Origin of the sequence: Pseudomonas sp. SR18, from assembly GCF_023701505.1 — a bacterium.
In the GTDB taxonomy this organism is placed as follows: Bacteria; Pseudomonadota; Gammaproteobacteria; order Pseudomonadales; family Pseudomonadaceae; genus Aquipseudomonas; species Aquipseudomonas cyclaminis.
Window position 1 is genome coordinate 228,063 of the sequence record NZ_JAMQAU010000001.1, and the last position, 57,671, is coordinate 285,733.

Annotated in this window: 52 protein-coding genes (2 of these 52 cut by a window edge); 35 read left to right on the forward strand and 17 right to left on the reverse strand. The window is 62.0% G+C overall.

Features of this window, described 5'->3' with window-relative positions; genetic code table 11:
• The 4 genes from NDJ82_RS01100 to NDJ82_RS01115 all read left to right on the forward strand — a co-directional run.
• A protein-coding gene (locus NDJ82_RS01100) for an efflux RND transporter permease subunit (protein WP_250924794.1) crosses the window boundary here: on the forward strand, positions 1-978 show its 3' portion. The gene continues 2,244 nt to the left of window position 1, outside the view; only the last 978 of its 3,222 coding nucleotides appear in the window; its start codon lies off the left edge, out of view; it ends in the stop codon at positions 976-978.
• Positions 968-2,137: an efflux RND transporter periplasmic adaptor subunit gene (locus tag NDJ82_RS01105; RefSeq protein WP_158876813.1), complete on the forward strand. Its 1,170-nt coding sequence runs from the start codon at positions 968-970 to the stop codon at positions 2,135-2,137. The genes NDJ82_RS01100 and NDJ82_RS01105 overlap by 11 nt, the downstream gene beginning before the upstream one ends.
• Positions 2,121-3,533, forward strand: a complete 1,413-nt coding sequence (locus NDJ82_RS01110; protein ID WP_250924795.1) for an efflux transporter outer membrane subunit — start codon at positions 2,121-2,123, stop codon at positions 3,531-3,533. The genes NDJ82_RS01105 and NDJ82_RS01110 overlap by 17 nt, the downstream gene beginning before the upstream one ends.
• A gap of 228 nt (positions 3,534-3,761) precedes the next feature.
• On the forward strand, positions 3,762-4,220 hold the full coding sequence (locus NDJ82_RS01115) for an REP-associated tyrosine transposase (protein WP_250924796.1): 459 nt from the start codon (positions 3,762-3,764) through the stop codon (positions 4,218-4,220).
• A gap of 64 nt (positions 4,221-4,284) precedes the next feature.
• Here the strand turns inward: NDJ82_RS01115 and NDJ82_RS01120 are convergent, their stop codons facing one another.
• The 4 genes from NDJ82_RS01120 to NDJ82_RS01135 all read right to left on the reverse strand — a co-directional run bounded on the left by NDJ82_RS01120 (position 4,285) and on the right by NDJ82_RS01135 (position 8,079).
• Positions 4,285-4,731 carry a hypothetical protein gene (locus NDJ82_RS01120; protein ID WP_099586634.1) on the reverse strand — a complete coding sequence of 149 codons (447 nt, stop codon included), beginning with the start codon at positions 4,729-4,731 and terminating at the stop codon, positions 4,285-4,287.
• Complete coding sequence (locus NDJ82_RS01125; protein WP_244653864.1) at positions 4,709-5,092, reverse strand: polymorphic toxin type 44 domain-containing protein; 384 nt, start codon at positions 5,090-5,092, stop codon at positions 4,709-4,711. The genes NDJ82_RS01120 and NDJ82_RS01125 overlap by 23 nt, the downstream gene beginning before the upstream one ends.
• Before the next feature lie 196 nt (positions 5,093-5,288).
• Positions 5,289-6,572, reverse strand: a complete 1,284-nt coding sequence (locus NDJ82_RS01130) for a Zn-dependent hydrolase (RefSeq protein WP_191959701.1) — start codon at positions 6,570-6,572, stop codon at positions 5,289-5,291.
• A 25-nt stretch (positions 6,573-6,597) separates the two neighbouring features.
• On the reverse strand, positions 6,598-8,079 hold the full coding sequence (locus NDJ82_RS01135) for an NCS1 family nucleobase:cation symporter-1 (protein WP_158876821.1): 1,482 nt from the start codon (positions 8,077-8,079) through the stop codon (positions 6,598-6,600).
• A gap of 589 nt (positions 8,080-8,668) precedes the next feature.
• Here NDJ82_RS01135 and hydA point away from each other — a divergent pair.
• From hydA to preA, 3 genes are all read left to right on the forward strand, one after another.
• Positions 8,669-10,108, forward strand: coding sequence for a dihydropyrimidinase (gene hydA / locus NDJ82_RS01140; RefSeq protein WP_099586631.1), 1,440 nt, complete (start codon positions 8,669-8,671; stop codon positions 10,106-10,108).
• A 160-nt stretch (positions 10,109-10,268) separates the two neighbouring features.
• The gene (locus NDJ82_RS01145; RefSeq protein ID WP_250924797.1) at positions 10,269-11,636 is read left to right on the forward strand and encodes an NAD(P)-dependent oxidoreductase; all 1,368 of its coding nucleotides are present in this window, start codon (positions 10,269-10,271) and stop codon (positions 11,634-11,636) included.
• Positions 11,636-12,910: an NAD-dependent dihydropyrimidine dehydrogenase subunit PreA gene (gene preA / locus NDJ82_RS01150; protein ID WP_099586629.1), complete on the forward strand. Its 1,275-nt coding sequence runs from the start codon at positions 11,636-11,638 to the stop codon at positions 12,908-12,910. The genes NDJ82_RS01145 and preA overlap by 1 nt, the downstream gene beginning before the upstream one ends.
• 283 nt (positions 12,911-13,193) lie before the next feature.
• Here the strand turns inward: preA and NDJ82_RS01155 are convergent, their stop codons facing one another.
• Entirely contained in the window at positions 13,194-13,814 is a 621-nt protein-coding gene (locus NDJ82_RS01155) for a TetR/AcrR family transcriptional regulator (protein WP_099586628.1), read from the reverse strand.
• A 116-nt stretch (positions 13,815-13,930) separates the two neighbouring features.
• On the opposite strand from NDJ82_RS01155, the gene copC reads away from it, so the two are divergent.
• From copC to NDJ82_RS01200, 9 genes are all read left to right on the forward strand, one after another.
• A complete protein-coding gene (gene copC / locus NDJ82_RS01160; RefSeq protein WP_158878884.1) occupies positions 13,931-14,296 on the forward strand; it encodes a copper homeostasis periplasmic binding protein CopC in 366 nt (121 codons plus the stop codon).
• Positions 14,297-14,299: 3 nt separating this feature from the next.
• Positions 14,300-15,157, forward strand: a complete 858-nt coding sequence (gene copD / locus NDJ82_RS01165; protein ID WP_099586626.1) for a copper homeostasis membrane protein CopD — start codon at positions 14,300-14,302, stop codon at positions 15,155-15,157.
• A gap of 156 nt (positions 15,158-15,313) precedes the next feature.
• Positions 15,314-16,576, forward strand: a complete 1,263-nt coding sequence (locus NDJ82_RS01170) for an OprD family porin (protein WP_099586625.1) — start codon at positions 15,314-15,316, stop codon at positions 16,574-16,576.
• 224 nt (positions 16,577-16,800) lie between these two features.
• Positions 16,801-17,619 (forward strand): NAD-dependent epimerase/dehydratase family protein, encoded by an 819-nt coding sequence (locus NDJ82_RS01175; RefSeq protein WP_099586624.1) that lies wholly within the window; start codon positions 16,801-16,803, stop codon positions 17,617-17,619.
• A 30-nt stretch (positions 17,620-17,649) separates the two neighbouring features.
• Positions 17,650-18,525, forward strand: a complete 876-nt coding sequence (locus NDJ82_RS01180) for an SMP-30/gluconolactonase/LRE family protein (RefSeq protein ID WP_191959697.1) — start codon at positions 17,650-17,652, stop codon at positions 18,523-18,525.
• A 55-nt stretch (positions 18,526-18,580) separates the two neighbouring features.
• Entirely contained in the window at positions 18,581-19,543 is a 963-nt protein-coding gene (locus NDJ82_RS01185) for a TRAP transporter substrate-binding protein (protein WP_191946398.1), read from the forward strand.
• A 63-nt stretch (positions 19,544-19,606) separates the two neighbouring features.
• Positions 19,607-20,134 carry a TRAP transporter small permease gene (locus NDJ82_RS01190; RefSeq protein WP_099586621.1) on the forward strand — a complete coding sequence of 176 codons (528 nt, stop codon included), beginning with the start codon at positions 19,607-19,609 and terminating at the stop codon, positions 20,132-20,134.
• A 1-nt stretch (position 20,135) separates the two neighbouring features.
• Positions 20,136-21,416 (forward strand): TRAP transporter large permease, encoded by a 1,281-nt coding sequence (locus NDJ82_RS01195; protein WP_191946399.1) that lies wholly within the window; start codon positions 20,136-20,138, stop codon positions 21,414-21,416.
• Positions 21,416-22,294: an aldose 1-epimerase gene (locus NDJ82_RS01200; RefSeq protein ID WP_191959696.1), complete on the forward strand. Its 879-nt coding sequence runs from the start codon at positions 21,416-21,418 to the stop codon at positions 22,292-22,294. The genes NDJ82_RS01195 and NDJ82_RS01200 overlap by 1 nt, the downstream gene beginning before the upstream one ends.
• A gap of 42 nt (positions 22,295-22,336) precedes the next feature.
• Here NDJ82_RS01200 and NDJ82_RS01205 read toward each other — a convergent pair whose 3' ends face one another.
• From NDJ82_RS01205 to NDJ82_RS01220, 4 genes are all read right to left on the reverse strand, one after another.
• Positions 22,337-23,482 (reverse strand): HlyD family secretion protein, encoded by a 1,146-nt coding sequence (locus NDJ82_RS01205; protein WP_099586618.1) that lies wholly within the window; start codon positions 23,480-23,482, stop codon positions 22,337-22,339.
• On the reverse strand, positions 23,479-25,122 hold the full coding sequence (locus NDJ82_RS01210; protein ID WP_112196028.1) for an MFS transporter: 1,644 nt from the start codon (positions 25,120-25,122) through the stop codon (positions 23,479-23,481). The genes NDJ82_RS01205 and NDJ82_RS01210 overlap by 4 nt, the downstream gene beginning before the upstream one ends.
• 212 nt (positions 25,123-25,334) lie before the next feature.
• Positions 25,335-26,141 (reverse strand): sulfite exporter TauE/SafE family protein, encoded by an 807-nt coding sequence (locus NDJ82_RS01215; protein WP_250924798.1) that lies wholly within the window; start codon positions 26,139-26,141, stop codon positions 25,335-25,337.
• Positions 26,142-27,386 (reverse strand): NAD(P)/FAD-dependent oxidoreductase, encoded by a 1,245-nt coding sequence (locus NDJ82_RS01220; protein ID WP_250924799.1) that lies wholly within the window; start codon positions 27,384-27,386, stop codon positions 26,142-26,144.
• 168 nt (positions 27,387-27,554) lie between these two features.
• On the opposite strand from NDJ82_RS01220, the gene NDJ82_RS01225 reads away from it, so the two are divergent.
• Entirely contained in the window at positions 27,555-28,418 is an 864-nt protein-coding gene (locus NDJ82_RS01225; RefSeq protein ID WP_250924800.1) for an MBL fold metallo-hydrolase, read from the forward strand.
• Positions 28,419-28,524: 106 nt separating this feature from the next.
• Here NDJ82_RS01225 and bkdR read toward each other — a convergent pair whose 3' ends face one another.
• Positions 28,525-29,010: a Bkd operon transcriptional regulator BkdR gene (gene bkdR, locus NDJ82_RS01230; RefSeq protein WP_159936237.1), complete on the reverse strand. Its 486-nt coding sequence runs from the start codon at positions 29,008-29,010 to the stop codon at positions 28,525-28,527.
• A gap of 194 nt (positions 29,011-29,204) precedes the next feature.
• Between bkdR and NDJ82_RS01235 the strand changes: the two genes are divergently transcribed.
• The 5 genes from NDJ82_RS01235 (at position 29,205) to NDJ82_RS01255 (ending at position 35,369) form a co-directional block, all read left to right on the forward strand.
• Positions 29,205-30,440, forward strand: a complete 1,236-nt coding sequence (locus tag NDJ82_RS01235) for a 3-methyl-2-oxobutanoate dehydrogenase (2-methylpropanoyl-transferring) subunit alpha (RefSeq protein ID WP_250924801.1) — start codon at positions 29,205-29,207, stop codon at positions 30,438-30,440.
• Between the two features lies 1 nt (position 30,441).
• Complete coding sequence (locus NDJ82_RS01240; RefSeq protein WP_099586610.1) at positions 30,442-31,500, forward strand: alpha-ketoacid dehydrogenase subunit beta; 1,059 nt, start codon at positions 30,442-30,444, stop codon at positions 31,498-31,500.
• Positions 31,501-32,754 carry a dihydrolipoamide acetyltransferase family protein gene (locus NDJ82_RS01245; protein WP_250924802.1) on the forward strand — a complete coding sequence of 418 codons (1,254 nt, stop codon included), beginning with the start codon at positions 31,501-31,503 and terminating at the stop codon, positions 32,752-32,754.
• 3 nt (positions 32,755-32,757) lie between these two features.
• Positions 32,758-34,131, forward strand: a complete 1,374-nt coding sequence (gene lpdA, locus NDJ82_RS01250; RefSeq protein WP_099586608.1) for a dihydrolipoyl dehydrogenase — start codon at positions 32,758-32,760, stop codon at positions 34,129-34,131.
• A gap of 218 nt (positions 34,132-34,349) precedes the next feature.
• A complete protein-coding gene (locus NDJ82_RS01255) occupies positions 34,350-35,369 on the forward strand; it encodes a branched-chain amino acid aminotransferase (RefSeq protein WP_099586607.1) in 1,020 nt (339 codons plus the stop codon).
• A 66-nt stretch (positions 35,370-35,435) separates the two neighbouring features.
• On the opposite strand, the gene NDJ82_RS01260 is transcribed toward NDJ82_RS01255, so the two are convergent.
• Positions 35,436-36,326 carry a GNAT family acetyltransferase gene (locus NDJ82_RS01260; protein ID WP_191959692.1) on the reverse strand — a complete coding sequence of 297 codons (891 nt, stop codon included), beginning with the start codon at positions 36,324-36,326 and terminating at the stop codon, positions 35,436-35,438.
• 300 nt (positions 36,327-36,626) lie between these two features.
• On the opposite strand from NDJ82_RS01260, the gene ctlX reads away from it, so the two are divergent.
• From ctlX to NDJ82_RS01295, 7 genes are all read left to right on the forward strand, one after another.
• Positions 36,627-37,553 carry a citrulline utilization hydrolase CtlX gene (ctlX, locus tag NDJ82_RS01265; protein ID WP_158878897.1) on the forward strand — a complete coding sequence of 309 codons (927 nt, stop codon included), beginning with the start codon at positions 36,627-36,629 and terminating at the stop codon, positions 37,551-37,553.
• An 11-nt stretch (positions 37,554-37,564) separates the two neighbouring features.
• Positions 37,565-38,611, forward strand: a complete 1,047-nt coding sequence (gene ocd / locus NDJ82_RS01270) for an ornithine cyclodeaminase (RefSeq protein ID WP_099586604.1) — start codon at positions 37,565-37,567, stop codon at positions 38,609-38,611.
• 258 nt (positions 38,612-38,869) lie between these two features.
• The gene (locus NDJ82_RS01275) at positions 38,870-39,649 is read left to right on the forward strand and encodes an ABC transporter substrate-binding protein (protein ID WP_099586603.1); all 780 of its coding nucleotides are present in this window, start codon (positions 38,870-38,872) and stop codon (positions 39,647-39,649) included.
• 108 nt (positions 39,650-39,757) lie between these two features.
• Entirely contained in the window at positions 39,758-40,459 is a 702-nt protein-coding gene (locus tag NDJ82_RS01280) for an ABC transporter permease (protein WP_112196037.1), read from the forward strand.
• On the forward strand, positions 40,456-41,169 hold the full coding sequence (locus tag NDJ82_RS01285; RefSeq protein WP_250924803.1) for an ABC transporter permease: 714 nt from the start codon (positions 40,456-40,458) through the stop codon (positions 41,167-41,169). Before NDJ82_RS01280 ends, NDJ82_RS01285 begins: the two co-directional genes overlap by 4 nt.
• Before the next feature lie 3 nt (positions 41,170-41,172).
• Positions 41,173-42,003 carry an ABC transporter ATP-binding protein gene (locus NDJ82_RS01290; protein ID WP_244653863.1) on the forward strand — a complete coding sequence of 277 codons (831 nt, stop codon included), beginning with the start codon at positions 41,173-41,175 and terminating at the stop codon, positions 42,001-42,003.
• Between the two features lie 5 nt (positions 42,004-42,008).
• Positions 42,009-42,506 (forward strand): Lrp/AsnC family transcriptional regulator, encoded by a 498-nt coding sequence (locus tag NDJ82_RS01295; protein WP_099586600.1) that lies wholly within the window; start codon positions 42,009-42,011, stop codon positions 42,504-42,506.
• A 181-nt stretch (positions 42,507-42,687) separates the two neighbouring features.
• Here NDJ82_RS01295 and NDJ82_RS01300 read toward each other — a convergent pair whose 3' ends face one another.
• The 4 genes from NDJ82_RS01300 to NDJ82_RS01315 form a co-directional block, all read right to left on the reverse strand.
• Positions 42,688-43,521: a TIGR03915 family putative DNA repair protein gene (locus tag NDJ82_RS01300; RefSeq protein ID WP_112196038.1), complete on the reverse strand. Its 834-nt coding sequence runs from the start codon at positions 43,519-43,521 to the stop codon at positions 42,688-42,690.
• A complete protein-coding gene (locus tag NDJ82_RS01305) occupies positions 43,518-44,738 on the reverse strand; it encodes a putative DNA modification/repair radical SAM protein (RefSeq protein WP_099586598.1) in 1,221 nt (406 codons plus the stop codon). The genes NDJ82_RS01300 and NDJ82_RS01305 overlap by 4 nt, the downstream gene beginning before the upstream one ends.
• Before the next feature lie 66 nt (positions 44,739-44,804).
• Positions 44,805-46,142: a lysine N(6)-hydroxylase/L-ornithine N(5)-oxygenase family protein gene (locus NDJ82_RS01310; RefSeq protein WP_099586597.1), complete on the reverse strand. Its 1,338-nt coding sequence runs from the start codon at positions 46,140-46,142 to the stop codon at positions 44,805-44,807.
• A gap of 119 nt (positions 46,143-46,261) precedes the next feature.
• Entirely contained in the window at positions 46,262-46,744 is a 483-nt protein-coding gene (locus NDJ82_RS01315; RefSeq protein ID WP_099586596.1) for a sigma-70 family RNA polymerase sigma factor, read from the reverse strand.
• 261 nt (positions 46,745-47,005) lie between these two features.
• On the opposite strand from NDJ82_RS01315, the gene NDJ82_RS01320 reads away from it, so the two are divergent.
• The 6 genes from NDJ82_RS01320 to NDJ82_RS01345 all read left to right on the forward strand — a co-directional run bounded on the left by NDJ82_RS01320 (position 47,006) and on the right by NDJ82_RS01345 (position 54,543).
• On the forward strand, positions 47,006-48,175 hold the full coding sequence (locus NDJ82_RS01320) for an efflux RND transporter periplasmic adaptor subunit (RefSeq protein ID WP_099586595.1): 1,170 nt from the start codon (positions 47,006-47,008) through the stop codon (positions 48,173-48,175).
• 1 nt (position 48,176) lies between these two features.
• On the forward strand, positions 48,177-50,147 hold the full coding sequence (locus NDJ82_RS01325) for a MacB family efflux pump subunit (protein ID WP_112196975.1): 1,971 nt from the start codon (positions 48,177-48,179) through the stop codon (positions 50,145-50,147).
• Positions 50,140-51,555, forward strand: a complete 1,416-nt coding sequence (locus tag NDJ82_RS01330) for an efflux transporter outer membrane subunit (RefSeq protein ID WP_250924804.1) — start codon at positions 50,140-50,142, stop codon at positions 51,553-51,555. Before NDJ82_RS01325 ends, NDJ82_RS01330 begins: the two co-directional genes overlap by 8 nt.
• 104 nt (positions 51,556-51,659) lie before the next feature.
• Complete coding sequence (locus NDJ82_RS01335) at positions 51,660-52,406, forward strand: alpha/beta fold hydrolase (protein WP_191946413.1); 747 nt, start codon at positions 51,660-51,662, stop codon at positions 52,404-52,406.
• A gap of 80 nt (positions 52,407-52,486) precedes the next feature.
• Entirely contained in the window at positions 52,487-53,350 is an 864-nt protein-coding gene (locus NDJ82_RS01340) for a LysR family transcriptional regulator (RefSeq protein WP_099586592.1), read from the forward strand.
• Between the two features lie 92 nt (positions 53,351-53,442).
• Entirely contained in the window at positions 53,443-54,543 is a 1,101-nt protein-coding gene (locus NDJ82_RS01345) for an SMP-30/gluconolactonase/LRE family protein (RefSeq protein ID WP_158878902.1), read from the forward strand.
• 62 nt (positions 54,544-54,605) lie between these two features.
• On the opposite strand, the gene NDJ82_RS01350 is transcribed toward NDJ82_RS01345, so the two are convergent.
• Positions 54,606-55,667 carry a lipocalin-like domain-containing protein gene (locus tag NDJ82_RS01350; RefSeq protein ID WP_158878903.1) on the reverse strand — a complete coding sequence of 354 codons (1,062 nt, stop codon included), beginning with the start codon at positions 55,665-55,667 and terminating at the stop codon, positions 54,606-54,608.
• Positions 55,657-57,671: the 3' portion of an ABC transporter permease gene (locus tag NDJ82_RS01355; RefSeq protein ID WP_250924805.1), read on the reverse strand. The gene runs 448 nt beyond the window's last position; the window shows 2,015 of its 2,463 coding nt (coding positions 449-2,463); the start codon falls outside the window, past its right edge; its stop codon occupies positions 55,657-55,659. Before NDJ82_RS01355 ends, NDJ82_RS01350 begins: the two co-directional genes overlap by 11 nt.

Below are 57,671 nucleotides of genomic sequence, written 5' to 3' on the forward strand. Positions count from 1 at the left end.
CCGTCGCTGCAAGTGAATGTCGACCGCCTGCGCGCCAACGGCCTGGGCATTACCGAGCGCGACGTGACCAACAGCATGGTCGCGTCGCTGGCCGGCAGCTCGCAAACCGCGCCGACCTTCTGGCTCAACCCGGCCAACGGCGTGTCGTACTCCATCGTCGCCGCCACCCCGCAATATCGCCTCGACAGCCTGCCGTCGCTGGAAGCCTTGCCAGTGACCGGCGCCGACGGCCAATCACAAATCCTTGGCGGCGTGGCTACCATTTCTCGCGTGCAAAGCTCGGCGGTGGTGACCCACTACAACATCGAGCCGACCCTGGACCTGTACGCCAACGTGCAAGGCCGCGACCTCGGTGGCGTGGCCCGCGACGTGCAAAAGGTGCTGGATGACACCGCGGCCCTGCGCCCCAAGGGCGCGTCGATCAGCCTGCATGGGCAAATCGACGCGCTGCATGAAGCCTTCAGCGGCCTGAGCTTCGGCCTGCTCGGTGCGGTGGTGCTGATCTATCTGCTGATCGTGGTCAATTTCCAATCCTGGGCCGACCCGTTCGTGATCATCACCGCGTTGCCGGCAGCATTGGCGGGGATTGTGTGGATGCTGTTCCTCAGTGGCACCTCGCTGTCGGTGCCCGCCTTGACCGGCGCGATCCTGTGCATGGGCGTGGCCACCGCCAACTCGATCCTGGTGGTGAGTTTCTGCCGTGAGCGCCTGGCCGAACATGGCGATGCGTTGAAAGCCGCACTGGAAGCCGGCTACACACGCTTTCGCCCGGTGTGCATGACGGCCCTGGCGATGATCATCGGCATGTTGCCCCTGGCGCTGTCCGAGGAGCAAAACGCGCCGCTGGGTCGAGCGGTGATCGGTGGCTTGATCTTCGCCACAGTCGCCACCCTGTTGTTTGTTCCTGTGGTCTTCAGCCTTGTCCACGGGCGTCACCCTACTCGCGCAGTTGCAGGAGAAACCCCACATGTCGCCTGATCACAAACCCTCGCGCAAGCGCCTGATGCTCATGGGTGTCAGCGGCCTGACCCTGGCCGCCCTGTTGGTCGCCAACGGCCTGCATGCCCGCACGCTACACGAGCAATCGGTGACGGCCTGGACCGAGACCGCCGCCATTCCCCAAGTGATGGTATTCCAACCCCAACAGAACGTGGCCGGTGACACCTTGCGCCTGCCTGCGCACCTGGAGGCGTGGAGCAAAGCGCCGATTCATGCGCGGGTCAGCGGTTACCTCAAGGACTGGAAGGCGGACATCGGCAGCCAAGTCAAAGCCGGACAAATTCTCGGCGAAATCGACAGCCCGGACCTCGATCAACAGCTGGCGCAAACCCACGCACGCCTGGTGCAGGAACAGGCCAACGCACGCCTCGCGGCGACCACCGCGACGCGCTGGCAAAACCTGCTGGCGAGCCACTCCGTGTCGCGCCAGGAAGCCGATGAAAAAACCTCCAACGCCGCGGCCGCCAACGCCAATGTCCAAGCCGCTGCTGCCGACTACGCACGCCTGTCAGCGCTGGAAAGCTACAAGACCATTCGCGCGCCGTTCGCCGGCACCATCACTGCGCGCAACACCGATATCGGCCAGTTGATCAAGGCCGACAGCGACAGTGATCCGGAGTTATTCAACATCGCCGATACGCACCAGTTGCGCCTTTACGTCCCCGTGCCGCAAAACTACGCGGCAGTGATCCACCCCGGCCTGGAAGCCCGGCTCACCGTGCCCGAACACCCTGGCGAGCACTTCAAGGCGCGGCTGATTGGCGACTCCACCGCCATCGATCGCCGCTCCGGCACCCTGCTCGCGCAGTTCGTGGTGGACAACCCCGACGACCAGCTGCTGCCCGGTGATTACGCCGAAGCCACGCTGCCGATTCCGGCCGACACCCATGGCGTCAGTATCCCGGCCAGCGCGCTGATCTTCCGCGCCCAAGGCACCCAAGTCGCGCTACTGGATGGACAGAACCATGTGCACCTGCAAACCATCCACATTGGCCTCGACCTGGGCGAACGCCTGGTGATCGACCAGGGCCTGAAACCTGCCGACCGCGTGGTCGACAATCCGCCAGATGCCCTGCGCGAAGGCGACGCCGTGCAATTGGCCGAAGCGGCTGGAGGTGCCCATGCGCCCAAGGCTTAAACCGCTGGCGGCACTGGTGCTATTGGCGTTGCAAGGTTGCTCGATGGCGCCCACCTACAAAGTGCCGTCAATCGACCTGCCCGCAGGGTATCGCGAGCAGACCCGCGATGGCCCATGGCACAGCGCGCAACCGGCCGATCAACGGGTGCCACAAGGGTGGGCGCTTTACCACGACGCGCAACTGGATAACCTGCAACAGCAACTGCTCACGGCCAACCCGGACCTCGCGGCGGCCTTGGCGCACTTCGATGCAGCCCAGGCCTATGCCAGCCAACTGCACGCCGGACTGTTCCCGCAGATCACCGCCAGTGCGCAGCCGCTGCGCCAACGCCAATCGGACTCGCGACCGCTGCGAGGCACGACGCAGCCTTCGGTGTACAACAGCAACACCGCTGGGTTTTCCCTGAGCTACGACCTGGACCTGTGGGGCAAAATCCGCAATCAGGTCGCGGCGGGCGATGCCCAGGTGCAAGCGTCCGGCGATGACCTGGCCGTGGCGCAGTTGAGCCTGCAACATCAACTGGCGACCCTGTATGTGCAGCTCAATGGGCTGGATGCACAGGACCGGATTCTCAATAACTCGCTGGAGGATTACAGCCAAGCGCTGCAACTGACGCGCAGTCGTTACGCAGGCCAGATCGCGTCGGAACTGGACCTGACCCGTGCGCAGAACCAACTGGCCGAGGCCAAGGCGCAGCGGGATGAAGTGGAGGGGCAACGTAACCTTACCGAGCATGCCATCGCAGAACTGGTGGGCGTGCCGGCGAGTGATTTTTCACTGCCGCCCAGCCGGCAGTTGATCGCTCTACCGCAGATTCCATCACAACTGCCGAGCCAGTTGTTGCAACGGCGCCCGGATATTGCAGCGGCAGAGCGTCGAGTATTTGCCGCCAACGCCAACATCGGCGTGGCCAAGGCCGCCTGGTACCCGGACTTCAGTTTGACCGGCTTGATTGGCGGGCAGACTCAAGGCGCTGGCAACCTGCTGTCCGCTGGCAATCGCTATTGGGCGTTGGGGCCGCTGATGAATGTGCCGATCTTCGACGGCGGACGCTTGAGCGCCAATGAACGCCAGGCCAAAGCCGAGTTTGAAGAGGCGTCGGCGCAATACCGCAGCCAGGTGTTGAAGGCCATACGCGAGGTGGAAGACAACCTGGCGCAACTGCGGGATTTGCAGCAGGAGGCCCAGGATGAGCAAGCGGCAGCGGATGCGGCGCAGCACACCCAGGCGCTGGCAATGAACAGCTATCAGGCCGGCGCGGTGAGTTACCTGGATGTGGTGACGGCGCAGACAGCGGCATTGCAGGCGCAGAGGACGTTACAGGCGGTGCAGACGCGGCAGTTGCAGGCGAGTGTGGGACTTTTGACAGCACTCGGCGGCGGATGGCAAAAGTGAGGGAGAGCTGGCCCCGACGGCGGTGGGTCTTCATACCGCAATCGGGGGCAAGCCCCCTCCCACACAGGCCCTGTTCCAGACACACAATGTATGAATGCCGCAGATCCAATGTGGGAGGGGGCTTGCCCCCGATGGCGGCCTTCCAGACACATCCTGCCAAAAGCCTGCCGACCAATCCCTTGTCCTCCAACCTAGCCTCTTGAAACACCCCAAAAGAGAGGCCAAGGAATGCCTGACCTACCCGCTTCACACCGCCTGCGCATCGGTCGCTTCAGCGAACCAGACCGCATCTACCTCATCACCACCAACACCCACGAACGCATCCCGATATTCAACGACTTCCACCTCGGTCGCCTGGTGGTCTGGCAGTTCCGCCTCGCGCAGTACCAAGGGCTGGCGAAGTCCCTTGCATGGGTGATCATGCCGGACCACTTTCATTGGCTCATCGAACTACGCAAAGGCTCGCTGGCGGATCTGATGCGGCAGGTGAAATCCAAAAGCACGCGGTCCGTCAACGGCGCAAGCGGCCGCAAGGGCCGGCTTTGGCAAGGCAGCTTTCACGACCGAGCACTGCGCAAGGAAGATGATTTGGTGAAGATGGCCCGGTATGTGGTAGCCAATCCATTGCGGGCGGGATTGGTAGAGAAGATTGGCGACTATCCATTGTGGGATGCGATCTGGGTATAGGTTCCAGATCGAGTCGCCCTATCGCTAGCAAGCCCTTTCGGACTGACCGCCAAGATTATCAAGTTTATGGCCGACTATTGAGGAAAACGCTGACGGGAGTGAAGTCACGGCCATCGGCATGTCGATACAAGGTACTGCTGTGGTAGTCAGATACCTCCCCCGTGACCGAGACAATAATCTCGCTGCCCTGAGTGACAACCTTGGCCGATGCGTCACGAGTAATTAGAAACGGAGTCGCCTCTTTGAGCGCGGACAACACTTCACGGTCGCTGGCTAAAGTTCGGTAAACGTAGTATCGATAACTGAACGGAACCGTTGCGCCACCACGGTCATCCTTGACGCCGTAGATCGATGCATCAGCGTTCAGAGGCGCTCTGAGCACCACTTCAGTCAGTTGCGGTCGGCCCGCCGAAAGCAGCCAGCTGCCGCCGATGTAAACCAGGCAAAGCAGCAGCAGGATTGTCGTAACAACTGAATACAGCGATCTTTTAGTAGTTCCTGAACCGGGCATACCTGATTCCTTCCTTGATCCAATATTGGTCGATTGGATCGTCACCGAATGGAGCGTCTGCCCACCATTTACCAAACTCAGGCTTGCCCGAGCCTGCCCTATTCTGGGCAAGGCCCGCGGCTCGCAAAAGCACTTCTTCGCTGAAACCGGCAGCTATCCCAACAGCGCCATAATGAAAGTTCCCAAACGCTTCATATTCTCTGGAAATCTGTTTGTAATCCCAAGGGCCACGATTTCGTACTTGAGTATAAAACCAAGAGTACATAAATGCTGACCCAGCCTTCAGCACATTCTTTTTATGAAAGGCCGTGGCCATATTTTCATTGAGCGATACACCGGGTGGCGGCATTGGATTTGGCATTACATGCTTCCTTTGCAGTAAATTTTCCCGGCGGAAACTAACACTGGAAGAGCAAGCTGTAGAGCACACAACGCAGCAACAGAAACTTCGTACAACAGAGTAGGACGCGCCTTGCACGTGATCACCAGAGCCATTTTTTTCCTACAATCTAGGCTTACTTTGTCGCCCCGCACGCTCCCACATTTTTTCCCGCATTTCAGGCCGCTAGCTTGCCGCTGGCGATTGCAGCAGAAGCGGCCACCATCGCACGCAACAACACCGCACACCCCGCCGCCAAATCATCCGGTGCGGCATTCTCGATTTCGTTATGGCTGATACCCCCCTCGCACGGCACAAAAATCATCCCCGCCGGGCCCAGTTCTGCGACGAAGATCGCGTCGTGCCCTGCCCCGCTGACGATGTCCATGTTCGACAAACCCAGCCCGTTCGCCGCATCGCGCACGGCGTCAACGCAGCCTTTGTCGAAATACAGCGGTGGGAAATCTGCGGTGGGCTCCATTTCAAAGCTCAGGCCATGCTTGGCGCAGGTGTCATCAATCACCTTGCGCACCTCGGCAATCATCGAATCCAACCGCGCCGGTTCCAGGTGACGGAAGTCCAGGGTCATGCGCACTTCGCCAGGAATCACGTTGCGCGATCCCGGGTACGCTTGCAGGCAACCCACCGTCCCGCACGCATGGGGCTGATGCCCCAGCGCCGCCGCATTCACCGCCGCCACCACCGCTGCTGCGCCCACCAGCGCATCCTTGCGCAGGTGCATCGGCGTCGGCCCGGCATGCGCCTCAACGCCGCGCAGTTTCAGGTCAAACCATTTTTGCCCGAGGGCGCCAAGGACCACGCCGATGGTTTTCTTCTCATCCTCCAGAATCGGCCCTTGTTCGATATGCGCCTCGAAATACGCACCGACCTTGTGCCCACTTTCGGGCCGGGTGCCCGCATAGCCAATCGCATTCAGCGCATCACCCACGCTGACGCCCTGTGCATCGACCTTGGCCAGGGTTTCGGCGAGGGTAAATTTCTCGGCAAACACGCCGGAGCCCATCATGCACGGCGGGAAGCGCGAGCCTTCCTCGTTGGTCCACACCACCACTTCCAGCGGTGCTTCGGTTTCCACTTTCAGGTCATTGAGGGTGCGCAGCACTTCCACGCCGGCCAACACGCCAAAGCAACCGTCGAATTTGCCGCCCGTGGGCTGGGTGTCGATATGGCTGCCGGTCATCACCGGCGGCAGGTCGGGATTACGGCCAGGGCGGCGCGCGAAGATATTGCCAATGCCGTCGACGGTCACCGTGCAACCGGCGTCTACGCACCATTGCACAAACAGATCGCGGGCCTTGCGATCGAGGTCGGTAAGGGCCAGGCGACACACGCCGCCCTTGGGGGTGGCGCCGAGCTTGGCCAGGTCCATCAGCGACTGCCACAAGCGGTCGCGGTTGATATGCAGGTGGGTCGATTGCAGAACGTCGAGGGCAGCGTTCATGGGGATCTCCTCAGGCTTGTATTTCTTATGAATTGACAACGACCGGGTTGGCTCCACGCCGGGCATTGAGGCCGTAATACAACACCCCGCCCAACGCCGAACCGGTAAACCAGCCATAGCTGTAGAACCAGCTGAACGCGTCACTGCCCAACGACAGCAAGGTCAGCACCACCGGCACGCCAAAGGCGACAAAACCGCTCCAGTTCCATGCCGGGTACACGTCGTCGCGGTACAGCCCCGCCAGGTCAAGCTGCTGTTTGCGGGTGATGAAGTAGTCCACCACCATGATCCCGGCGATGGGGCCAAGCAGGCTGGAATAGCCCAGCAACCAGTTCGAATAGACCGTTTCCAGGCTCACATCGGAGACGATCAGCCCAAGCTTTTTCAGGAGTTCATGGGCCATCAGCAGGAGCCCCACGAACCCGGTGAGGATCACCGCCGTGGTGCGGTTTATCAGCTTGGGCGCGATGTTCTGGAAGTCATTGGTCGGCGAGACGATGTTCGCCGCCGTGTTGGTGGACAAGGTCGCGATGATGATCAGCGCCATGGCGATAGCGACCCAGACCGGGCTCTGGATATGCCCGATCAGGGTCACCGGGTCGGACACGCTGACGCCCACCAGTTTCACCGACGCGGCGGTCATGATCACGCCGAGGGCGGCGAACAGGAACATGGTCAGCGGCAGGCCGAAAATCTGCCCGAGGATCTGGTCCTTCTGGCTTTTGGCGTAGCGGCTGAAATCGGGAATGTTCAGCGACAAGGTGGCCCAGAAGCCGACCATCGCGGTAAGGCCCGCCATGAAATAACCGGTGAGGCTCGCCCCTTCCGGGCGCTTGGGCGGGATCGCCATCAATTCGCTGATCGACACATTCGGCATGGCCCAGACCAGCAGGCCAACCCCCACCGCCACCAGCAGCGGTGCCGACAAGGTCTCCAGGCGCTTGATGGACTCGGCGCCGCGCAACACCACCCACAAGTTCAGGCACCAGAAGATCATGAAGCCAATCACTTCACCGGTACCGCCGAGGGACTTCCACCCCTCGAAAATCGAGCCCAGGAACAGGTGAATCGCCAGCCCGCCAAACATCGTCTGGATACCAAACCAACCACAGGCCACCAGCGCTCGAATCAAGCACGGCACGTTGGAGCCGAGGATGCCAAAGGACGAGCGCAACAACACCGGGAACGGAATGCCGTACTTGGTGCCGGGGAAGGCGTTAAGGGTCAGCGGGATCAGCACCACGATATTGGCCAGCAGAATCGCGACCAGCGCCTCGCCCACTGATAATCCAAAGTAAGCAGTCAGCACGCCGCCCAATGTATACGTGGGCACGCAGATCGACATGCCGACCCACAGCGCGGTGATGTGCCACTTGTTCCAAGTGCGTTCGTGCACCTTGGTGGGTGCCATGTCGTGGTTGTAGCGAGGGCTGTCGAGGACGTCGGGGCCGGCGTCGAGTTCGTACAGGCCGTTGCGCTCAATAACTTGCGATCTGTTCTGTTGCATGGCCGCTCCACGGTTTTTTCGAATTATTGTTGCTCACCTGCAGGGTTGATGCAGGTGGCCGGAGTACCTCGTAAACAACATGACATCACGGGCCCGGCCAGCCGTTCCTGCACTCAATAACCGTGCCGAAAACCGCCGCCATACCCTTACCGCTTATATAACTCGCTGATGTTAATCAGCTTTCCGATTGAACCTAGGGTACTTGCCACGCGACTCAGGCTGGATAACGTGGAAGTTGCCCGAACTGTCGGACTCAATCTGGTGCAACACAATTATTTTTATTTCCCTGGCCCGTCAAGGGGCATATCTCAAGCGTCTGATTTGCAATAAGAAATGTTGCTCATATTGAGAACCTGTCAAGTGCGTCAAAATGGTGAGAGCCCGCGACATTTTGGTGATATTGATTTTTTATCCTTATAAATCAATTACATATAAAATGAATAAGCTTATAAAAAATATTCTTGCCCTATCGAAAAACTCGGGCTAGTTTCTATTCCTGTCACCGATGACAGGAATTAACCACCGCTCGGCGACAGCATTACAACACTTAGAACTGGCACAAGCCGGTCAAGCCTTTGAGGAACTCGACATGTCGCTGTTGATCCGTGGCGCCACCGTTATTACCCATGATGAAAGTTACCGCGCCGATGTGTTGTGCGCAGGCGGTCTGATTCGCGCCGTTGGCACGGATCTGGAGATTCCCGCCGGCACCGAGATACTTGATGGCAGCGGCCAATACTTGATGCCCGGCGGCATCGACCCCCATACCCACATGCAATTGCCCTTCATGGGCACCGTGGCCAGTGAAGACTTCTTCAGTGGCACGGCAGCGGGTCTGGCCGGCGGCACCACGTCCATCATTGATTTTGTGATTCCCAACCCGCAGCAGTCCTTGATGGAAGCGTTTCACCAGTGGCGCGGCTGGGCCGAAAAATCGGCGTCCGACTACGGTTTTCACGTGGCGATCACCTGGTGGAGCGAACAGGTGCGTGAGGAAATGGCCGAGCTGGTCAGCCATCACGGCATCAACAGCTTCAAGCATTTCATGGCGTACAAGAACGCGATTATGGCGGCCGACGATACCCTGGTCGCCAGCTTCGAACGCTGCCTTGAGCTGGGCGCAGTGCCCACCGTGCATGCGGAAAACGGCGAGTTGGTGTACCACCTGCAGCGCAAGCTGATGGCCCAGGGCATAACCGGGCCGGAAGCACACCCACTGTCGCGCCCCTCCCAGGTGGAAGGCGAAGCGGCCAGCCGTGCGATCCGCATCGCCGAGACCATTGGCACGCCACTGTATCTGGTACACGTCTCCACCCAGGAAGCGCTGGATGAAATCACCTACGCCCGTGGCAAAGGCCAGGCGGTGTACGGCGAAGTGCTGGCCGGCCACCTGTTGCTGGACGACAGTGTCTACCAGCACCCCGACTGGCAAACCGCCGCCGGCTATGTGATGAGCCCGCCGTTCCGCCCACGCGGGCATCAGGAAGCGCTGTGGCATGGCCTGCAATCCGGCAACCTGCACACCACCGCCACCGACCACTGCTGCTTCTGCGCCGAGCAAAAAGCCGCTGGCCGGGACGATTTCAGCAAGATTCCCAACGGCACCGCCGGTATCGAAGACCGCATGGCGCTGCTATGGCACGAAGGCGTCAATACCGGGCGCCTGTCGATGCAGGAATTCGTTGCGCTGACCTCCACCAACACCGCGAAGATCTTCAACCTGTACCCGCGCAAAGGCGCCATCCGTGTGGGTGCCGATGCCGATCTGGTGCTGTGGGATCCCGAGGGCACGCGGACCATTTCCGCCAAGACCCACCACCAGAACGTCGACTTCAACATCTTCGAAGGCAAGACCGTGCGCGGCGTGCCGAGCCATACCATCAGCCAGGGCAAACTGGTCTGGGCCGATGGCGACCTGCGCGCCGAGCGCGGTGCCGGGCGCTATGTGGAACGGCCGGCGTATCCGTCGGTGTTCGAGCAGTTGAGCAAGCGGGCTGAGCATGCCAGGCCGGTTGCTGTGAAGCGCTGAGACCGTCATCGGGGGCAAGCCCCCTCCCACACTGATCTCATTCCAATTGGAAAAACGCGGTCAAATGTGGGAGGGGGCTTGCCCCCGATGAGGCCAGCACAGGCAACAAAAAAACAATGCCCATCAGAGGCAGCACCTCAATAACCGTGAGGCCACCACCGTGATCCAGGCCCTGACCCACCTCCCCCATCCCCATGAGGATGGCGCAACCCTCGCCAGCCACTTCACCGACCTGGCGCCGCCCCTGAACGCCCGCCAGGCCCAACTGGAAGCCTCGCGCTGCCTGTACTGCTACGACGCGCCCTGCGTGAACGCGTGCCCCAGCGACATCGATATTCCGTCGTTCATCCGCAACATCCACACCGAAAACGTCCAAGGCGCGGCGCAGAAAATCCTCTCGGCCAACATCCTCGGCGGCAGCTGCGCACGGGTCTGCCCGACGGAAATCCTGTGCCAGCAAGCCTGCGTGCGCAACAACAGCGAAGAATGCGCGCCCGTGCTGATCGGTCTGCTGCAACGCTACGCCATCGACAATGCGCACTTCAGCGAACACCCCTTCCAGCGCGCCGCGACAACCGGCAAGCGCATCGCCGTGGTGGGCGCCGGCCCGGCCGGCCTGGCCTGCGCCCATCGCGCCGCTTTGCATGGCCATGACGTGGTGATTTTCGAAGCCCGCGAAAAAGCCGGCGGCCTGAATGAATACGGGATCGCCAAATACAAACTGGTGGATGACTTTGCCCAGAAGGAACTGGATTTCCTCCTGCAGATCGGCGGCATCGAGATGCGCCACGGCCAGCGCCTGGGCGATAACCTCACCTTGAGCGAACTGCACCAGCAATTCGACTCGGTATTCCTCGGCCTGGGTCTCGCCGCCAGCAAACAGTTGGGGCTGCCCCACGAAGACGCCCCCGGCCTGCTCGCCGCCACCGACTACATCCGCGAACTGCGCCAGGCCGATGACCTGACCCAACTGCCACTGGCCGACCGCTGCATCGTGCTCGGCGCTGGCAATACTGCGATCGACATGGCCGTGCAAATGGCCCGCCTCGGCGCCCGCGATGTCAACCTCGTCTACCGTCGCGGCCTGGCGGACATGGGCGCCACGCACCATGAACAGGACATCGCCAAAGCCAATCAGGTGCGCCTGTTGACCTGGGCCCAGCCTGAAGAAGTGCTGCTCGATGACGAGGGCCACGTACGCGGTATGCGCTTCCAGCGCACACACATGGAAAACGGCCGCCTGCACCCCACCGGCGAGAGCTTCGAACTGGCTGCCGATGCGATCTTCAAGGCCATCGGGCAAGGGTTTGACGGCGCAGCGTTACACGATCCACTGGCCCAGCAACTGCATCGCGTGGGCGAGCGAATCTTTGTCGACGAACAGCTGCGCACCAGCATTCCCGGCGTGTATGCGGGAGGTGATTGCGTGAGCCTCGGCCAGGACCTCACCGTACAAGCGGTGCAACACGGCAAGCTGGCCGCCGAAGCCATGCACGCCCAACTCATGCTGACTGTGGAGGCCGCGTAATGGCCGATCTCTCGATTGTCTTCGCCGGTATCAAAGCCCCCAACCCGTTCTGGCTGGCCTCCGCGCCGCCCACCGACAAGGCCTACAACGTGGTCCGCGCCTTCGAGGCAGGCTGGGGCGGCGTGGTGTGGAAAACCCTGGGTGAAGACCCGGCGGCGGTCAACGTGTCGTCACGTTACTCGGCGCATTACGGCGCCAACCGTGAAGTGCTGGGCATCAACAATATCGAGCTGATCACCGACCGCTCCCTGGAGATCAACCTGCGGGAAATCACCCAGGTGAAAAAGGACTGGCCCGACCGCGCGTTGATCGTGTCGCTGATGGTGCCGTGTGTCGAAGAGTCCTGGAAAAACATCCTGCCGCTGGTGGAAGCCACTGGCTGTGACGGTATCGAACTGAACTTCGGTTGCCCCCACGGCATGCCCGAGCGCGGCATGGGCGCAGCAGTAGGCCAGGTGCCGGAATATGTGGAACAGGTGACACGCTGGTGCAAGACCTACTGCTCACTGCCGGTGATCGTCAAGCTCACGCCAAACATCACCGACATCCGGGTGGCGGCGCGGGCGGCGTATCGCGGTGGGGCGGATGCGGTGTCGCTGATCAACACCATCAATTCCATCACCAGCGTGGACCTGGAGCGCATGGTCGCCCTGCCCGTCGTCGGTACGCAAAGTACCCACGGCGGCTACTGCGGCTCGGCGGTCAAGCCGATTGCCCTGAACATGGTTGCGGAAATCGCCCGCGACCCGCAGACGCAAGGCCTGCCGATCTGCGGCATTGGCGGCATTGGTAACTGGCGCGACGCGGCAGAATTCGTCGCCCTCGGTTGCGGCGCGGTGCAAGTGTGTACGGCGGCGATGCTGCACGGGTTTCGTATCGTTGAAGAGATGAAGGACGGGCTGTCGCGGTGGATGGACAGCCAGGGCTACACCAGCTTGCAGGACTTTTCCGGGCGGGCTGTGGGCAATACCACGGACTGGAAGTACCTGGACATCAACTACCAGGTGATCGCCAAGATCGACCAGGCCGCGTGTATTGGGTGCGGGCGTTGCCATATTGCCTGTGAGGATACGTCGCACCAGGCCATCGCCAGCTTGAAGCAGGCGGATGGTACGCATGCATACGAGGTGATCGATGATGAGTGCGTGGGCTGCAACCTGTGCCAGATCACCTGCCCGGTGGCGGACTGCATTGAGATGGTGCCCATCGACACGGGCAAGCCGTTTTTGAATTGGACCCAGGATCCGAGGAATCCCTACAGGGAGGCTGTGTAGTCCTTTAGATCGCTATCGGGGGCAAGCCCCCTCCCACACAATTGGCTAAATGCGGTCACATGTGGGAGGGGGCTTGCCCCCGATAGGCATAGGTATCTACACAACTCTCAAAGGCTTATACATAACTCTGTGGTGAGCGGGCTTGTACCGCGCTGGGCTGCTGCGCAGCCCAGCGCGGGACAAGCCCGCTCACCACAACAGCCCGTTTGCCATAGATTCAGCATCCACGGAAAGTTGTGTAGATACCTATGCCCCGATAGGGCCATCAGCCTCACCACAAGACTCAAGGCTCCAACCCAATCCCGCGCAAAATCACACCCGTCACGGTCTGGATCGCTTTCTCAAACTGCAGGTCCGACAACGGCTGGTGATCATTCAGAATCTTCACCTGATGGTCAAAGTCGGCATAGTGCTGGGTCGAAGCCCAGATCATGTACAGCAGGCTCGACGGCTCTACCGGCAGGATGCGTTTGTCTTCCACCCATTGACGAATTTTCGCTTCCTTCATCTTGGCCCAGTCGTACAGGCTTTCGTCCAGCGCCTCACCGAGTGTCGGCGCGCCGTGGATGATTTCGTTGGCCCAGACCTTGGAGCCATACGGCCGTGTGCGTGAGCGCTGCATCTTGGCGCGGATGTAGCTGCTGAGCACCACCCGTGGGTCATCGAAGGTTTCGAAGCTCAGGGCATCCTGTTTCCACACGTCCAGCAGGTCGAACAGCACGGCGCTGTACAGCTCGCTTTTGGTGGTGAAGTAGTAATGCAGGTTCGAGCGCGGCAGTTGCGCTTCTTCGGCGATGTCGGCCATGGCGGTGCTGCCGTAGCCTTTCTCGGCGAAGACTTTCTCCGCCGCCAGCAGGATTTTTTCGACGTTGGCCCTACGAATTCCGATCTTGTGATTGCCCATAAGGGCTCCCTGACAAAGACATACGCCAAAGACTACCACCCGCTCTAGATCGGGGCGACAGGCCAAGCCGAAACTTCGTACACTGCCCACTCCTACCCATTGATTGGTATTGAACAATGTTGATCAAGAAAACCCTCACCATCGTCGCCCTGCTCGCATCCCTGCTGGGCGCCTCGGCGGCGTTCGCCCATGCTCACCTCAAAAGCTCCACGCCGGCGGCAGACAGCACGGTGACAGCCCCCGCCGATCTGCGCCTGACCTTCAGCGAAGGCATCGAGGCGACCTTCACCAAGGTGTCCCTGAGCAAGGACGGCACCGAAATCGCGATCAAAGGCCTGGACACCGAAGGCACCGACAAGAAAGTCCTGGTGGTCACCCCGGCCGCACCACTCGCGGCCGGCAACTACAAAGTGGTGTGGAATGCCGTGTCGGTGGACACCCACAAGAGCAACGGCGAATACAGCTTCAAGGTTGGCCAGTAATCCATGGCGACCCTGCTGGTGCTGTGCCGCTTTGTGCATTTCATCGTCGTGTTGCTGATGTTCGGGGCCTGCGCGTTCAGGCCCTGGCTCCTCGGCGCTGAACCGCAGCCGGCGCTGGACCGGCAATTGCTGCGCATCACCCGTGGGCTGGCATGGACGGCCCTCGCGTCGGGGGCGATCTGGTTACTGTTGATTACTGTCAGCATGGCGGGCTCATGGTCGGCGGCGCTGGAACCGTCGACGGTGCAGTTGGTGCTGGGCAAGACCTTTTTTGGCCAGGTGTGGACCTGGCATCTGATCGTGAACGGCTTACTGATCATCAGCCTGATGACCCCGTGGAGGGCCCCTCGCCTGCCGCTGATCACGCTGTTGCTGATAACCCTGGCACCGGTCGGCCATGGCGCCATGCTCGATGGGCTGAGCGGGCAGTTGTTGATCCTCAACCAGGTGGTCCATCTGATGTGTGTGGGCGCGTGGCTGGGCGGGCTGTTGCTGCTGGTCTTGATCCTCAGGCAATCACAGCGTTTTGAGTTGGCGCCCGTCCTGCGTCGTTTCAGTGGCGTGGGTTACGGCCTGGTCGCGGGCTTGCTGGTGACCGGCCTGATCAATGTGCGCGTCCTGACCGGGCAGTTGTGGCCCACGCCGTTGTTCAGTGGTTTTGCCCTGATTCTGTTGATCAAGGTGATGCTGGTGCTGGGGATGTTGGCGCTGGCGTTGCTGAACCGCTTACGCCTTGATAGCTGCGAACAACGGCTGGGCAGCTTGAGGGCCAGCGTGATGCTGGAATGGCTGCTGGGTGTTTGCGCAGTGGCCGCCGTTTCACTCCTGGGCACCTTGCCGCCGATGCTGCTGGCTGGCTGAAACGACATTGACTCTGCCCGCTTTAGGTCGGCACCCTCGTTGTCATCGTATAACTTCCCCTTGACACCTCGGGAAATCCCCGCAAATATCCGCTCCAATGTTGTACGACGACGTATAACAAATAATAAAAACAACAAACAGAAAGGGAGCATCACTGTGAGTCAATTCGCCCGCAATTCGTCTGCGCGTCTCGGTCTTATCGGACTCGGCAGCCTGGCCTTCACCCTCCCCCTCACTGTCCAGGCCGAAGGGTTTGTCGACGACGCCAAGGCCACGCTCAACCTGCGCAACGCCTATTTCAACCGTAACTTCACCAACCCGGCGAACGCTCAGGGCAAGGCCGAAGAGTGGACGCAGAGTTTCATTCTCGATGCCAAGTCGGGCTTTACCCAAGGCACCGTGGGCTTCGGTCTTGATGTGTTGGGCCTGTATTCCCAGAAGCTCGACGGCGGTAAAGGCACCGGTGGCACGCAGTTGTTGCCGATCCATGATGACGGTCGCCCTGCGGATAATTTCGGGCGTCTGGGTGTGGCGTTGAAAACCCGGCTGTCGAAGACCGAGTTGAAGGTCGGCGAATGGATGCCGGTGCTGCCGATCCTGCGTTCCGACGACGGGCGCTCCCTGCCCCAGACCTTTCGCGGCGGCCAGGTGACCTCCAACGAGATCGCCGGCCTGACCCTTTACGGCGGCCAGTTCCGTGGCAACAGCCCGCGCAACGACGCAAGCATGGAAGACATGTTCATGAACGGCAAAGCGGCGTTCACCTCCGACCGCTTCAACTTCGGCGGCGGCGAATACAGCTTCAATGACAAGCGCACCCAGGTCGGCCTGTGGTACGCCGAACTGAGCGATATCTACCAGCAACGCTACGTCAACCTCACGCACAGCCAGCCGGTAGGCGACTGGACTCTGGGCGCCAACCTCGGCTTTTTCAGCGGCAAGGAAGACGGCAGCGCCCTGGCCGGCGACCTCGACAACAAGACCACCTTCGCCCTGCTCTCGGCCAAATACGGCGGCAACACCTTCTATGTGGGCCTGCAAAAACTCACCGGCGACAGCGTGTGGATGCGCGTCAACGGCACCAGCGGCGGCACCCTGGCCAACGACAGTTACAACGCCAGCTATGACAACGCCAAGGAGAAATCCTGGCAGGTGCGCCATGACTTCAACTTCGTGGCGCTCGGCGTGCCGGGGCTGACCCTGATGAACCGCTATATCAGCGGCAGCAACGTACACACCGGCGCGATCACCGACGGCAAAGAGTGGGGACGCGAGTCGGAGCTGGCCTACACCGTGCAGAGCGGCGCGCTGAAGAACCTCAACGTGAAGTGGCGCAACTCGACCATGCGTCGGGATTTCAGCACCAACGAGTTTGATGAGAACCGGATCTTTATCAGCTATCCAATCTCGCTGTTGTAGAACTCAGCCTCCCAGCCCCAGGAAATCCCCGGTGGGAGGGGGTTTGCTCCTGATGGCGGTGGGTCACTAACAGATGCACTCACTGGCATGCCCTCATCGAGGGCAAGCCCTCTCCCACATTTTACTCCGCGCTCTGTCCGCAAGAACGTTGACAACCTGGGGACTCCCTAACAATACTTCGGCATAGTCATACGACAACCTACAACAAAAAATCTGGAATCCCCATGACCACGACCACCCACGCTCCTTTCAACCGCCTGCTCCTCACCGGTGCCGCCGGCGGCCTTGGCAAAGTCCTGCGCGAGCGCCTGCGCCCCTACGCCCATGTCCTGCGCCTGTCCGATATCGCGGCCATGGCCCCGGCTGCCGATGCTTCGGAAGAAGTCCAGCCCTGCGACCTCGCCGACAAACAAGCCGTGCATCACTTGGTGGAAGGCGTCGACGCCATCCTGCACTTCGGCGGTGTCTCGGTAGAGCGTCCTTTTGAAGAGATCCTCGGTGCCAACATCAGTGGCACCTTTCATATCTACGAAGCCGCCCGTCGCCATGGCGTCAAACGTGTGATCTTTGCCAGCTCCAACCACGTGATCGGCTTCTACAAACAGACCGAAACCATCGACGCCCACTCGCCACGCCGCCCGGACAGCTACTACGGCCTGTCCAAGTCCTACGGCGAAGACATGGCCAGTTTCTACTTCGACCGCTATGGCATCGAGACCGTGAGCATCCGCATCGGCTCGTCGTTCCCGGAGCCGCAGAACCGCCGGATGATGCACACCTGGCTGAGTTTCGACGACCTCACCCAACTGCTCGAACGCGCGCTGTACACGCCGAACGTCGGCCACACCGTGGTCTACGGCATGTCGGATAACCAGGGCACCTGGTGGGACAACCGCCACGCCGCGCACCTGGGGTTTGCACCCAAGGACACGTCCGAAGTGTTCCGCGCCCAGGTCGAAGCCCAGCCGCCCGTGGCTGCCGATGACCCGGCCAAGGTCTATCAGGGCGGCGCGTTCTGCGCGGCCGGGCCGTTCGGTGACTGAGTTCACATCAACCCAAGGGAATGAGTTGTCATGACTGCTGAATTGATCGTCGACGCCCGCAATGCCGTGGGCGAATGCCCGGTGTGGGTGCCTGAAGAAAACGCGCTGTACTGGGTGGACATTCCCAACGGCGGCCTGCAGCGCTGGAGCGCCAGCAGCGGCCATGTCGCGGCGTGGAAAGCCCCGCAGATGCTCGCCTGTATCGCCCGCACCACGGCGGGCAATTGGGTCGCGGGCATGGAAACCGGCTTTTTCCAACTTACCGCACACAATGACGGCAGCCTCGACACCACGTCTCTGGCCAGTGTCGAACACCCGCGCCCGGACATGCGCCTCAACGACGGCCGCTGTGACCGCCAGGGCCGCTTCTGGGCCGGCAGCATGGTGTTGAACATGGGCCTGAATGCGGCCGAGGGCATCCTCTACCGCTACGCGTCAGGCTCAGCGCCTCATGCTCAATTGGATGGGTTTATCACCCTCAACGGCCTGGCCTTCAGCCCCGACGGCCGCACGATGTACGCCTCGGACTCGCACCCGCTGGTGCAACAGATCTGGGCCTTCGACTACGACATCGACACCGGCACGCCGTCCAATCGCCGCGTGTTTGTGGACATGCACAACCACCTCGGCCGCCCGGACGGCGCAGCGGTGGACGCAGATGGCTGCTACTGGATCTGCGCGAATGACGCCGGCTTGATCCACCGCTTCACCCCGGACGGTCGCCTGGATCGCTCCCTGAGCGTTCCGGTGAAAAAACCCACCATGTGCGCCTTCGGCGGCAGTCGCCTGGACACGTTGTTCGTCACCTCGATCCGTGATGATCAAAGTGAACAGTCGATGGCCGGCGGTGTGTTCGCCCTCAACCCCAACGTCACCGGTTTGCCGGAGCCCAGCTTCACCCTCTAGCTGCATCGCTGTGCCTTGAATACAACAATAAAATAACAAGACAGGAGTGACCCCCATGGACTTCAAACGCACCTTGCTCGCCGCCGCAGTGTTCACCCTCAGCAGCGCCGCCCACGCGCTGGAAATCAAATTCGCCGACATCCACCCCGCCGGCTACCCCACCGTGGTCGCCGAAGAGAACATGGGCAAGGCCCTGACCAAGGAAAGCAACGGCGAACTGACCTTCAAATATTTCCCCGGCGGCGTGCTGGGCTCCGAGAAAGAAGTGGTCGAACAGGCCCAGGTCGGCGCCGTGCAGATGACCCGCGTCAGCCTCGGCATCGTCGGGCCGGTGGTGCCGGACGTGAACGTGTTCAACCTGCCGTTCGTGTTCCGTGACCAGGCGCATATGCGCAAGGTCATCGACGGCGAGATCGGCGATGAGATCCTCGCGAAAATCACCGACTCCGAGTTCGGCCTGGTGGCCCTGGCCTGGATGGACGGCGGCACGCGCAACCTCTACACCAAGAAACCGGTGCGCAAGATCGAAGACCTCAAGGGCATGAAAATCCGCGTGCAGGGCAACCCGATCTTCATCGAAGCCTTCAACGCGATGGGCGCCAATGGCATCGCCATGGACACCGGCGAGATCTTCAGCGCCTTGCAGACCGGGGTCATCGACGGCGCGGAGAACAACCCGCCGACCATGCTTGAGCACAACCACTTCCAGAACGCCAAGTACTACACCCTCACCGAACACCTGATCCTGCCCGAGCCCATCGTGATGTCGAAAATCACCTGGAACAAACTCACCCCCGCCCAGCAGGACATGGTGAAAAAAGCCGCCAAGGCCGCCCAGGCCGATGAGCGCGTGCTGTGGGACGCCAAGTCCGCCAGCAGTGAGGAAAAACTCAAGAAGGCCGGTGTCGAGTTCATCACCGTCGACAAAAAGCCCTTCTATGACGCCACCGCAGAGGTACGTGCCAAGTACGGCGCGCCGTACGCCGACATCATCAAGCGTATCGACGCCGTTCAGTAACGCCCTCCTCCCTGACAAGGCCTGGCGCGGTCGGCATCGACGCGCCCGGTTACGGTGAACGCCATGAAGAATCTGCTGCTGCGCATCAACGACCGCATCTACATGACCTGCATCTGGGTCGCCGGCCTCGCGGTCCTCGGGGTCGCACTGATCATCCCTTGGGGCATCTTCGCCCGCTACATCCTTGGCACCGGCTCAAGCTGGCCGGAGCCCACCGCCATCCTGTTGATGCTGGTGTTCACTTTTATCGGTGCGGCCGCCAGTTACCGTGCCGGTGCGCACATGTCGGTGGCGATGGTCACTGACCGCCTGCCGCCCACCCAACGCCGAATAGTCGGCATTTTTTCGCAACTGCTGATGGCGACCATCTGCCTGTTCATGACCATTTGGGGCACCAAGCTGTGCCTGTCCACCTGGAACCAGTTCATGAGCGCCATCCCCACCCTGCGCGTGGGCATCACCTATATGCCGATCCCCATCGGTGGCGTGCTGACTCTGGTTTTTGTGCTGGAAAAACTCCTGCTCGGTGACCAGAGCAACCGGCGCGTGGTGCGTTTTGACCTGGTTGAAGAAAGCGAAGGGGCTGCCTGATATGGACGCATTGATTCTGCTGGGCAGCTTTATCGCCTTGATCCTGATCGGTATGCCGGTGGCCTACGCCCTGGGCTTGTCGGCGCTGATCGGCGCGTGGTGGATCGACATCCCGTTCCAGGCCCTGATGATTCAGGTGGCCGGCGGCGTGAACAAATTTTCGCTGATGGCCATTCCGTTCTTCGTGCTGGCGGGGGCGATCATGGCGGAGGGCGGCATGTCGCGCCGGCTGGTGGCGTTTGCCGGGGTGCTGGTGGGCTTTGTGCGCGGCGGCCTGTCCTTGGTCAACATCATGGCCTCAACATTTTTCGGCGCGATCTCCGGTTCGTCGGTGGCGGACACCGCCTCGGTGGGCTCGGTGCTGATTCCGGAAATGGAACGCCGTGGCTACCCACGGGAATTTGCCACGGCGGTGACCGTCAGCGGCTCGGTGCAGGCCTTGCTCACCCCGCCCAGCCACAACTCGGTGCTCTACTCCCTGGCGGCAGGCGGCACCGTGTCCATCGCCTCGCTGTTCATGGCCGGCGTGGTGCCGGGGCTGCTGATGAGCGCGTGCCTGATGGTGCTGTGCCTGATTTTCGCGAAGAAACGCAACTACCCCAAAGGCGAAGTCATCCCGTTGAAGCAAGCGCTGAAGATCGCCGGCGAAGCGCTCTGGGGCATGATGGCCATGGTGATCATCCTCGGCGGCATCCTGTCGGGCATCTTCACGGCCACCGAGTCCGCCGCGATTGCGGTGTTGTGGGCATTCTTCGTGACCATGTTCATCTACCGCGACTACAAGTGGAATGAACTGCCCAAGCTGATGCACCGCACGGTGCGCACGATTTCCATCGTGATGATCCTGATCGCCTTCGCCGCCAGCTTCGGCTACATCATGACCCTGATGCAGATCCCGGCGAAAATCACCACGCTGTTCCTGACCCTGTCGGACAACCGCTATGTGATCCTGATGTGCATCAACGCCATGCTGCTGTTGCTCGGCACGGTGATGGACATGGCGCCACTGATCCTGATCCTCACGCCGATCCTGTTGCCGGTGGTGCTCAATATCGGCGTCGACCCTGTGCACTTCGGCATGATCATGCTGGTGAACCTGGGCATCGGCCTGATCACCCCGCCGGTGGGCGCGGTGCTGTTTGTCGGCGCGGCAGTGGGCAAGACCACGATCGAGAAAACCGTGAAGGCGCTGCTGCCATTTTATGCGGTGCTGTTCCTGGTGCTGATCGCCGTCACTTACATCCCGGCGTTGTCGCTGTGGCTGCCGAGCGTGGTGCTGTAATGATTGAGCTTGAAGATGACCTGACCCACCTCAGCCTTGACCCGGCCGTGGGCGGCAGCCTCGTCAACTGGACCGTGCGCGCCAGCGGGCAACCGTTGTTGCGGCCTAACGACCCGCGCAGCGAGCTGCCTGGAAAGCTGGGGTGTTACCCGTTGGTGCCTTGGTCCAACCGCATTGCCAATGGGGGGTTCGAGACCCCCGACGGCTGGCTGGCCCTGGCGCCCAACAGCCCCAAAGATCCCTTTCCGATTCACGGCTCGGCCTGGCAGCAGCCGTGGCACGTCGTCAGTCAAAGGGCGCAGGAAGTGGTGTTGGAGCTGCGGTATGAAACGCCGTTCGCCTACCGCGCCGAGCAGCGGATCCGGTTGAGCAACGGCGAACTGAGCATCGCATTGCGCGTGACCCATCTGGCCGAAAAAGCGGCGTGGCATGGGCTTGGGCTGCATCCCTACTTCCCGCGCCTGCCTGACACACGGTTGCAGGCTTCGGCGGCGCAGGTGTGGTTGAGTGACGGCACAAAGTTGCCGACAGGCTTGGCGGCGGTGCCGCCCGAGTGGGATTTTCGGGTATTGAGCGAGTTGCCTGAAAGCCTCGTGGACAACGGCTTTTGCCAGTGGGACGGGCACTGCCGAATTGAACAGCCAGAGCTGGGCTATACGCTGGAATGCCAGGCCACCGGCGCCGATTACTTCCTGCTGTATTGCCCGCCGGGGTTGGGGTTCTTTTGCATTGAACCGGTGAGTCACCCGGTGAATGCTCATCACCTGCCGGGGCGACCGGGCCTGAAACTGCTGGAACAAGGCCAGTCCACCCAACTCAATTTCACCCTGAAATACATTCAAAATGTGGGAGGGGGCTTGCCCCCGATGGCGGCCTGACAGCCCCCTCCCACAGTTTTGATTGGTGTTGTGTCAGTGATGTCAGGGTGGAGAGTTTTTCAGACGCCCAGCCGTATCGATACTCACGACAACCGACAACCCAGGCCGCAGCCGCTCACTCTCGGCCTGATCCGGGTCCACGGTAATCCTCACCGGCACCCGCTGGGCAATCTTCACAAAGTTGCCCGTCGCGTTGTCCGCCTGCAACAGGCTGAACTCCGACCCCGTCGCCGGGGAAATATGCTGCACCGTGCCGTGAAACCTGCGGTGGTTCAGCGCATCCACGGTGAAGGTCACCGGTTGGCCGACCTGCACGTTGTCCATCTGGGTTTCTTTCATATTGGCGATTACCCACAGCTGTTTCGGCACCAGGGCCATCAGTTGCGCGCCGGAGTTGACGTAGGCCCCCAGACGTACGCCAATCTGGCCCAACTGGCCGTCGCGGGGCGCCGTAATGCGCGTGTTGGAGAGGTCGATGCGCGCCAGCTCGACCGCCGCATCGGCACTCGCCACCGCCGCCTCCAAAGAACCGCGATTGACGATCACCGTCTGCAAATCCTGGCGCGCGATTTCCAGGCTGGCCTGGGCTTGGGCGACGGCGGCAACCGTCTGTGCATTGGCCGCACGGGTCACGTCCAGCTCGCGCCGGGACACCGAACCGTCGCTGATCAGCTCCTCGTTGCGTCGCAGATCCGCCGTGCTTTTACGCGCCTGGGCCTGGCTATCCACCAGCGCAGCCTGGCGCAACTTGATGGTCGCTTCGGCACTGTTGCGCTGCTGCACCACATTGGCCAGCGCGGCTTTCTGCACCGCCAGTTGCGCCAGGGCCTGGTCCAGGCGCTGTTTGTAGATACGATCATCCAGGCGCACCAACAGGTCGCCAGCCTTGACGTACTGGAAGTCCTGCACCGGCACTTCGAACACATAGCCGCTGAGTTGCGGGCCGATGATCGTCACCTGACCGCGTACCAGGGCGTTTTCAGTGGTTTCCACCGCGCTGCTGAACGGCGGCAATTGCCAGGCGTAGAGCACGATCAACACGCCGACGATGGCAATCGCGGCAAACCCCAGGGACGACAGGATGCGCACCCGCAGTGGCCGCAGCTCGGTGGGTACGGCGCCGGGCGGCGTGCTGCCTTCCGGGGTGGAGGCGATGGCGGTGGTGGTGGTCGTTGATGGTTCGGTCATGAAGGTGCGCCGCTGGGTTGAACGGGAGGGGCTGCTTGAGTGGTACTCATCAGCCACAGACTGCGGATAAAGATCCAGAGCATGGTCAGGATCGCGATGATCGCGATCAGCATGAAGACATCGTTGTAGGCCATGACATTCGCTTCGCGCGTCGCCGCCGTGGCCAGGCTGCGAATGCCCATGAGGTTGCGCAGTTCCGGGTCGGCGACAATGCCGCCGTAGGCCGAACCACCGCTCTGCACCCGCGCGGCCACACGCGGGTCAAGCAAGGTCAGGTGTTCGACAATCATGCTGGAGTGGAACTTCTCGCGCACGATCTGGAACGTGCCCAGCAGCGCCGCGCCAATCAGGCCGCCGAGGTTCTGGCAAATACCGAACATCACCGAAAAACTCACCAGGTTGCGTGGGTTGGTCAGTACGTTCTTGGTGCCCAGCACCATGGTCGGCCCCAGGAAAAACGTGCCGCCAAAGCCCAGCAGGAACTGGCTGACATACAGGTTCTGGGGCCGGGTCAGGTTGCTGGAGAAACTGTCCATCACCGAGCCCACGGCCATCAGCGCCAGGGAAATCACCAGCGGCATCAGCAGGTGCGCCGGGTTGATGGTCAACGCGCTGACCACCAGCCCGCTGATCGCGCCGGCCAGCATCACCACATACAGGGTGTGCATCTGCTGGTAACTCATATTGAGCATCTGCATAAAGCCCACCGCGCCGGTAGATTGCTCGGACAGCACCATGCGAATCAGGATCACCGCCAAGGCCAGCCGGATCATGGTGCCGCTGCCCAGCCAGCGGGTCATCAGCATCGGGTTGGCGCGGTTATGCTCGATGGCCAGCCCGGCCATGATCAACACCAGGGAACAGGCCGAGGCGACGCCGATCCACGGCGCTTCCAGCCACCAGTCGATACGCCCCAGCGACAGCACCGCACAGAGCAAGGCCACGCCGGTGGCGAGGATGCCAAAGGTCAGGAAGTCGAGTTTTTCGAAAGTTTTGAAACGGTCGCCGGGCGGCAACTTGAGCAGGAATACACAGCCCAGGCAGATCAGCGCCATGCCCAATTCAAACAGGTACAAGCCGCGCCATTCGGCGATTTGCAGCAAGTCTTCGGAGAACAACCGCGCCAGCGGCAACGCCAACTGCGCCGTACCCAGGCCCAGCACCAAGGCTTTGAGCCGCCACTTGGCCGGGAACGCCTGGATCATGTAGTACAAACCCAACGAACTCAGCGCCGCGCCCACCATCCCGTGGGCTGCGCGTACCGCGATGGCCGAGCTGAGGTCATTGACGAACAAATGGCCAAAGGTCACCAGCGCGTACAACACCAGGAACACTTCGGTGAACACCCGCAGGCCGAACTGCTGGCGGAACTTCACCAGCAGCAGGTTCATGCATACGTTGGTCATCACATAGGCGGCGGGCAGCCAGGCCATTTCCGCCGTGGTCGCACCGAGCGCGCCTTGCAGGTATTGCAGGTTGGCGATGACCAGGGCGTTACCCAGGCCACCGGTGATGGCGACCAGCACACCGACCAGCGCATACAGCCAGCGCTTGTGCGTGGGGTGCCACGGCGTCGACGGCGAACCGGGCAGGCTCGGGCGCTCGTGGGGTTCCCAGGTGTGGGGGGTGTATTTGTCCATTCAATGACCTAGATGGGCCGACGGGGTCGGTGGGTGAAACCAGTACTCAGAGTAGTAAACCTGAGTGGGGTTCATCTTGCCATCTTGGGGGGGGGTGGTTGGGGGCTTCGGTGGTGGTGGTCAAGGATGTAAGAGCCAGATCAAAAGCAGATCAAAAGCAGGGTAAACCTATCTGCTATGTGGAGATCTGAATGTGGGATTGCATTTCAAGTTCAGCGTAAAGCGTTGAAAAGCATTCCCGCTGCAACCACCACACACAGGCTGGCAAACCCCACCTGCAACGTGCGCGCCGGTATCACGGCACACAGGCGCCGGCCGACCAGCATGCCGACGATGCTGGCACTGATAAACACCCAGCCCACCGGCTCGATGCGCACCCCGGCATGCAACGCGCCGGCCACGCCAATCAGCGAGATCAGGCTGATGACCATCAGCGACGTGGCGACGATGCCGCGCATCTGCACGTCGGTGAGTTGCTTGAACGCCGGCACGATCAGAAAGCCGCCGCCCACGCCGAGCAAACCGGACACCGCACCGGTCACGGCACCCAGCGCGGCCAGGGTGGCGCTGCATTTGGCGGTCCAGGCCAGGCGCCCGGTCTGCTGATTGAGCATGCAGTTCTTCTGTCCCCAAGAAGCGGCGCCATGGTCACTCGGCCCGGCATCGACCTTTTCGCGCTGCAACATGCGCCAGGCCACCAGCACCATCAACCCACTGAACAGCGCCATCAGCACCGGCTCAGAGAGTTGGTGAGCGAGAAACACACCCAGCGGCGAAAACAGCGCACCCAGCAAGGCGATCAGCAACGCAGCGCGGTAACGCACCAGGCCGTGGCGCAAACCATCAATCGCACCGACGGCCGCCGCCGCGCCAACGGCGAGCAACGACACCGGCGCGGCCTGAGTCATGGTCAGGCCCAAGCCCAGCACCAGCGCCGGCACCCCGAGGATGCCACCACCCGCGCCGGTCAGGCCCATGACCAGGCCCATCAACACACCCAACACACTGGCCAGCAGCATTCAGTCCACCTTGCTCAGACGGGTCAGCCATTCACGGCCCTTGAGCATGCCGTTCCAGTAGAACCACGGCAGCAGCGTGGCCTTGAGGAACCACATCGACCGACGCGCCTTGGTCGGGTCGAGGCCGAAGGTCGGCAGCAACGTGCCGCCGTAGCCGAACTCGGCGAGCACCACCTTGCCCTTCTCCACCGTCAGCGGGCACGAGCCGTAGCCATCGTACTTGAGCGGCATCGGCGCCTGTTTGCGCAGGGCCAGCAGGTTTTCGGCAACCACCACGATCTGCTTGCGCACGGCAGCGGCGGTCTTGGCGTTGGGGGTACCGCATACATCGCCCAGGCCGAAGATGTGCGGGTAGTGCAGGTGTTGCAGAGTGTTGGGGTGCACTTCACACCAGCCGGCGGCATCGGCCAGCGGGCTTTGGCGGATGAAGTCCGGCGCGACTTGCGGCGGCACGACGTGCAGCAGGTCGAAGGATTTCTCTTCAACCGTCGTATTGCCCTCAGTGTCCTTCACGGCAAACCAGGCCATGCGCGCCGGGCCATCGACCTTCACCAGGTTGGAATTGAACGCCAGGCGGGCGTTGTATTTCTCTACGTATTTCATCAACGGCGGTACAAAAGTTGCCACCCCGAACAACGCCGCGCCGGCCAGGTTGAATTCCACCTCGATGTGCTTGAGATGGCCCTGCCTGAGCCAGTGATCGCACGACAAGTACATGGCCTTCTGCGGCGCGCCGGCGCATTTGATCGGCATGGCCGGCTGGGTGAAGATCGCCTTGCCGCCCTTGAGTTGCTGCACCAACTGCCAGGTATAGGCGGCGTGTTCGTAGCTGTAGTTGGACGTGACACCGTGCTGGCCGAGGGTGTCCTGCAGGCCCTCGATGCTCTCCCAGGCCAGGCGCAGGCCGGGACAGACGATGAGATTCTGCCAACTCACACGCTGGCCGCTGTCGAGCACCACCGTCTGTTCGTCCGGCATGACTTTGCTGACCGCGGCCTGTATCCAGGTGACGCCATTGGGCAGCACGTCGGCCAGCGGGCGACGGGTCTTCTCCAGGTCATAGGCGCCTCCGCCCACCAGGGTCCAGGCCGGCTGGTAGCAATGGTGGTCGCTGGGTTCGATAAGGGTGATGTTCAGGTCGGGGTCGCGCTTGAGCAGGCTGGCCAGCAGGCCAATGCCTGCCGAGCCGCCGCCGATGACAACGATATCGCCACTGATGGTTGGGCCCCAGTGTTGTTCGGTCATGGTCTGTTGCCTTTTTTTGTCAATGCACACAAGGGTCGTTGCCGTATGGCGTCACGCCCAATGATGGGTCGAAGCTTTGCCTCTGACCGTTTTTTTCCCTTAAGCTCGCAAGCCTATGTGGAAAACATCTTGAATGTAAGCCGCAATCCACCCTCAAGGACCGTCGCCATGTCAGCGTTGATTCAATCCTTTCTGGACGAGGCGTCGTCGACCTACACCTACGTCGTCTATGCAGCGGACGGCGGCCCCTGTGCCATCGTCGACTCGGTGCTCAACTACGACCCGGCCTCCGGGCGCACGGACACACGCCAGGCCGACAAAGTCATCGCCTTCGTCGGCGAACACCGCCTGCAAGTGCAGTGGCTGCTGGAAACCCACGCCCACGCCGACCACCTGTCGGCTGCGCCGTATCTGCGCCGCACGCTGGGCGGCAAGATCGCCATCGGCCAGTCGATCAGCAAGGTGCAGGACGTGTTCAAGAATCTGTTCAACCTGGAACCGGAATTTCGCGTCGACGGCTCGCAGTTCGATCACCTGTTTGCGCCGGATGAGGTTTTCCATATTGGCGGCGTGAAGGCCCAGGCCCTGCACGTGCCCGGCCACACCCCGGCGGATATGGCTTACCTGATCGAGGATCAATTGATCCTGGTAGGCGACACGCTGTTCATGCCCGATGTGGGCACCGCCCGCTGCGACTTCCCCGGCGGCGATGCGCGGCAGTTGTATGCGTCGATGCGCAAGTTGCTGGCCTTCCCGCCGCACACCCAGCTGTACGTATGCCATGACTACCCGCCTGAAGGACGCGAGGCCAAGTGCCTGACCACCGTGGCCGAGCAGCGCGCGGGAAATATCCATGTGCATGACGGGGTGGATGAGGCGGCGTTTGTGGCAATGCGCACCCAGCGCGATGCCGGGTTGGGCATGCCGACGTTACTGCTGCCGGCGATCCAGGTGAATGTACGGGCGGGGAATATGCCGCCGGCCGAAGCGAACGGTGTGACCTACCTGAAGATCCCACTCAACCAGCTATGAAATACGGTTAAACATGTGGGAGGGGGCTTGCCCCCGATAGCGGTGAATCAGTAACGGAGGAGCCGACTGACACACTGCAATCGGGGGCAAGCCCCCTCCCACATTTTCAACCGAGGCTGATGCCATTGGCGGGCAAGGGAAGCGCGGTTTTGTAGCGCACCTGCTTCAACGCAAAACTCGACCGGATATTCGCCACCCCCGGCACTTTGGTCAAAAAATCCATCATGAAGCGCTCCAGCGACTGAATCGTCGGCACCAGCACCCGGATCAGATAGTCCGGGTCGCCGGCCATCAGGTAGCACTCCATCACTTCGGGGCGGTCCGAGATCGCGCCTTCGAACTGCTGCAACGCCAGTTCATTCTGCTTTTCCAGACTGACGTGGATAAACACATTGACGTGCAGCCCCAGCAGGTCGGCGTCGAGCAGCGTGACCTGCTCACGAATCAACCCCAACTCTTCCATCGCTTTGACCCGGTTGAAACACGGCGTGGGCGACAGGTTGACCGAGCGGGCCAGGTCGGCGTTGGTGATGCGGGCATTCTCCTGCAGGGCATTGAGAATGCCGATGTCGGTACGGTCCAGTTTGCGCATGAGACAAAATCACCTGTTTATTATGTTTATGCAGTTTTTTTATCCGCAAATGATCCTGAGCGCAACGAAACACAGATAAATATTCTTCTACGCCCCGCCTATGATTGTTGTAGGACAAGATTTCTTCTACCCGAAGACTGACTGTCAGCTAGCGCGCCCACTACAAGAAATTCACAAGATCGAGCGTAGAAGCCATGACCCAGCAGTATGAACCACTGCGCCTGCACGTCCCTGAACCCTCGGGCCGACCAGGCTGCAAGACCGACTTCACCTACCTGCGCCTGACCGACGCAGGCCTGGTGCGCAAACCCGCCATCGACGCAGAACCCGCCGACACCGCCGACCTGGCCAAGGGCCTGATCCGCGTGCTCGACGACCAGGGCCAGGCCCTGGGGCCATGGGCCGAAGGCGTCAGTGTGGAAATCATGCGCAAAGGTATGCGCGCCATGCTCAAGACGCGCATCTTCGACAACCGCATGGTGGTCGCCCAGCGTCAGAAAAAAATGTCGTTCTACATGCAGAGCCTTGGCGAAGAAGCCATCGGCAGTGCCCAGGCCCTGGCCTTGAACATCGACGACATGTGCTTCCCTACCTACCGCCAGCAAAGCATCCTGATGGCCCGCGAAGTGCCACTGGTGGACCTGATCTGCCAGTTGCTGTCCAACGAGCGCGATCCGCTCAAGGGCCGCCAGTTGCCGATCATGTATTCGGTCAAGGATGCGGGCTTCTTCACCATTTCCGGCAACCTTGCCACCCAGTTCGTACAGGGTGTGGGCTGGGGCATGGCCTCGGCGATCAAGGGCGATACCAAGATCGCGTCCGCCTGGATCGGCGATGGCGCCACCGCTGAATCGGACTTCCATACCGCCCTCACCTTCGCCCACGTGTACCGTGCGCCGGTCATCCTTAACGTCGTAAACAACCAATGGGCCATCTCCACCTTCCAGGCCATTGCCGGCGGTGAAGCCACCACCTTCGCCGGACGCGGCGTAGGCTGCGGCATCGCCTCCCTGCGCGTGGACGGCAACGACTTTATCGCGGTGTACGCCGCCTCGGCCTGGGCCGCCGAACGTGCGCGGCGCAACCTGGGGCCGAGCCTGATCGAGTGGGTCACTTACCGCGCCGGTCCGCACTCCACCTCGGATGATCCGTCCAAATACCGCCCTGCCGACGATTGGAGCCACTTTCCGTTGGGCGATCCGATTGCCCGTCTCAAGCAGCACCTGATCAAGATTGGCCAGTGGTCCGAAGAAGAGCACGCGGCGGTCAGTGCCGAGCTTGAGGCCGAAGTGGTCAAGGCGCAGAAAGAAGCCGAACAGTACGGCACCCTTGCCGGCGGCCAGATTCCGAGCGCCGCGACCATGTTCGAAGACGTCTATAAAGAGATGCCGGAGCACTTGAAGCGCCAGCGTCAAGAGTTGGGGATCTGACATGAACGATCACAACAACAGCATCGAATTGGAAACCGCCATGACCACGACCACCATGACCATGATCCAGGCCCTGCGCTCGGCCATGGATGTGATGCTTGAGCGTGACGACAACGTGGTGGTGTTCGGCCAGGACGTCGGTTACTTCGGCGGCGTGTTCCGTTGCACCGAAGGGTTGCAGGGCAAGTACGGCAGCTCGCGGGTATTCGACGCGCCGATCTCGGAAAGCGGCATTATCGGCGTGGCCGTGGGCATGGGTGCCTATGGTCTGCGCCCGGTCGCTGAAATCCAGTTTGCCGACTATGTGTACCCCGCCACCGACCAGATCATCTCCGAAGCCGCGCGCCTGCGGTATCGCTCGGCGGGCCAGTTCACCGCCCCCCTGACCATGCGTATGCCCTGCGGGGGTGGCATCTACGGCGGCCAGACCCACAGCCAGAGTATCGAAGCGGTGTTCACGCAAGTTTGCGGCCTGCGCACGGTGATGCCGTCCAACCCCTACGACGCCAAAGGCTTGCTGATTGCCTCCATCGAGAACGATGACCCGGTGATCTTCCTGGAGCCCAAGCGCCTGTACAACGGCCCGTTCGATGGCCATCACGACCGTCCTGTCACGCCGTGGTCGAAGCACCCGCAAGCACAGGTTCCCGACGGTTACTACACCGTGCCGCTGGACGTGGCCGCCATCGTGCGTCCGGGCTCGGCCGTTACCGTGCTGACCTATGGCACCACGGTGTATGTGTCGCAGGTTGCCGCTGAAGAAACCGGCATCGACGCCGAAGTCATCGACCTGCGCAGCCTGTGGCCGCTGGACCTGGAAACCATCGTCAAGTCGGTGAAAAAAACCGGCCGTTGCGTGGTGGTGCACGAAGCCACTCGCACCTGCGGTTTTGGCGCCGAGTTGGTAGCGCTGGTGCAAGAGCATTGCTTCCACCACCTGGAAGCGCCGATTGAACGCGTCACCGGTTGGGACACTCCCTACCCGCACGCGCAGGAATGGGCGTATTTCCCAGGGCCGACCCGAGTGGGCGCGGCGTTGAAACGGGTCATGGAGGTCTGAATGGGCACGCACGTTATCAAGATGCCGGACATTGGCGAAGGCATCGCAGAAGTTGAGTTGTCGGTATGGCATGTGAAGGTCGGCGACATGGTCGTCGAAGACCAGGTGCTGGCGGATGTCATGACCGACAAGGCGATGGTGGACATTCCCTCGCCGGTGCACGGCAAAGTGCTTTCCCTCGGCGGCGAGCCGGGTGAAGTCATGGCCGTGGGCAGTATTCTGATCAGCATCGAAGTCGAAGGCGCCGGTAACGCCAAGGACGCGCCGGTCGCGGCTGAGCCGGTGAAGGCTGCGCCTGTGGTCGAAGCCCGGCCCGCGCCGGTGGTTGAGGCCAAACCCGCGACCCAACCCGCAGCGGCGCCGGTGGCCCGCGAAACCCATGAACGCCCGCTGGCCTCCCCTGCCGTGCGCAAGCATGCGTTGGATGCCGGTATCCAGTTGCGTCTGGTGCAAGGTTCCGGGCCCGCTGGCCGGGTCTTGCATGAGGACCTCGACGCTTACCTTCAGCAAGGCGCGATACCGTCCTCGACAGCCGCCAACCCCTACGCCGAACGCACTACCGAAGAGCAGATCCCGGTGATCGGCATGCGCCGCAAGATCGCCCAGCGCATGCAGGACGCCACCCGCCGCGCCGCGCATTTCAGCTACGTGGAAGAGATCGACGTCACCGCACTGGACGAGTTGCGTGTGCACCTCAATGAGAAACACGGCGCCACACGCGGCAAGCTGACCCTGCTGCCGTTTATCGTGCGGGCCATGGTCGTGGCGTTGCGCGATTTCCCGCAGATCAATGCGCGTTATGACGACGAAGCCCAGATCATCACCCGCCTTGGTGCGGTGCATGTGGGCGTCGCCACCCAAAGCGACGTGGGCTTGATGGTACCAGTGGTGCGTCACGCCGAAGCCCGCAGCCTGTGGGGCAACGCGGAGGAAATCGCGCGCCTGGCCACGGCCGCACGCAATGGCAAGGCCAGTCGCGATGAGCTGTCGGGTTCGACCATCACCTTGACCAGCCTGGGTGCCCTCGGCGGCATCGTCAGCACGCCGGTGCTGAATTTGCCGGAAGTGGCCATCGTTGGGGTCAACCGCATCGTCGAACGGCCCATGGTGATCAAGGGCCAGATCGTGGTGCGCAAGATGATGAACCTCTCCAGCTCGTTCGATCACCGCGTGGTCGACGGCATGGACGCGGCGCAATTCATCCAGGCCATTCGCGGCCTGCTCGAACAACCCGCCAGCCTGTTCCTGGAGTAAGTCATGACCTTGAATACCACTTTGCTGATCATTGGCGGCGGGCCTGGCGGGTATGTGGCGGCGATTCGCGCCGGCCAGTTGGGTATCCCGACCATCCTGGTGGAAGGCCAGGCGCTGGGCGGCACCTGCCTGAATATCGGCTGCATTCCGTCCAAGGCCTTGATCCACGTGGCCGAGCAGTTCCAGCAAACCGTGCATCACAGCCAGGGCTCGCCCCTGGGCATCGATGTGGACGTACCGACCCTCAACATCCGCAAAAGCGTGGAATGGAAAGACGGCATCGTCGACCGCCTGACCACCGGCGTCGCGGCACTGCTGAAAAAACACAAAGTGCAGGTGATCCACGGCTGGGCCAAGGTGGTGGACGGCAAGACCGTCGACGTCGGCGACCAGCGCATCCACTGCGAACACCTGCTGCTGGCCACCGGTTCGACCAGCGTCAACTTGCCGATGCTGCCGATCGGCGGGCCGATCATTTCGTCCACCGAAGCCCTGGCGCCAACCCGTGTGCCCAAGCGCCTGATTGTGGTGGGCGGCGGGTACATCGGCCTGGAGCTGGGGATTGCCTATCGCAAGCTGGGCGCCGAGGTCAGTGTGGTCGAGGCCCAGGATCGCATCCTGCCGGCCTACGACGCCGAACTGACGCAGCCGGTCAGCGAATCCCTCAAGCAACTGGGGGTCAAGCTGTACCTCAAGCACAGCGTCACCGGGTTCGCCGACAACTGCCTGCAGGTGCGTGACCCGAACGGCGATACATTGACCCTGGAGACCGATCAGGTCCTGGTAGCGGTGGGGCGCAAACCCAACACCCAGGGCTGGAACCTTGAAGCGCTGAACCTGGCGATGAACGGCGCGGCGATCCAGATCGACAGCCGTTGCCAGACCAGCATGCGCAATGTGTACGCCATCGGCGACCTGAGCGGCGAGCCGATGCTGGCCCACCGCGCCATGGCCCAGGGCGAAATGGTTGCCGAACTGATCAGCGGTCAACCCCGCGAATTCAACCCGGCAGCGATCCCGGCGGTGTGCTTTACCGACCCGGAACTGGTGGTGGTCGGCAAGACCCCGGACGACGCCAAGGCGGCGGGCCTGGACTGCATCGTGTCGAGTTTCCCGTTTGCGGCCAATGGCCGGGCCATGACCCTGGAGTCGAAAACCGGCTTCGTGCGGGTGGTGGCGCGGCGTGACAATCATCTGATCGTCGGCTGGCAAGCCGTGGGCGTCGGTGTATCGGAACTGTCCACCGCGTTTGGCCTGAGCCTGGAAATGGGTTCACGCCTGGAGGATGTGGCGGGCACCATCCATGCCCATCCGACCTTGGGCGAAGCGGTGCAGGAAGCTGCATTGAGGGCTTTGGGTCACGCGCTGCATCTGTAAAACCGTGGCGAGGCCATCGGGGGCAAGCCCCCTCCCACATTTGGAATGCATTTCAAATGTGGGAGGGGCGGTGCGACGATTCGACTTGCCCCCGATAGCGGTGGATCAGCCAATAGAGATGTTGAATGGTCCAACCGCCCGCTCCCACACCGGCCCAGAATGAAGTATTGTTGCGCCCATTCAGAAAAAAACCGACTTGACCAAAGATAGAGGGTGTCATGGGTAACGAAAGCATCAATTGGGACAAGCTGGGTTTTGACTACATCAAGACCGACAAACGCTACCTCCAGACCTTCAAGGATGGCGAGTGGCAAGCCGGCACCCTGACCGACGACAACGTGCTGCACATCAGCGAGGGCTCCACCGCCCTGCACTATGGCCAGCAGTGCTTTGAAGGCCTCAAGGCCTACCGCTGCAAGGACGGCTCGATCAACCTGTTCCGCCCGGACCAGAACGCCGCACGCATGCAGCGCAGTTGCGCCCGTCTGCTGATGCCGCATGTGCCGACCGACGTGTTCATCGATGCCTGCAAACAAGTGGTCAAGGCCAACGAGCGGTTCATCCCGCCGTACGGCAGCGGCGGCGCGCTGTACCTGCGCCCGTTCGTGATCGGCACCGGTGACAACATCGGCGTGCGGACCGCGCCGGAGTTCATCTTCTCGGTGTTCTGCATCCCGGTCGGCGCCTACTTCAAGGGCGGCCTGGTGCCACACAACTTCCAGATCTCCACGTTCGACCGCGCCGCCCCACAGGGCACCGGTGCTGCGAAAGTCGGCGGCAACTACGCAGCCAGCCTGATGCCGGGCTCGGAAGCGAAAAAATCCGGCTTCGCCGACGCGATCTACCTGGACCCGATGACCCACTCGAAGATCGAAGAAGTCGGCTCGGCCAACTTTTTCGGGATCACCCACGACAACAAGTTCATCACGCCGAAGTCGCCTTCGGTGCTGCCAGGCATCACCCGCCTGTCGCTGATCGAACTGGCCCAGACCCGCCTGGGCCTGGAAGTGGTTGAAGGCGAAGTGTTCATCGACAAACTGGCCGACTTCAAGGAAGCCGGCGCCTGCGGTACTGCGGCGGTGATCTCGCCGATCGGCGGCATCCAGTACAACGGCAACCTGCATGTGTTCCACAGCGAAACCGAAGTCGGCCCGATCACCCAGAAGCTCTACAAAGAGCTGACCGGCGTGCAGACCGGCGACGTTGAAGCGCCAGCCGGTTGGATCGTCAAGGTCTGACCCAGCAACACCGCAAAAAAGTGTGGGAGGGGCAAGCCCCCTCCCACATTTTGATCTCCAGTATTTTCAAGATTGAGGGATATTCTCAGCAATCTTCTTGCCCATGCTGATCCTCGGCTCCACCCCATACCCCAGCGCCTCGTAAAACCCCGCCACCGCCTCGTTGCCACTGGTGATCTGCAGGTTGATCTTCATGCAGCCCAGCACCGTCAACGCCTGCTCCGCATGCCGCACCAGCGACGCGCCCAGGCCATGACGCCGATAGTCCGCGTGCACCGCAACCGAATACAGCCAGCCGCGATGGCCGTCGTAACCGGCAAGGATGGTCCCGATCACCGCTTTTTTATCCGTCGCCACAAAGAACAACCCGTCATTGACGGCCAGCTTTTTATCGATCGCCAGGCTCGGCAGGTTATGCGCGGTGTCATAGCCAAACGCCTCCTGCCATAACTCAATCACTTGCGCACGGTGCGAGCGGTCGCGATACGGCCCGATGGGATAGCGTGATGACAGCGTCTTTTCCATCACCAGCGTGCGCTCGTTGCCATGGTAAACGTCGCGCACTGTGTGAAACCCCAGCTTGGTGTAGAACGGCTCGGCGGTCAGCGAAGACGGCACACTCAACACCGTCACCCCGGTTTCACGGGCGCGCAGCTCGATTTCCATCATCAGCAACCGGCCGATGCCCTGCCCCTGCAAGCTCGGGTTGACGAACACTGACCGCACCACATTGGCGTCAAGCGCCGCCGTGGCGACCACGCTCTGATCCTGGATCGCCACCAGCACGATACGGCGCTTGAGCAACGCCAGCACTGCGTCCGGCGTGAAGTTGCTCGCCACACGGGCAATCACATCCGCGGGGTAATCCTGCGCATTGCTGCTGCGCAGGGCCGCCAGGATGACTTGGCTGATGCCTTCGGCATCGGTGACTTGGGCGAGACGAACGACGGTGGACATGATTCCTCCTGGCTGACGACGCTGGAACAGACACCACAATACCAATGTGGGAGGGGCGGTGCGACGATTCGACTTGCCCCCGAAAGCAATCCTTCAGATATGGATTTTCTGGCTGAGCCACCGCCATCGGGGGCAAGCCCCCTCCCACACTTCAAGCGCATTTCACCCCTACAGCCGGTTCGGCTGCCATACCCCACTTTTCAGCTTTCCCGGCTGAGGCGCTCCTTGGTTTCAGCCGGGATTCCTCTGCCACAGCGCACAAAATAGCCCCACTGCCCAACCCCATGGATTCGTGCACCCATGCAAACCACCAACACCGTCCTGATGATTCGCCCGGCGCGCTTTGCCTTCAACCCGGACACCGCGATCAACAACCGCTTCCAACGCCAGCCCCTGGACCCACTCAGCGCACAGCAGAAAGCGCTGGAAGAGTTCGACGGCTATGTCGATACCCTGCGCCAGCACGGCGTGGAAGTACTGGTGGTGCAGGACACCCCGGCGCCCCATACCCCCGACTCGATCTTTCCCAACAACTGGTGGAGCAGCCATGCCGACGGCAGTCTGGTGCTGTACCCGATGGAAGGCCAGAACCGTCGATTGGAGCGCAACAAGGGCGTGCTGCAAGTACTGGAACAACGTTTTGCGGTCAAGAACACCATCGACCTCAGCCACCTCGAACAACACAACATCTTCCTTGAAGGCACCGGCAGCATGGTGCTCGACCGCCAGCATCGCATCAGTTATGCCTGCCATTCCGGGCGTACCCACCACGATGCACTGCGCGAATTCGCCGCGCGCCTCGACTACCAGCTCTGCGTATTCCATGCGGTGGACCGCCACCACGCGCCGATCTACCACAGCAACGTGATGATGAGCGTAGGCCGCGACCTCTCGGTGGTGTGCCTGCAAGCCCTGCCCGACGAAGGCGAACGCCTGACCCTGGAGCGCTCCCTGCACGACACCGGCAAGGACATCCTTGCCCTTGATTTTGACCAGCTGGAAGCCTTCGCCGGCAACATGCTCGAAGTCCACGACCGCGATGGCCAGCCGCTGCTGGTGATGTCCGCCAGTGCCTGGGGCGCGTTGCAACCGGCCCAGCGCCAGCATGTGGAACGCCATACCCGACCGGTGGTGGTGAACATCGACAACATCGAACGCATCGGCGGCGGCAGCGCCCGCTGCATGCTGGCGGAAGTGCACCTGCCTGCCCGCCCCTCATTTCAATAAGGAGTCTTGCCATGACCCGCTATATCGACGTCAACGACCTCAGCTACCTGGTCTCGCAAAAAGGCCTGCAAACCTGCATCACCGAGATGGCCGAATACATCCGCGCCGACTACCTGCGCTGGCAGGATTTCGAAAAATGCGCACGCCTGGCCAACCACTCGCCGGACGGTGTGATCGAGCTGATGCCGGTGTCCGACGCGTCGCTGTACGCCTTCAAATACGTCAACGGCCACCCGAAGAACACCCTGGCGGGGATGCTCACCGTCATGGCGTTCGGAGCGTTGGGCGATGTGGACACCGGCAAGCCGGTGCTGCTGGCAGAAATGACCCTGACCACCGCCATCCGCACTGCCGCCACCTCGGCGCTGGTCGCACGCTACCTGGCGCGCGACAACAGCCGCAGCATGGCGCTGATCGGTAACGGCTCGCAAAGTGAATTCCAGGCCCTGGCCTTTCACGCCATGCTCGGCATCAACGAAATACGTCTGTTCGATATCGACGCCAAGGCCACTGCCAAGCTGGCAGCCAACCTCAAGGCCTTCCCGGCGATCAAGGTGATTCTGGCCGGCAGCGTGGCCGAAGCGGTCAAAGGTGCGGACATCGTCACCACCGTGACCGCCGACAAGGCCTACGCGACGATCCTCACGGACGAGATGATCGAGCCGGGCATGCACCTCAATGCCGTGGGCGGCGACTGCCCAGGCAAGACCGAACTGGACCGCCGTATCGTCGAGCGCGCCCGGGTGATCGTCGAGTACGAGCCGCAAAGCCGTATCGAAGGTGAGATCCAGCACATGCCGGAAGATTCGCCGGTGACCGAACTCTGGCAGGTGATCAACGGCCAGCAACCGGGCCGCGAGAACGCGCGCCAGATCACGCTGTTCGACTCGGTGGGCTTTGCCATCGAAGACTACTCGGCCCTGCGCTATGTGCTGGACGTGGCCAAGGCGCTGGATGTAGGCAGCGAGTTGGAATTGGTGCCGGACCTCGCCGACCCGAAAGACCTGTTTGCGCGCCTGGCCCAACAGCCACGCGCACAGCATAAAAAGCGCGCCTGAGACCGCTCTGGCCTGCCGCTTTGCGCCTAGGGCAGGCCCTATTTACAGCGTTGAAAAGCCGATTCAGCGGGTCCGACAGCCGATTCCGCTGCATTGCGCTTTTTTACAGCGCAATTTGCGCTTTGCGCACCGGGTAAACGACACAAAAAACGCACCACCATGAAGCATTCTGAGCCCGACCAGAGAGTCACCGAATGAATGCAGCTGCACCTCTTTTTTACTGCCCTGACATCAATTACAAAATATAGGGACTACACCATGACTCCATTGCGATCACTGTTCGCTGCGTTGCTGTTGCCACTGTGCGCCACCGCCGCCCACGCCCAGGATTGGAAAGAAATCCGCTTCGGCGTGTTCCCCGAATACCCACCCTTCGAATCCGTGGCCGCTGACGGCAGCCTGCAAGGTTTTGATATCGAATTGGGCAACGCCATCTGCGCCAAGCTCGACGTGAAATGCACGTGGGTGCACAACGAATTCGACGGCATGATCCCGGCCCTGCGCGCACGCAAGTTCGACGCCATCATGTCTTCCATGGCCGTGACCCCGGCCCGTGAGAAAGTCATCGATTTCAGCGACCGCCTGTTCCTCAGCCCCACGTCGGTGATCACCCGTAAAAGCGCCGACTTCGGCGACACGCCCGAATCGTTGAAAGGCAAGCAGGTCGGCGTGTTGCAAGGCTCGTTGCAGGAAGCCTATGCCCGTGCGCACCTGGCCAAGCTCGGGGCACAGGTCAAGGCCTACCAGTCCCAGGAACAGAACTACGCCGACCTGCAAAACGGTCGCCTCGATGCCACCCTGACCGACAAACTCGAAGCCCAGCTCAACTTCCTGTCCAAGCCCGAAGGCGCCGACTTCAAGACCGGCCCGGCCTTCAAGGACCCGACCTTGCCGCTGGACATTGCCATGGGCCTGCGCAAGAACGACCAGGAATTGCGCGCGCTGATCAACAAGGGCATCGCCGCCGTCCAGGCCGATGGCACCTACGCGCAGATCCAGAAAAAATACTTCGGCGATCAAGACATCTACCACGAGTGAGCCAACGCCGAGCCCCTGTGGTAGAGGACTTATGTGGGAGGGGGCTTGCGCCCTCCCCCACAAGCCGGGCCCGCAGGGGAATATCTGCGCCTTTAGAGATTTCTCCCCATGAACGACCTCCTCAACCTGCAAGGCTACGGCCCCATGCTGGCCCAGGGTGCCTGGATGACGCTCAAACTGGCGTTCCTCGCGCTGGCCCTGAGCCTCACCCTCGGCCTGCTTGCCGCCGGCGCCAAGCTGTCCCGCGCCAACTGGCTGCGGGTGCCGGCCACGCTGTACACCACGCTGATCCGCAGCGTGCCGGACCTGGTGCTGATCCTGCTGATTTTCTACAGCCTGCAACTGTGGCTCAACGACCTGACCGAAAGCTTTGGCTGGGCCTATTTTGAAATCGACCCGTTTACCGCCGGGGTGATTACCCTTGGGTTTATCTACGGCGCGTATTTCACCGAAAACTTCCGTGGCGCGATCCTCAGTGTGCCGGTCGGCCAACTGGAAGCCGCTACTGCCTATGGCCTGAGCCGCTGGCAGCGGTTTCACCTGGTGCTCTTCCCGCAGTTGATGCGCTTCGCCCTGCCGGGCCTGGGCAATAACTGGCTGGTGCTGCTCAAGTCCACGGCGCTGGTGTCGATCATCGGCCTGTCGGACCTGGTCAAGGCCGCGCAAAACGCTGGCAAGACCACCAACGAGCCGCTGTACTTCCTGATCCTCGCCGGCCTGGTCTACCTGGTGATCACCACCCTCTCCAACCGCATCTTCAAGCGCCTCGAACGGCGCTACAACCTCGGCATCAAGGGGATGGCGCGATGATCGAACTGTTCCAGCAATACGGCCTGGCCTACTTGTTCAGTGATGGCGCGGGCTTGTCCGGCGTGGCCATGACGCTTTGGCTGTTCATCATTTCGGTGGTGGTGGGTTTCGTTCTGTCGATTCCCCTGGCGTTGGCTAGGGTCTCGGAGCACTTCTGGCTGCGCTGGCCGGTGGAGGTCTACACCTACCTGTTTCGCGGCACGCCGCTGTATATCCAACTGCTGATTTGCTACACCGGGCTGTACAGCCTGGACGTGGTACAGGACAACGCACTGCTCAATCAGTTTTTCCGCAACGCGCTGAACTGCACTTTGCTGGCCTTTGTGCTGAACACCTGCGCCTACACCGTGGAAATTTTCGCCGGAGCCATCCGCAATATCCCCCACGGCGAGATCGAAGCCGCCCGCGCCTATGGCCTGCACGGCTGGCGCTTGAACCTGTTTGTGGTGGTGCCTGCCGCGTTGCGCCGTGCGTTGCCGGCCTACAGCAATGAAATGATCCTGATGCTGCACGCCACGTCGCTGGCGTTCACCGCCACCGTCGCCGATATCCTCAAAGTGGCCCGCGACGCCAATGCCGAGACGTTCCTGACGTTCCAGGCCTTCGGCATCGCCGCGCTGCTGTACATGTTGCTGTCCTTTGCACTGGTGGGCCTGTTTCGACTGGCCGAACGTCGCTGGATGCGTTTTCTTGTTCTTACCCGAGGCTAACCCATGAATCAGTCCGCGCAGGCCCTGGCCACTTATCCTGTTGACGAACCCACTGCCAACACCGCAACCGCTGCGATCAAGCTGCAAGTTGAAGGCATTCATAAACGCTACGGCGAGCACGAAGTGCTCAAAGGGGTTTCGCTCAACGCCCGCCAAGGCGATGTAATCAGCCTGATTGGCGCCAGTGGTTCCGGCAAAAGTACGATGCTGCGTTGCATCAACTTTCTGGAACAGCCCGACGCCGGGGTGATCACCCTGGACGGCATCAGCATCGAAATGCAGCAAGGCCGCGCCGGCACCCGTGCGCCGCATCAAGCGCAATTGCAAAACCTGCGCACGCGCCTGGCCATGGTGTTCCAGCACTTCAACCTGTGGAGCCACATGACCGTGCTGGAAAACATCACCATGGCGCCCCGCCGGGTGTTGGGCGTCAGTGCGGCTGAAGCAGAAAAGCGCGCACGGATGTACCTGGACAAGGTCGGTCTGCCCGGCCGCGTCGCGGATCAATACCCGGCGTTCCTGTCCGGTGGCCAGCAACAGCGCGTGGCGATTGCGCGGGCGTTGGCGATGGAGCCGGAAATCATTCTGTTCGATGAGCCAACGTCCGCACTCGACCCTGAGCTTGTAGGAGAAGTCCTCAAAGTCATACAGACGTTGGCCGAGGAAGGTCGTACCATGCTGATGGTCACCCACGAGATGGGCTTTGCCCGCCAGGTGTCCAGCCAAGTGCTGTTCCTGCACCAGGGCCGGGTCGAGGAACACGGCGGCGCCGAGATCCTCGATCACCCCAAGAGCGAGCGCTTGCAGCAATTTCTTTCCAATCGTTTGAAGTGAAACCCATGGATACCAAGGCCAACGGACCCCATACCTCCCCCGCGCTGGACCGCATCGATGAAGCAATCATCGAAGTGCTGCGCCATCAGGGGCGCATCACCTACGAAAAGCTCTCGTCACTGGTGCACCTCACCCCCAGACCCTGCCTGGAGCGAGTGCGCAAGCTGGAGCGCCGTGGGGTGATCCGTGGGTATGGGGCGATCATCGATGTGCAGATGGTCTCGCCAGGGCTGTCGTTGCTGGTGCTCGTGGCCTTGTCCAACCAAAGCGGGCGCTCGGCGCAAAAGGCCTTCGAAGCCTGCGTCAAGGCCTGTCCCCAGGTGTTCGAATGCCAATTGATCAGCGGGCCGTTTGACTACAGCCTGCGCATGCGTTGCCGGGACATGGAGCATTACCGGGTGCTGACGGAGACCTGGTTGAACAATGATGAGTTGCACATCGATAAGTTGGTGGCGCACCCGGAGTTGGCAGTGGTTAAAAACACCGCGACCGAACTGACCTGACCCCACTCCCCCAAATACCCGAGGTCCCATGTGGGAGGGGGCTTGCCCCCGATGGCCATGGGTATCTACACAACTCTTGAAGGCTGATACATAACTCTGTGTTCAGCGCGCTCACCACAACAGCCCATTGGCCATAGATTCAGCATCCACTGGAAATTGTGTAGATACCCATTCCCCACTTTCAACCGTGCCTGCTCGAAATCCGTTTTCCCGGCTTAGTGCCAACCAACTTCGCCTGCCCATCCTTCTGTTTGCCCGTACGCGCCTCGCTGATCAACCCCGGTATCAACTTGCCCTCGGGCAAGTTCTTCCAGAACCGACTCGGCAAGTGCCCTTCCATCACCTTGGGGTTCAACCGCGCCGGATTGAAAATGTGGCTGTAGTAGGTCAGCCACATAGCGCTGTGCGGGTCTTCGACATTCTGCGCCAACTGCTGCCATGCCTCGGGGCACTCGCGCTGATGAATCAGCTGTTCACCGTCGTAATACACCCCATCCAGCGGGGTGGCGATCATCCACCGATGTCGCCCCATACGCCCGACAAAGTGCTGGCTGGCCGATTTCAAAATGTCGTGGGCCGGCTCATGCCAGGCCACATATTCCGGCAACTCAGGGCCCGCCTCTGCAGGCAACGCAATGAACCGCACAAACGCATGCAGGTGGTGGGCTTCACGGCTGACCTGCTTGATACGCCGCTGCAATTCGCTGCCCAGCTTGTCCCCCGCCAGCATCGCCGTGCGGTCGCCATGGCTGACGCGCCATAGCACTTCATACAGCAGGCTCCAGCGCTGGTCTCCGTGATAGCAGGCCGCCGACTCCAGCAGCTCGATCAGCGCCTTGGGAATGCGCGCCTGGTAAGGGCCGAGACCTTCAGGGATCGCTTCGTCAGTGGCGAACAGGTCCGCCACTTCGGCCTCGCCCCAGCTCACCTGGCTGGGGTCGACCTGATGGCTGAGCAGCCAGCGGGCTTGCTCGCGCCAGGTGCTGAACAGGTTGTCGCATTCCAGGCTGATCATCCCCACAACCCCATCTGTTGCGGTTGCGGGCGGTCACGCAGTTGTTCGCGCAGCAGCACGCTGGTGCTGTCGGCTTGCTGCGGGTGGTAGTCGCTGGTGATGAAAAACGGCTTGGCCTTGGCCAGCACACAGCGCATGCGCGCCAGGTCTTCGAAGCGGATCTTGCGTTCACGGCGCAGGTCCACCAGGCGTTGCGTGGTGCGCAGGCCGATGCCGGGGATGCGTGCGATCAGGGTCGGTTCGGCGCGATTGAGGTCGAGGGGAAACACCTCGCGATGCTCCAGGGCCCAGGCCAGCTTGGGGTCGATATCCAGCGCCAGATGGCCGGGGCCTTCAAATAATTCATTGGCACTGAAGCCGTAGCTGCGCAGCAGGAAATCCGCCTGGTACAAACGGTGCTCGCGCATCAAGGGCGGCGCGGCGAGGGGCACGCTTTTCGGGCTGTTGGGGATGGGGCTGAACGCCGAGTAATACACACGGCGCAGCTTGAAGTTGCCATACAGCGCCTCGGCGCCGTGAAGGATGGTGCTGTCATCGGTGTCGTCGGCGCCGACGATCATCTGCGTGCTCTGCCCGGCCGGGGCGAAACGTGGGGCGCGGGGTTCGTTGAGCACCGTCTGCTCGCCGGTGTAGATGGTCTGCATGGCCTGCTTGATCGTGACGATCTGTTTTTCCGGCGCCAGGGTGTTCAGGCTGGCCTCGGTGGGCAGTTCGATGTTCACGCTCAGCCGGTCGGCATAGCGCCCGGCCTCGGCGATAAGCGCCGGGTCGGCGTCGGGGATGGTCTTGAGGTGGATATAGCCGCGAAAGTCATGCTCTTCACGCAGCAGTTTCGCCACCCGCACCAGTTGCTCCATGGTGTAGTCGGACGAACGGATGATGCCGGAGCTGAGGAACAGCCCGCTGACGCAATTGCGCTTGTAGAAGTCCAGGGTCAGGGTGACCACCTCCTCCGGGCTGAAACGCGCGCGGGGCACGTCGCTGGAGCGGCGATTGACGCAGTATTGGCAGTCGTATAGACAGAAGTTGGTGAGCAGCACCTTGAGCAGCGACACGCAGCGGCCGTCGGGCGTATAGCTGTGGCAGATGCCCATGCCATCAGTGGAGCCCAGCCCAGCCTTGCCCTCCGAACTGCGCTTGGGCGCGCCACTGCTGGCGCACGAAGCGTCGTACTTGGCGGCGTCGGCGAGGATGCTGAGTTTTTCGATCAACTGCATGAAGGGCTACCGATACTGGTTTTTTGTACAGTATCAGGCGACCCTCCGGGTCACAAGTGCAGCCTGTCAGCTGGCAGTGGCCAGCAGCAGGTCCTTCACCGAACGCCCCTTGCCTCGGCTACGGTCGTTTTCGTACAACGATGCGGCAATTTCATCGGCACGAATCGGCAGAATCGACAGCAAGGTGTCGCTCAAACCATGGCTGGCCTGGCTGAAGCCCTGGATATAGATACCAGCCTTGCAGCGCTCGTCGGTGACGATGCGGTAGTCGCGGGCCACTTCGAAATCGCCCATATACGCTTCCAGAGGTGCCAGCAGTTCGCGGTGCATCTGGCGCTCGTAGCCGGTGGCCAGCACCACGGCGTCGTAATGATTGACGGTGATGTCACCGGTGGCAGAGTTGCGCAGGGTCAATTCGATACCCAGCGGACCGGCCAGCGCTTTTTCCACCACGGTCATGGTGCGGAAGGCGTGACGCGCGATGCCGGAGACTTTCTGGCGGTAGAGAATTCCGTAGATACGCTCGATCAGGTCCAGGTCCACCACCGAGTAATTGGTGTTCTGGTACTCGGCGACAAGACGCTCGCGCTCGGCCCCCACTTGTTGGAACACCAGGTCGGTAAAGGCCGGCGAGAACACCTCGTTGACGAACGGGCTGTCATCGGCGGGCTTGAGCGCCGAACCGCGCAGGATCATGTCGACCTGCACCGACGGGTAGCTGTCATTGAGGTCGATAAAGGCTTCGGCCGCGCTCTGGCCACCGCCGATGATCGCGATGCGCATCGCCTTGCTGTCCACACAGGGTTGTTGCGCCATGCGTGCCAGGTACTGGGAGTGATGGAATACGCGATGGTCGTCCCTGAGCCCCTTGAACGCCTCCGGCACCCGTGGCGTACCACCGGCGCTGACCACGACCGAGCGCGTGGTGCGCACATGCTGCTCGCCGTGGGCGTCGCGGGAAATCACGCGCAGTGCTTCAACCTGCTGCTGATGCAGGATCGGTTCGATCGCGAGCACTTCCTCGCCATAACGGCCCTGGCCCTGGAACTGCGCCGCGACCCAGCGCAGGTAGTCGTTGTACTCCATGCGGCACGGGTAAAAGGTGCCCAGGTTGATGAAGTCGACCAGGCGGTCGTGGGCCTTCAGGTAATTGACGAACGAGTAAGGGCTGGTGGGGTTGCGCAGGGTCACCAGGTCCTTGAGGAACGAAATCTGCAGTTCGCTCTGGGTTACCAGGGTATTGCCGTGCCAGCGGTAGTCGGCCTGCTTGTCGAGAAACAGCGCGTCCAGTTTGCCCTGGGTTTTCTCTCGTTCCTGCAGGGCGATGGCCAGCGCCAGGTTCGATGGGCCAAAACCGATACCGATAAGGTCGTGAACCGCGGGCGAAGCAATTGCCTGTGTCATTCCAGTGTCCTCTGGATAAGCCCCTTGGCGATGGGGCAGGAATACCTTCAAGACCTGTACAACAGGTCATGTGTTGATAGGAAACGAGGACAGTGAAATAAAATTTAACTGATCAGCGATCAGTGTGCTTCCCACTCGCGCATCCGCACCCGGCAGTGCTTCATGGCGTTGACGATATGTTTTTCCACAAGGGCGCGGGAAATACCGAGGCGCTCGGCAATCTGCAGGTGGGTCATGCCGTCGAGCTTGCGCAGCAGGAAGCTGTCGCGACAGGCTTTCGGCAACTCGGCCAGGGCACGCTCAAGCAGCTCCAGGCGCTGGTCCTGGTCGTGGCTGGCGTGGGGGGAACCGGGGGAAAAGCGTTCTTCGCTGTCGAGTATTTCCAGCGGTTCGTACTGGCGCAGCACATTGCGCCGATGGCCGTCGATCACCAGGTTCAGCGCGGTGCGGTACAAAAACGCGCGGGGCTGGTCGATGGGGACGGCGCTAGATCGTTCCAGTACCCGAACGTAAGCGTCATGCACCACATCTTCGGCCACCTGACGGTTGCCCAGCTTGGCGTTGAGGAAACACACCAGCTCGCGATAGTAGTTTTCCAACATGACTCCCGACCGCCGCAGAAGGGCGATATCCGTTCCTTGAGTACCTGAAAAATGACAACCCACTGCGTAATGGCAGTTTGGGTGCGTGCAATTTATAGTAATTCTCATCTACTTTTAAACAAGTCTTGCGCCATCGGTCGTTTTTTTTACCCGGCAGACGTGTTTCACGGTGTGTAACAGCCTAAATCCCCACGTGTTTCTCTCGTTTAACTGTCAGCTCTGCGCAACTGCGCTCCGAACTTTCCTGGCTGGAACCTAAGCATGAAACGCCCTCGACCTGCCCGACGCGCCCTGCTAGTTGTGGCGTGCCTGATTCCCGTCATCGCCGTCGCCGCCTGGCAGGTCCTGCCGCCCGGCCGTGACACCCTGACCACCGTCACCGTGACCCGCGGCAATATCGAAAACAGCGTGACGGCCCTGGGCACCTTGCAGCCGCGTCGTTACGTGGACGTGGGCGCCCAGGCGTCCGGGCAAATCCGCAAGATCCACGTTGAAGCCGGCGATCAGGTGCAGGAAGGCCAATTGCTGGTAGAGATCGATCCCTCGACGCAAAAAGCCAAGCTCGATGCCAGCCGCTACGCCATCGAAAACCTCAAGGCGCAGTTGCAGGAACAGAAGGCCCTGCACGAACTGGCGCGCCAGAAGTACCAGCGCCAGCAGCGCCTGGTCGCGGGCAACGCCACCCGCGAGGAAGATGTGCAAACCGCCAAGGCCGAACTGAGCGCCACCCAGGCCCGTGTCGATATGTTCCAGGCGCAGATCCTCCAGGCCCAGGCCAGCCTGCGCAGTGACGAAGCGGAGCTGGGCTATACACGCATCTACGCGCCGATGACCGGCACCGTGGTCGCCGTCGACGCACGGGTCGGCCAGACCCTCAATGCCCAGCAGCAGACGCCGTTGATCCTGCGCATCGCCAAGTTGTCGCCGATGACCGTGTGGGCCGAAGTCTCGGAGGCCGACATCGGCCACGTCAAACCCGGCATGACGGCCTACTTCACCACACTGAGCGGCGGCAACCGCCGCTGGGCCAGCACCGTGCGGCAGATCCTGCCGATCCCGCCCAAACCCTTGAACGAAACCCAGGGCAGCGGCAGTCCCAACAGCTCCAGCAAAAGCGGCACCGGCCGCGTGGTGCTGTACACCGTACTGCTGGATGTGGACAACGGCGACAACGCCTTGATGGCCGAAATGACCACCCAGGTGTTTTTTGTCGCAGGACAGGTCAAGGACGCCCTCACCGCGCCGGTTGCCGCCCTGCTGGGCACCAGCAACGCCGATAAGCAGATCGCCCGCGTGGTGATGGAGAACGGCCGCATCGAGGAACGCGAGGTGCAACTGGGCATCAGTGATCGTCTGCGGGTCCAGGTGCTCGGCGGCCTGAGCGAAGGCGACCACCTGTTGATCGGCCCGGCTGCTGGCAGTGGGGGTTGAGGTGACCACGCCCCTGATCGAACTCAAGAACATCCGCAAGTCCTACGGCGGTGGCGACAGCCCGCAGGTGGACGTGTTGCGCGGCATCGACCTGTCGATCCATGCTGGGGAATTCGTCGCCATCGTCGGCGCTTCCGGCTCCGGCAAGTCCACGCTGATGAACATCCTCGGCTGCCTCGATCGCCCCACGGTGGGGGACTACCTGTTCGCCGGGGAAAACGTCGCTCACCTGGACAGTGACGAACTGGCCTGGCTGCGCCGCGAAGCCTTTGGTTTTGTGTTTCAGGGCTATCACTTGATCCCCTCGGGTTCGGCCCAGGAGAACGTCGAGATGCCGGCGATCTACGCCGGTATCAGCGCGGCCGAGCGCCACGCGCGAGCCAACGCGCTGCTGACCCGCCTGGGCCTGGCCGAGCGTACCGGCAACCGTCCCCATCAACTGTCCGGCGGCCAGCAGCAGCGGGTGTCCATCGCCCGCGCGCTGATGAACGGCGGCCACATCATTCTCGCCGACGAACCCACTGGCGCCCTCGACAGCCATAGCGGCGCCGAGGTGATGACCCTGCTGGACGAGCTGGCCAGCCAGGGCCACGTGGTGATCCTGATCACCCACGACCGCGAAGTCGCAGCACGGGCCAACCGCATCATCGAGATCCGTGATGGCCTGATCATCAGCGACTCGGCCGACGACAATGCTACCGCCCCGCCCGCCGCCAACGGCGCCCTGCAAGCCGTGGACCTGCGTCAACGCCTGATCGACGGCGCCGAGCATAACGGCGCGTGGAGAGCCGAAGTGCTGGACGCTGTGCAAGCCGCCTGGCGCGTGATGTGGATAAACCGTTTCCGCACCGCACTGACCTTGCTGGGGATCATCATCGGCGTGGCATCCGTGGTGGTGATGCTCGCCGTCGGCGAAGGCAGCAAGCGCCAGGTCATGGCGCAGATGGGCGCGTTCGGTTCCAACATTCTCTATCTGAGCGGCGCGTCGCCCAACCCACGCGCGCCACTGGGCGTGGTCACCCTCAATGACGTCCAGGCACTGGCCGCGCTGCCGCAGGTCAAGCGCATCATGCCGGTCAATGGCAGCAAGGCGGGTGTGCGCTATGGCAACGTCGATTACATGGCGTATGTGGGCGGCAACGACACCAATTTTCCGGACATTTTCAACTGGCCGGTGGTCGAGGGCAGTTACTTCACCACCGCCGACGAGCGCAGCGGGGCCACGGTCGCCGTGATCGGCCACCGTATCCGCGAAAAGCTGTTCAAGGGCCAGGTCAATCCGATCGGGCAATACATCTTGATCGAGAACGTACCGTTCCAGGTGATCGGCGTGCTGGCGGAAAAAGGCGCCGCCTCCGGCGACAAGGACAGTGACGACCGCATCGCCATCCCCTACACCGCCGCCAGCGTGCGTTTGTTTGGCAGCTACGACCCCGAATACGTGGTGATCGCCGCCGCCGACGCGGGCAGGGTCCACGACGCCGAAGTGGCCATCGACCAACTGATGCAGAAGCTGCACAACGGCACACACGACTACGAGTTGACCAACAACGCCGCAATGATCCAGGCCGAGGCCCGGACCCAGAACACCCTGTCGCTGATGCTTGGCTCGATTGCGGCGATTTCCTTGCTGGTGGGCGGCATCGGCGTGATGAACATCATGCTGATGACCGTGCGCGAGCGCACCCGTGAAATCGGCATCCGCATGGCCACCGGTGCACGCCAACGCGACATCCTGCGCCAGTTCCTGACCGAGGCGGTGATGCTTTCGGTGGTCGGCGGTCTGTGCGGCATTGCCCTGGCGCTGCTGGTGGGCGGCGTATTGGTGCTGGCCAAGGTGGCGGTGCAATTTTCCCTGGTGGCGGTGCTGGGCGCATTTGGTTGCGCGCTGGTCACCGGCGTCGTATTCGGCTTTATGCCGGCCCGTAAAGCTGCCCGGCTCGATCCGGTTAAGGCATTGACCAGTGAATAAACGATCCATCCCCTCGCAGCTGTCCCTGCTCAGCCTGTGCCTGCTGCTCAATGCCTGCGCCGGCGATCCGCCCTCGGTGGACAGCGGCATTGCGCCACCGGCCGCCTGGCAATTCGCCGAGCGCGACGCGGCCCAGGCCACCAACCAGCGCTGGTGGACGCAATTCGGCAGCCCGCAGTTGAACCGGCTGGTCGAGCAGGCCCGGCGTGACAGCGTCGACGTGGCCGCCGCCATGGCCCGCGTGCGCCAGGCCCAGGCCAGCGCGGTGATCGCCGGGGCGCCGCTGTTGCCCGAGGTGAAGTTCGACCTCACCACCAGCCATCAGAAATTGCTGCACGGCCAGGGCGGGCCGGACCTGGACGCTTCGCCGAGCGATGACGCGGTGGACAATTTCGGCGCCAGCCTGGCGGCCAGTTACGAAGTGGATTTCTGGGGTGGACGTGCTGCCGCCCGCGACAGCGCGCTGCAAGGGCTGCGGGCCAGCGAATTCGACCAGGCCACCGTGGAACTGACCTTGCTCAGCAACGTGGCCGACCGCTACGCGCAAACCCTGGCCGCGCGCCAGCGCCAGCAGATCGCCGAGCTGAACCTGGCCAATGCCCGCAACGTGCTCGACCTGGTGCAGACCCGCTACGACGCCGGCTCCGCCACGGCGCTGGAACTGGCCCAACAGAAAAGCCTGGTCGCCAGCCAGCGGCGCCAATTGCCCTTGATTCAGCAACTGGCCGAAGACGCCCAGATCACCCTCGCGGCGCTTCTCGGCCAGCCGGTGCAAAACCTGGACCTGGGTGCAGAGCCCTTCCAGGCCATGACGTGGCCAACCATCGACGCCGGCATGCCCAGCCAGTTGCTCAGCCGCCGACCCGATATTGCCAAGGCCGAGGCCGAGCTGGCAGCCGCGCAGGCGAATGTCACCGTGGCCCGAGCGGCCATGCTGCCAGCCCTGACCCTCGGCGCCACACTGGGCTCCGACGCCTACAAGGCCGTGGACATCCTGCGCAGCCCCTACTACACGCTGACGGCCGGCCTGGTGGGGCCGATCTTCAACAACGGCCGTTTAAGCGCCGAGCGCGACAAGGCCCGAGCACGCCAGGATGAGCTGCTGTACGCCTACCGCGGTGCGATCATCAACGGTTTTGCCGATGTGGAAAAAACCCTCAGCAGCATCACGCGGCTGGACCAGCAGCGTCATTGGCAAACGGATGAATTGCAACAGGCCCAGGCTGCCTTCCAGATCGCCGAAAGCCGCTACCAGGCCGGCGCCGAGGACTTGCTCACGGTGCTCGAAACCCAACGCACGCTGTACGCTGCCCAGGACCTGAACGTGCAACTGCGCCTGGCGCGCCTGCAGGCCAGCATTGCGTTGTACAAGGCACTGGGTGGCGGTTGGAAAACCGATATCCGATAAACAAAACTCCAGTTTCCTACGCAACCCACGTTCTTCCCCTACATTCCTCGAACCAAGGTCCTTGGTAAAAAAGCCGTTATCACACGGCTGCCCAGGACCTCTTGATGACGATTGCAAAACACCTCGCGTGTGGCTGTCTGTGCTTGATGGTAAACATTGGCCATACCGCATCACTGATCCAACCCACCGCCATCGATTGGCTGCTGGACTGCCCCCTCCCCACCCTCGAACGGCTGGACCCCAACGTGGTGTCACGCACCCAGTGCGGCGTCGTGACCGTACCGCGCAACTACGCCGCGCCTCGGCAAGGCACCCTGCGCCTGCACCTGACCCGCGTCGGCGCCCGCGAGCCGTTGAGCCGCGAGGGAGTGGTGTTCACCCAGGCCGGCGATACCGCGCCCAACAACCAGGGCACCTTCGTGATTCACCTGGCCACCCGCTGGGAATCCTATGCCACACAAGCGTATCGCAAGCTGGTCAACCGTTATGACGTCATCGAGCTCAGCCCTCGTGACCTCAGCCAACAGAACGGCGTAGAACACGCCGCACGGGACATGGAGTTCGTACGTGCCCAACTGGGGGACGCACAACTGCTCTATCTGGGTAACGCCGATGGCACGCGGTTGGGCAGCCGTTACAGTGCGCTGTATCCAGAGCGTGTCGCACGCATGGTGCTGCTCAACGCTGAACACAGCACGACAGCTGCATCCCAGGTCGAACAACTGCGCCTCAAGGATCCCGCAAGACCGGACGCCGGCGGCTGCATCAACCGCTGGGTGGGCGACTTCCTGGCGTATGGCAGACAGCCGCCACGGTCAACTCGCTGTCTTGACCCAGACGGTTGGGAGTAGCGCGCCGATGGAGTCGCCTGCCAATCCCCGCTTCTGCGTGATCAGTTCTACAATGCCCCCATTCATCCCCAGGGGTCTTCATGGACATCGAACTGGCACGCACCTTTCTCGAAATCACCCGTTGCGGCAGCCTGGCGGCGGCCGCTGAGAAACTTCACGTCACCCAGACCGCCATCACCGCACGGGTCAAAAGCCTGGAAAGCCAACTGGGCAGTACGCTGTTTATCCGCAACCGCGCCGGCGCACGCCTGACCGCCGACGGCGAGGCCTTCGTGGTGTATGCCAACCAGTTGCTGCAAACCTGGGAAGCCGCGCGGCGTGACCTGCCGTTGCCCGATGGCTATCGCAATGTGCTGCACATCGGCGGTGAGGTCAGCCTGTGCAACCCGTTGATGCTCGGGTGGGCCAAGGCGCTGCGCGAACACATTCCGGGCCACGCGCTGCGCACCGAAGTGCGTGAAGGCGACTACCTGTTGCGCCAGCTGGAACTGGGCGTGCTCGACGCGGCGCTGGTGTTCCAGCCGCAATACTGGCCGGGGTTGCAGGTGGAACAGGTACTGGAAGAAAAACTGATCCTGGTGCAATTGGTCAGCAAGCCGGCGCCGTACGTCTACATCGACTGGGGGCCGGGCTTTCGCCAGCAACACGACGCCGCCCTGCCCGACAAGGCCCGGGCTGCGGTGAGCTTCAACCTGGGGCCATTGGCCTTGCAGTACATCCTCGAAAATGGCGGCGCTGGCTATTTCCGCACGCGGGTAGTGCAAAGCTACTTGGACAGCGGTGTGATGCAGCGTGTGTCCAAGGCGCCGGAGTTCAGCTTCCCGACCTTCCTGGTGTATTCAAGGGCGCGGGATTCGGCGGTGTTGCAGCAGGCATTGGCGTTACTGCGCGATGTGGTCAAGGCCGAAGGTGACTGGTCACAACGCTGGGATCCACTGATGTGAAACGGGCAGTGAACTAGCGCGATCCTGAAGGCGGGCTAAGCTCAGTCACCACCCAAAAACGCTATGAGCCCCAACGACAATCAGGAATCGTCATGAGTACCCGTCCAAAAAAACTGCGCCATCTGCTGTTTGTGTTGCTGCTGGCGGTGGTCGCCTTTTTGCTGCTGATGCCGACCAAGGTACAACCGGTGAACTGGGCGCCGCCCAAAGCGCCATCGATGAAAGAAGGCCCTTTCGCCGAGAACCAACGCCTCAAGGGCGTGCAGAAAATCGGCGCCCAGGACATCGCCGGGCCGGAGGCGTTGCTGTTGGATGCCCAGGGTTTTCTCATCAGCGGCCTGCAGGATGGGCGCATCATCCGCACCTCCCCCGACAGCCGCAACCTTGAGGTACTCGCCAATACGGGCGGACGCCCGCTGGGGCTGGCGCTGCACCCGGATGGGCGCTTGATCATTGCCGATGGCGTGAAGGGTCTGCTCGCACTGGATGCCAACCGCCAACTCACCTCCCTGAGCACCGGCGCCGATGGCGTGCCCTTCGGTTTTACCGATGACGTCATCGTGGACGCCAGTGGCCGCTATGCCTATTTCAGCGACGCATCGAGCCGCTGGGGGTATGGCCAGGATGGCGAAGCCGTGATCGAGCATGGCGGTGATGGTCGGCTGCTGCGTTACGACTTCAGCAATGGCCGCACCGAGGTGTTGCTCGACCAACTGCAATTTGCCAACGGCGTCGCCCTGGGCCCGGACGAACGCTACGTACTGGTGAATGAAACCGGCGCCTATCGCATCAGCCGCTACTGGCTCAAAGGCGAACGCGCCGGCAGCCACGACCTGTTTATCGACAACCTGCCAGGCCTGCCGGACAACCTGAGTTTCAACGGCCAGGACCGCTTCTGGGTGGCGCTCTATTCACCGCGCAATCCATTGCTGGACAGCTTTGCCGGCTACCCGCTGCTGCGCAAAGTGATGGTGCGTGCACTGATGGTCGTGCCCAAGCCCATCGAGCGCAAAGCCTTTGTGCTGGGGTTGGATACCAACGGCAAGGTCATCGCCAATTTGCAGGATGGCAGCGCAGGCAACTACTCACCGATTACCACCGCGCGGGAGTATGGCGACTGGTTGTACCTGGGCTCGTTGAAGAGCACGAGCATGGCGCGCTTGCCGTTGCAACTGGCGTTGGCGCCGGAGTGAAGGACGGGCAGCCTGAGCTCTATCTGAAGCATGGAGATCCAATGTGGGACCTCGAATCCGCCTTAATACCCCGTCATCTCCAGATACCCCACCCCGCCCTCAAACCGCACCGGCCCTTCCCAATACGGAATCCCCAGGTTCATCCAGGCATTCGGGTTGACGGCTTCGGTGGTGATATCCAGCTGTTTGCGAGGAATTTTCAGCGACCAGCGCGTAGGAATGTTGCGCCCATCAATGGCCGTGCTTTCCAGCGGGGCGAGTTGGATATCGGCGTTGTGCAACGTCTCGGTACGTCCCTGGGCGTCGATCCAGGTGCCGGTGAGATAACCGCCGCCGTCCTTCTGGCGTACGCGAAACAGCATCAGTTGCGCGCCCCGATCCAGGTGCAGGGAGAACCAGTCCCAACCGGTCTGGTTGGCGCTCAGGGGTTGGCTGCTCCATTCGCGGTCGAGCCAGGCCGGGCCGGTGACTTGATAGGTGTTGCCGTCAATGCGCACACTGCCCTCGGCAGTGAAGAACGGCTGACTGTAGTAATACGACGCCTGGCCCTGGTCGGATTTGCGGCTGTAGCCGTTGTCGCCTTGCAACACCAGCGGCCGACTGGCGGTGAGGCGCAGGTCGTAGGCGAAGTGCGCATCGCTGGCCTTGAGTTGCATATCCGCCAATGCACCGACTGCGCCAGGACGGCTGGCAAAGTTCCAATCGTCGATCCACGCTGTGAATGGCGCGGCCTGGGCACCGGCCTGGCCAACGCCGCCACGGGCTAGACGTTCGGCGGCGTAATGGCGGTTGGCAGAGGTGACGGCGGCATGGCCGAGCCACACCGTCGAATCCTGCCAGCCGGCCTGGGTCGGCCCGGCTTTCAACGCGTTGCGAAACAGCGTCCATTGCACGCCGAACACATTGCCCTCGGCATCCTTGAGGTTGGCGGTAACGTACCACCACTCGATGCGAAAGCCGTCATGGGGGCCGTGGTCCTCGGGAAAGCTGAACGCCTTGCCGGGCACCACTTGGGCAAAGTCCGCTGCATCGCTGCCCAGGCCTGCGAAGCTCTCCTGGGGTGCGGGGACTTTGTCACAGGCCGCCAGCAGCCATAACGCGCAGATCAACGCCTTAATCTTCATGGGCAAAGGTCCGAAGCAAATCCGCCGGGCGGCTGCGGTACAACTGCCACAGCGGCCAGGCCGATGCTAACAATGTGGCCAGCATCGCCAGCCCGAGTAATTGTGCGAGCTGCCACGGGAACACCTGCAATGGTAGCCGCCAGCCAAAGGCCTGTACGTTGATCACCGCGTCCAGGCACCACGCCAGCAGCACCCCCAGCGGCAACGCCAGCATCAGGGTGAGCACCGCCAGCAGCCAGGTCTGGCCCAGGTTCAGCAGCATCAATTGTCGCCGTGTCACGCCCAGCGCCCACAGCGGTGCGAGTTGGCCGAGGCGGCTCTGGCTCTGGGTCAGCAGGCTGATGAACAGCGCCACGCCGGCCACGCCCAGGGTCAGGCTGTTGAGGGCGGCGGTCGCGGCGAAGGTGCGTTCGAACACCTGGCTTGACCAGCCCTTGAGTTGCTGTTGATCGACGATACGGCTGTCGTCCAGGGCAAATTCGCGCTGCACTTCGCGCACCAGTGGCGCCACATCGGGCGGCGCGACGCGCAGGTTGAAACGCGCCGGCGAGAGGGTCGGCCAGTGCGCCAGCAGGTGCGCGGAATTGACCAGGATATGCCCCTTGGGATTACCGTAATCGGCGTAGATCCCCACCACCTTGGGCGACCATGCACCTTGCGGCGTGGGGATATTGATCGAATCCCCGAGCCTGACTGACAACCTGCGCGCCAACTGCTCGCTGAGCATCAAAGTGTCGTCACCCAGCAGTTGGTCCCAGGGCTCAGCGACAGCCTCCAACAACGGCCAATGCTGACGATAGGTCGGATCATCGACCACCCCGAACACATCCGCCGGCCAACCCTGCACTTGCACCGCGACCTGCCAGGTCGGCAACACCCTCTGTACCAGCGATTGGTGCGCCAGCCAGGTGCTGAGCTGATCCGCCTGGGCCGGGGTTTGTGGGTTGAGGTACAGCTCGGCCGTCAGGCGTTGCTCCAGCCAATGATTGAAGGTGTGGCGAAAGCCTGACGTCATGGAGCCCGCGCCGATGTTCGCGGCCAGGGCCAGCAGCAACGCCATCAACGCCAGGCTCAAGGCCGGCAATTGTTGGCGACAATCGGCGAGAAACCATTGGCCCAGTACCGAACGGCTGCGCCCCAGCACGGCCTTGAGCAGCCCGTTGAGCAGCACCGGCAAGCCCAGGGCAGCGCCGAGCAGTAACGCCGCCATCAATATAAAACCAGACGCCAGGCTGTCGCCCAGCCAAAGCGCCAACAGCGCGATCAGCAATGCGGTTGCTGCGACCCAGCCCTGGCGCCGTAACCAACGGCCATGGGCTTCGTGCCAGGCCTGGGCGTTGGCCAGCGCCAGCAACGGCAGGCGCGCCGCCCGCCACACGCTGCTGGCGCCGGCAAGCAAGGCGCCCAACAGGCTCAAGCCGAGCCCCGCCAACCACCACCACGGGCTCAGGCTTAACTGTCCCGGTACTTCAGCGCCATATAACCCCCTCAGGCTGGCAGCCACATCCGGCAGCAGCAGGCTGGCCAGCAGGTAGCCGCTGGCAACGCCCAGCACACCGCCCAGCAGCGACAACGCGCCCAACTCCACCCCAAGCCCGAGGATCAACAAACGCGCACTGACCCCGCAGGCACGCAAGGTGCGCAACAGTGCGCGTCGTTGCTCCAGGGCCAGGCCGATGGCCGCGTGCACGATAAACAGCCCCACCACAAAGGACAGGAAGCCCAGCGCATCCAGGTTCAAGTGAAAGCTTTCGGTAAGGCGCGCCAGGTTGTTGTCCTCGCCCTGCCTGAGTTGCAGCCCGGCGGGTGGCGTGGGATGCCCGGCGGCGAAGGCCTTGTCCAACAGCAGTCGCGAGAGTTGCCCAGGCATTTCCAGCAGGGGTTGAGCAAAGCCGATATCGGTGAGTAACAGGCCGGGCGCCATATCCGGCTGCGCTTGCAGGGGCGGCAGGCGTTGCCCGTTCTGCGCCAGGGGTTGCTGCCCTTCGAGCAGCCCCAGGGCCT

Bases quoted from the DNA above. Each gene is read 5' to 3' on its own strand.
- NDJ82_RS01310 (WP_099586597.1), bottom strand. From the start codon at position 46,142: ATGACACAGGCAATTGCTTCGCCCGCGGTTCACGACCTTATCGGTATC.
- NDJ82_RS01220 (WP_250924799.1), bottom strand. From the start codon at position 27,386: ATGACCGAACAACACTGGGGCCCAACCATCAGTGGCGATATCGTTGTC.
- NDJ82_RS01320 (WP_099586595.1), top strand. From the start codon at position 47,006: ATGAAACGCCCTCGACCTGCCCGACGCGCCCTGCTAGTTGTGGCGTGC.
- NDJ82_RS01185 (WP_191946398.1), top strand. From the start codon at position 18,581: ATGGACTTCAAACGCACCTTGCTCGCCGCCGCAGTGTTCACCCTCAGC.
- preA (WP_099586629.1), top strand. From the start codon at position 11,636: ATGGCCGATCTCTCGATTGTCTTCGCCGGTATCAAAGCCCCCAACCCG.
- ctlX (WP_158878897.1), top strand. From the start codon at position 36,627: ATGCAAACCACCAACACCGTCCTGATGATTCGCCCGGCGCGCTTTGCC.
- NDJ82_RS01245 (WP_250924802.1), top strand. From the start codon at position 31,501: ATGGGCACGCACGTTATCAAGATGCCGGACATTGGCGAAGGCATCGCA.
- NDJ82_RS01335 (WP_191946413.1), top strand. From the start codon at position 51,660: ATGACGATTGCAAAACACCTCGCGTGTGGCTGTCTGTGCTTGATGGTA.
- NDJ82_RS01305 (WP_099586598.1), bottom strand. From the start codon at position 44,738: ATGCAGTTGATCGAAAAACTCAGCATCCTCGCCGACGCCGCCAAGTAC.
- NDJ82_RS01130 (WP_191959701.1), bottom strand. From the start codon at position 6,572: ATGAACGCTGCCCTCGACGTTCTGCAATCGACCCACCTGCATATCAAC.
- NDJ82_RS01135 (WP_158876821.1), bottom strand. From the start codon at position 8,079: ATGCAACAGAACAGATCGCAAGTTATTGAGCGCAACGGCCTGTACGAA.
- lpdA (WP_099586608.1), top strand. From the start codon at position 32,758: ATGACCTTGAATACCACTTTGCTGATCATTGGCGGCGGGCCTGGCGGG.
- NDJ82_RS01315 (WP_099586596.1), bottom strand. From the start codon at position 46,744: ATGTTGGAAAACTACTATCGCGAGCTGGTGTGTTTCCTCAACGCCAAG.
- NDJ82_RS01195 (WP_191946399.1), top strand. From the start codon at position 20,136: ATGGACGCATTGATTCTGCTGGGCAGCTTTATCGCCTTGATCCTGATC.
- NDJ82_RS01190 (WP_099586621.1), top strand. From the start codon at position 19,607: ATGAAGAATCTGCTGCTGCGCATCAACGACCGCATCTACATGACCTGC.
- NDJ82_RS01340 (WP_099586592.1), top strand. From the start codon at position 52,487: ATGGACATCGAACTGGCACGCACCTTTCTCGAAATCACCCGTTGCGGC.
- NDJ82_RS01260 (WP_191959692.1), bottom strand. From the start codon at position 36,326: ATGTCCACCGTCGTTCGTCTCGCCCAAGTCACCGATGCCGAAGGCATC.
- NDJ82_RS01280 (WP_112196037.1), top strand. From the start codon at position 39,758: ATGAACGACCTCCTCAACCTGCAAGGCTACGGCCCCATGCTGGCCCAG.
- NDJ82_RS01275 (WP_099586603.1), top strand. From the start codon at position 38,870: ATGACTCCATTGCGATCACTGTTCGCTGCGTTGCTGTTGCCACTGTGC.
- copC (WP_158878884.1), top strand. From the start codon at position 13,931: ATGTTGATCAAGAAAACCCTCACCATCGTCGCCCTGCTCGCATCCCTG.
- NDJ82_RS01125 (WP_244653864.1), bottom strand. From the start codon at position 5,092: ATGCCAAATCCAATGCCGCCACCCGGTGTATCGCTCAATGAAAATATG.
- NDJ82_RS01155 (WP_099586628.1), bottom strand. From the start codon at position 13,814: ATGGGCAATCACAAGATCGGAATTCGTAGGGCCAACGTCGAAAAAATC.
- bkdR (WP_159936237.1), bottom strand. From the start codon at position 29,010: ATGCGCAAACTGGACCGTACCGACATCGGCATTCTCAATGCCCTGCAG.
- NDJ82_RS01235 (WP_250924801.1), top strand. From the start codon at position 29,205: ATGACCCAGCAGTATGAACCACTGCGCCTGCACGTCCCTGAACCCTCG.
- NDJ82_RS01285 (WP_250924803.1), top strand. From the start codon at position 40,456: ATGATCGAACTGTTCCAGCAATACGGCCTGGCCTACTTGTTCAGTGAT.
- NDJ82_RS01290 (WP_244653863.1), top strand. From the start codon at position 41,173: ATGAATCAGTCCGCGCAGGCCCTGGCCACTTATCCTGTTGACGAACCC.
- NDJ82_RS01205 (WP_099586618.1), bottom strand. From the start codon at position 23,482: ATGACCGAACCATCAACGACCACCACCACCGCCATCGCCTCCACCCCG.
- copD (WP_099586626.1), top strand. From the start codon at position 14,300: ATGGCGACCCTGCTGGTGCTGTGCCGCTTTGTGCATTTCATCGTCGTG.
- NDJ82_RS01345 (WP_158878902.1), top strand. From the start codon at position 53,443: ATGAGTACCCGTCCAAAAAAACTGCGCCATCTGCTGTTTGTGTTGCTG.
- NDJ82_RS01215 (WP_250924798.1), bottom strand. From the start codon at position 26,141: ATGCTGCTGGCCAGTGTGTTGGGTGTGTTGATGGGCCTGGTCATGGGC.
- NDJ82_RS01300 (WP_112196038.1), bottom strand. From the start codon at position 43,521: ATGATCAGCCTGGAATGCGACAACCTGTTCAGCACCTGGCGCGAGCAA.
- NDJ82_RS01175 (WP_099586624.1), top strand. From the start codon at position 16,801: ATGACCACGACCACCCACGCTCCTTTCAACCGCCTGCTCCTCACCGGT.
- NDJ82_RS01350 (WP_158878903.1), bottom strand. From the start codon at position 55,667: ATGAAGATTAAGGCGTTGATCTGCGCGTTATGGCTGCTGGCGGCCTGT.
- NDJ82_RS01210 (WP_112196028.1), bottom strand. From the start codon at position 25,122: ATGGACAAATACACCCCCCACACCTGGGAACCCCACGAGCGCCCGAGC.
- NDJ82_RS01295 (WP_099586600.1), top strand. From the start codon at position 42,009: ATGGATACCAAGGCCAACGGACCCCATACCTCCCCCGCGCTGGACCGC.
- NDJ82_RS01105 (WP_158876813.1), top strand. From the start codon at position 968: ATGTCGCCTGATCACAAACCCTCGCGCAAGCGCCTGATGCTCATGGGT.
- NDJ82_RS01240 (WP_099586610.1), top strand. From the start codon at position 30,442: ATGAACGATCACAACAACAGCATCGAATTGGAAACCGCCATGACCACG.
- hydA (WP_099586631.1), top strand. From the start codon at position 8,669: ATGTCGCTGTTGATCCGTGGCGCCACCGTTATTACCCATGATGAAAGT.
- ocd (WP_099586604.1), top strand. From the start codon at position 37,565: ATGACCCGCTATATCGACGTCAACGACCTCAGCTACCTGGTCTCGCAA.
- NDJ82_RS01225 (WP_250924800.1), top strand. From the start codon at position 27,555: ATGTCAGCGTTGATTCAATCCTTTCTGGACGAGGCGTCGTCGACCTAC.
- NDJ82_RS01180 (WP_191959697.1), top strand. From the start codon at position 17,650: ATGACTGCTGAATTGATCGTCGACGCCCGCAATGCCGTGGGCGAATGC.
- NDJ82_RS01255 (WP_099586607.1), top strand. From the start codon at position 34,350: ATGGGTAACGAAAGCATCAATTGGGACAAGCTGGGTTTTGACTACATC.
- NDJ82_RS01200 (WP_191959696.1), top strand. From the start codon at position 21,416: ATGATTGAGCTTGAAGATGACCTGACCCACCTCAGCCTTGACCCGGCC.
- NDJ82_RS01115 (WP_250924796.1), top strand. From the start codon at position 3,762: ATGCCTGACCTACCCGCTTCACACCGCCTGCGCATCGGTCGCTTCAGC.
- NDJ82_RS01110 (WP_250924795.1), top strand. From the start codon at position 2,121: ATGCGCCCAAGGCTTAAACCGCTGGCGGCACTGGTGCTATTGGCGTTG.
- NDJ82_RS01120 (WP_099586634.1), bottom strand. From the start codon at position 4,731: ATGCCCGGTTCAGGAACTACTAAAAGATCGCTGTATTCAGTTGTTACG.